General features: G+C 45.0%; 46 protein-coding genes and 1 other annotated feature (2 of these 47 cut by a window edge). Of the genes, 11 read left to right on the forward strand and 35 right to left on the reverse strand.

Translation table 11 applies throughout. From position 1 onward, the window contains the following. The 4 genes from NBH03_RS06295 to ftsH form a co-directional block, all read right to left on the reverse strand. On the reverse strand, positions 1-4 hold the 5' portion of the coding sequence (locus NBH03_RS06295; protein ID WP_250798234.1) for an ROK family glucokinase. 944 nt of this gene lie to the left of the window's left edge; the window shows 4 of its 948 coding nt (coding positions 1-4); the start codon lies at positions 2-4; the stop codon falls past the left edge of the window. Further along, positions 4-960 carry an HPr(Ser) kinase/phosphatase gene (hprK, locus tag NBH03_RS06300; RefSeq protein ID WP_117528198.1) on the reverse strand — a complete coding sequence of 319 codons (957 nt, stop codon included), beginning with the start codon at positions 958-960 and terminating at the stop codon, positions 4-6. The genes NBH03_RS06295 and hprK overlap by 1 nt, the downstream gene beginning before the upstream one ends. Positions 961-1,036: 76 nt before the next feature. Continuing rightward, complete coding sequence (uvrC, locus tag NBH03_RS06305; protein WP_250798239.1) at positions 1,037-2,875, reverse strand: excinuclease ABC subunit UvrC; 1,839 nt, start codon at positions 2,873-2,875, stop codon at positions 1,037-1,039. A 140-nt stretch (positions 2,876-3,015) separates the two neighbouring features. Further along, positions 3,016-5,049: an ATP-dependent zinc metalloprotease FtsH gene (ftsH, locus tag NBH03_RS06310; RefSeq protein ID WP_250798244.1), complete on the reverse strand. Its 2,034-nt coding sequence runs from the start codon at positions 5,047-5,049 to the stop codon at positions 3,016-3,018. A 304-nt stretch (positions 5,050-5,353) separates the two neighbouring features. On the opposite strand from ftsH, the gene pyrG reads away from it, so the two are divergent. Further along, entirely contained in the window at positions 5,354-7,003 is a 1,650-nt protein-coding gene (pyrG, locus tag NBH03_RS06315; RefSeq protein ID WP_250798246.1) for a CTP synthase, read from the forward strand. 140 nt (positions 7,004-7,143) lie between these two features. Here pyrG and NBH03_RS06320 read toward each other — a convergent pair whose 3' ends face one another. Together NBH03_RS06320 and NBH03_RS06325 are read right to left on the reverse strand one after the other, a co-directional pair. After that, positions 7,144-7,602, reverse strand: a complete 459-nt coding sequence (locus tag NBH03_RS06320; protein WP_250798248.1) for a signal peptidase II — start codon at positions 7,600-7,602, stop codon at positions 7,144-7,146. A gap of 18 nt (positions 7,603-7,620) precedes the next feature. Continuing rightward, positions 7,621-8,496 carry a methionyl aminopeptidase gene (locus NBH03_RS06325; RefSeq protein ID WP_015512744.1) on the reverse strand — a complete coding sequence of 292 codons (876 nt, stop codon included), beginning with the start codon at positions 8,494-8,496 and terminating at the stop codon, positions 7,621-7,623. Positions 8,497-8,877: 381 nt separating this feature from the next. On the opposite strand from NBH03_RS06325, the gene NBH03_RS06330 reads away from it, so the two are divergent. Continuing rightward, positions 8,878-9,903, forward strand: coding sequence for a M42 family metallopeptidase (locus NBH03_RS06330; protein WP_015512743.1), 1,026 nt, complete (start codon positions 8,878-8,880; stop codon positions 9,901-9,903). A 139-nt stretch (positions 9,904-10,042) separates the two neighbouring features. Here the strand turns inward: NBH03_RS06330 and deoC are convergent, their stop codons facing one another. From deoC to NBH03_RS06360, 6 genes are all read right to left on the reverse strand, one after another. Then, entirely contained in the window at positions 10,043-10,696 is a 654-nt protein-coding gene (gene deoC, locus NBH03_RS06335; RefSeq protein ID WP_215689024.1) for a deoxyribose-phosphate aldolase, read from the reverse strand. Positions 10,697-10,759: 63 nt separating this feature from the next. Beyond that, positions 10,760-11,596, reverse strand: coding sequence for a metallophosphoesterase (locus NBH03_RS06340; RefSeq protein ID WP_250798250.1), 837 nt, complete (start codon positions 11,594-11,596; stop codon positions 10,760-10,762). Between the two features lie 63 nt (positions 11,597-11,659). Further along, on the reverse strand, positions 11,660-12,523 hold the full coding sequence (locus NBH03_RS06345) for a patatin-like phospholipase family protein (RefSeq protein WP_015512741.1): 864 nt from the start codon (positions 12,521-12,523) through the stop codon (positions 11,660-11,662). Positions 12,524-12,554: 31 nt separating this feature from the next. After that, the gene (locus NBH03_RS06350) at positions 12,555-12,911 is read right to left on the reverse strand and encodes a hypothetical protein (protein WP_117541503.1); all 357 of its coding nucleotides are present in this window, start codon (positions 12,909-12,911) and stop codon (positions 12,555-12,557) included. 15 nt (positions 12,912-12,926) lie between these two features. After that, the gene (locus NBH03_RS06355; protein ID WP_250798259.1) at positions 12,927-14,120 is read right to left on the reverse strand and encodes an ATP-grasp domain-containing protein; all 1,194 of its coding nucleotides are present in this window, start codon (positions 14,118-14,120) and stop codon (positions 12,927-12,929) included. Further along, positions 14,120-16,264: a DNA topoisomerase III gene (locus NBH03_RS06360; RefSeq protein WP_215689003.1), complete on the reverse strand. Its 2,145-nt coding sequence runs from the start codon at positions 16,262-16,264 to the stop codon at positions 14,120-14,122. Before NBH03_RS06360 ends, NBH03_RS06355 begins: the two co-directional genes overlap by 1 nt. A 382-nt stretch (positions 16,265-16,646) precedes the next feature. On the opposite strand from NBH03_RS06360, the gene NBH03_RS06365 reads away from it, so the two are divergent. Beyond that, positions 16,647-17,990 carry an MATE family efflux transporter gene (locus tag NBH03_RS06365; protein ID WP_250798262.1) on the forward strand — a complete coding sequence of 448 codons (1,344 nt, stop codon included), beginning with the start codon at positions 16,647-16,649 and terminating at the stop codon, positions 17,988-17,990. On the opposite strand, the gene NBH03_RS06370 is transcribed toward NBH03_RS06365, so the two are convergent. The 8 genes from NBH03_RS06370 to NBH03_RS06405 form a co-directional block, all read right to left on the reverse strand. Continuing rightward, on the reverse strand, positions 17,956-20,142 hold the full coding sequence (locus NBH03_RS06370) for an Ig-like domain-containing protein (protein WP_250798264.1): 2,187 nt from the start codon (positions 20,140-20,142) through the stop codon (positions 17,956-17,958). The two genes, NBH03_RS06365 and NBH03_RS06370, sit on opposite strands and share 35 nt — an antisense overlap. 19 nt (positions 20,143-20,161) lie before the next feature. Beyond that, complete coding sequence (locus NBH03_RS06375) at positions 20,162-21,853, reverse strand: serine/threonine protein kinase (protein ID WP_250798369.1); 1,692 nt, start codon at positions 21,851-21,853, stop codon at positions 20,162-20,164. A gap of 492 nt (positions 21,854-22,345) precedes the next feature. Continuing rightward, a complete protein-coding gene (locus NBH03_RS06380) occupies positions 22,346-23,167 on the reverse strand; it encodes an acetate and sugar kinases/Hsc70/actin family protein (RefSeq protein ID WP_250798267.1) in 822 nt (273 codons plus the stop codon). 100 nt (positions 23,168-23,267) lie between these two features. Beyond that, positions 23,268-23,900: an endonuclease III domain-containing protein gene (locus NBH03_RS06385; RefSeq protein WP_015512723.1), complete on the reverse strand. Its 633-nt coding sequence runs from the start codon at positions 23,898-23,900 to the stop codon at positions 23,268-23,270. Positions 23,901-23,993: 93 nt separating this feature from the next. Further along, complete coding sequence (locus tag NBH03_RS06390) at positions 23,994-24,425, reverse strand: threonine/serine exporter family protein (RefSeq protein WP_250798269.1); 432 nt, start codon at positions 24,423-24,425, stop codon at positions 23,994-23,996. After that, positions 24,422-25,249 carry a threonine/serine exporter family protein gene (locus tag NBH03_RS06395; protein WP_227082319.1) on the reverse strand — a complete coding sequence of 276 codons (828 nt, stop codon included), beginning with the start codon at positions 25,247-25,249 and terminating at the stop codon, positions 24,422-24,424. Before NBH03_RS06395 ends, NBH03_RS06390 begins: the two co-directional genes overlap by 4 nt. 153 nt (positions 25,250-25,402) lie before the next feature. After that, entirely contained in the window at positions 25,403-25,669 is a 267-nt protein-coding gene (locus NBH03_RS06400; RefSeq protein ID WP_250798270.1) for an HPr family phosphocarrier protein, read from the reverse strand. Positions 25,670-25,810: 141 nt separating this feature from the next. Continuing rightward, positions 25,811-26,479 (reverse strand): YkgJ family cysteine cluster protein, encoded by a 669-nt coding sequence (locus NBH03_RS06405; RefSeq protein WP_117541543.1) that lies wholly within the window; start codon positions 26,477-26,479, stop codon positions 25,811-25,813. Positions 26,480-26,712: 233 nt separating this feature from the next. On the opposite strand from NBH03_RS06405, the gene NBH03_RS06410 reads away from it, so the two are divergent. Beyond that, positions 26,713-27,822, forward strand: a complete 1,110-nt coding sequence (locus tag NBH03_RS06410) for an MBL fold metallo-hydrolase (protein ID WP_250798274.1) — start codon at positions 26,713-26,715, stop codon at positions 27,820-27,822. On the opposite strand, the gene NBH03_RS06415 is transcribed toward NBH03_RS06410, so the two are convergent. The 6 genes from NBH03_RS06415 to rho form a co-directional block, all read right to left on the reverse strand. Continuing rightward, on the reverse strand, positions 27,813-30,416 hold the full coding sequence (locus tag NBH03_RS06415) for a cation-translocating P-type ATPase (RefSeq protein WP_250798276.1): 2,604 nt from the start codon (positions 30,414-30,416) through the stop codon (positions 27,813-27,815). The two genes, NBH03_RS06410 and NBH03_RS06415, sit on opposite strands and share 10 nt — an antisense overlap. 300 nt (positions 30,417-30,716) lie before the next feature. Further along, the gene (gene prfA, locus NBH03_RS06420) at positions 30,717-31,790 is read right to left on the reverse strand and encodes a peptide chain release factor 1 (protein ID WP_015512716.1); all 1,074 of its coding nucleotides are present in this window, start codon (positions 31,788-31,790) and stop codon (positions 30,717-30,719) included. Between the two features lie 2 nt (positions 31,791-31,792). Beyond that, a complete protein-coding gene (gene prmC, locus NBH03_RS06425; protein ID WP_250798280.1) occupies positions 31,793-32,662 on the reverse strand; it encodes a peptide chain release factor N(5)-glutamine methyltransferase in 870 nt (289 codons plus the stop codon). Beyond that, positions 32,659-33,624, reverse strand: coding sequence for a DUF1385 domain-containing protein (locus tag NBH03_RS06430; RefSeq protein ID WP_227082314.1), 966 nt, complete (start codon positions 33,622-33,624; stop codon positions 32,659-32,661). Before NBH03_RS06430 ends, prmC begins: the two co-directional genes overlap by 4 nt. Positions 33,625-33,810: 186 nt before the next feature. Further along, complete coding sequence (gene rpmE / locus NBH03_RS06435; protein WP_015512713.1) at positions 33,811-34,017, reverse strand: 50S ribosomal protein L31; 207 nt, start codon at positions 34,015-34,017, stop codon at positions 33,811-33,813. Positions 34,018-34,185: 168 nt separating this feature from the next. After that, positions 34,186-35,958, reverse strand: a complete 1,773-nt coding sequence (rho, locus tag NBH03_RS06440; RefSeq protein WP_250798281.1) for a transcription termination factor Rho — start codon at positions 35,956-35,958, stop codon at positions 34,186-34,188. 578 nt (positions 35,959-36,536) lie between these two features. On the opposite strand from rho, the gene gdhA reads away from it, so the two are divergent. From gdhA to NBH03_RS06455, 3 genes are all read left to right on the forward strand, one after another. Next, the gene (gdhA, locus tag NBH03_RS06445; RefSeq protein WP_250798282.1) at positions 36,537-37,865 is read left to right on the forward strand and encodes an NADP-specific glutamate dehydrogenase; all 1,329 of its coding nucleotides are present in this window, start codon (positions 36,537-36,539) and stop codon (positions 37,863-37,865) included. Positions 37,866-38,249: 384 nt separating this feature from the next. After that, positions 38,250-39,233 (forward strand): tRNA modification radical SAM protein MnmL/YtqA, encoded by a 984-nt coding sequence (gene mnmL / locus NBH03_RS06450; RefSeq protein WP_284703436.1) that lies wholly within the window; start codon positions 38,250-38,252, stop codon positions 39,231-39,233. Positions 39,234-39,262: 29 nt separating this feature from the next. Beyond that, positions 39,263-39,787 (forward strand): DUF4364 family protein, encoded by a 525-nt coding sequence (locus NBH03_RS06455; protein ID WP_250798283.1) that lies wholly within the window; start codon positions 39,263-39,265, stop codon positions 39,785-39,787. 246 nt (positions 39,788-40,033) lie between these two features. Here the strand turns inward: NBH03_RS06455 and glgA are convergent, their stop codons facing one another. Next, positions 40,034-41,482 carry a glycogen synthase GlgA gene (gene glgA / locus NBH03_RS06460; RefSeq protein ID WP_250798285.1) on the reverse strand — a complete coding sequence of 483 codons (1,449 nt, stop codon included), beginning with the start codon at positions 41,480-41,482 and terminating at the stop codon, positions 40,034-40,036. A gap of 104 nt (positions 41,483-41,586) precedes the next feature. Next, positions 41,587-42,387, reverse strand: coding sequence for a sporulation transcription factor Spo0A (gene spo0A / locus NBH03_RS06465; RefSeq protein ID WP_015512708.1), 801 nt, complete (start codon positions 42,385-42,387; stop codon positions 41,587-41,589). A gap of 293 nt (positions 42,388-42,680) precedes the next feature. Between spo0A and NBH03_RS06470 the strand changes: the two genes are divergently transcribed. Together NBH03_RS06470 and aspS are read left to right on the forward strand one after the other, a co-directional pair. Beyond that, a complete protein-coding gene (locus NBH03_RS06470) occupies positions 42,681-44,036 on the forward strand; it encodes an MATE family efflux transporter (RefSeq protein WP_015512707.1) in 1,356 nt (451 codons plus the stop codon). Positions 44,037-44,728: 692 nt separating this feature from the next. Next, positions 44,729-46,480 (forward strand): aspartate--tRNA ligase, encoded by a 1,752-nt coding sequence (aspS, locus tag NBH03_RS06475; RefSeq protein ID WP_015512706.1) that lies wholly within the window; start codon positions 44,729-44,731, stop codon positions 46,478-46,480. 173 nt (positions 46,481-46,653) lie between these two features. On the opposite strand, the gene NBH03_RS06480 is transcribed toward aspS, so the two are convergent. The 3 genes from NBH03_RS06480 to NBH03_RS06490 all read right to left on the reverse strand — a co-directional run bounded on the left by NBH03_RS06480 (position 46,654) and on the right by NBH03_RS06490 (position 50,025). Further along, entirely contained in the window at positions 46,654-47,655 is a 1,002-nt protein-coding gene (locus NBH03_RS06480) for an Rpn family recombination-promoting nuclease/putative transposase (RefSeq protein ID WP_208728459.1), read from the reverse strand. A 154-nt stretch (positions 47,656-47,809) separates the two neighbouring features. Beyond that, positions 47,810-48,751, reverse strand: coding sequence for a D-2-hydroxyacid dehydrogenase (locus tag NBH03_RS06485; protein ID WP_250798291.1), 942 nt, complete (start codon positions 48,749-48,751; stop codon positions 47,810-47,812). A gap of 128 nt (positions 48,752-48,879) precedes the next feature. Further along, positions 48,880-50,025 carry a glycerate kinase family protein gene (locus NBH03_RS06490; protein ID WP_250798294.1) on the reverse strand — a complete coding sequence of 382 codons (1,146 nt, stop codon included), beginning with the start codon at positions 50,023-50,025 and terminating at the stop codon, positions 48,880-48,882. Positions 50,026-50,322: 297 nt separating this feature from the next. On the opposite strand from NBH03_RS06490, the gene NBH03_RS06495 reads away from it, so the two are divergent. After that, a complete protein-coding gene (locus tag NBH03_RS06495; protein ID WP_250798298.1) occupies positions 50,323-51,405 on the forward strand; it encodes a CdaR family transcriptional regulator in 1,083 nt (360 codons plus the stop codon). Between the two features lie 107 nt (positions 51,406-51,512). Next, positions 51,513-51,754: a binding site (T-box leader), on the forward strand. A 49-nt stretch (positions 51,755-51,803) separates the two neighbouring features. After that, on the forward strand, positions 51,804-53,027 hold the full coding sequence (gene tyrS / locus NBH03_RS06500; protein ID WP_015512702.1) for a tyrosine--tRNA ligase: 1,224 nt from the start codon (positions 51,804-51,806) through the stop codon (positions 53,025-53,027). Positions 53,028-53,343: 316 nt separating this feature from the next. On the opposite strand, the gene NBH03_RS06505 is transcribed toward tyrS, so the two are convergent. The 4 genes from NBH03_RS06505 to recN form a co-directional block, all read right to left on the reverse strand. Further along, positions 53,344-53,961 (reverse strand): HAD family hydrolase, encoded by a 618-nt coding sequence (locus NBH03_RS06505; protein ID WP_250798303.1) that lies wholly within the window; start codon positions 53,959-53,961, stop codon positions 53,344-53,346. A gap of 43 nt (positions 53,962-54,004) precedes the next feature. Then, positions 54,005-55,594, reverse strand: a complete 1,590-nt coding sequence (locus NBH03_RS06510) for a potassium/proton antiporter (protein WP_117541618.1) — start codon at positions 55,592-55,594, stop codon at positions 54,005-54,007. 282 nt (positions 55,595-55,876) lie between these two features. Beyond that, positions 55,877-56,947 (reverse strand): SpoIVB peptidase, encoded by a 1,071-nt coding sequence (gene spoIVB / locus NBH03_RS06515; RefSeq protein WP_250798375.1) that lies wholly within the window; start codon positions 56,945-56,947, stop codon positions 55,877-55,879. Between the two features lie 241 nt (positions 56,948-57,188). Beyond that, on the reverse strand, positions 57,189-57,671 hold the final stretch of the coding sequence (gene recN / locus NBH03_RS06520) for a DNA repair protein RecN (RefSeq protein ID WP_250798305.1). Its footprint extends 1,194 nt past the window's final position; 483 of the gene's 1,677 nt are visible here — the last part of the coding sequence; its start codon lies off the right edge, out of view; its stop codon occupies positions 57,189-57,191.

A 57,671-nucleotide genomic window follows, 5' to 3' on the forward strand; every position in this document is an offset into this window, starting at 1 on the left:
CCATTAGTCTTCCTCACGTTTCTTCTGAAGGTTGCCCGTCACACGGCGATACAATTCATGTGCTGCATTATAACCCATCTGTTTCTGTCTGTGGTTGATGGCTGCTGTTTCTACGATGATAGCCAGATTACGCCCCGGACGGATTGGAATCGAATGGCAGACAACTTTATTGCCAAGGATTTCTTCATACTGTTCTTCCAGACCCAGTCTGTCATATTCACGCTCACGATCCCACTCTTCCAGTTTGATGATCAAACTGATGCTCTGGCTTTCTTCAACGCTCTGAACACCGTACAGCGTCTTAACATCAATAATACCGATACCGCGCAGTTCAATAAAATATCTTGTGATGTCCGGTGCTGTGCCAATCAGCTCATCGTTATTCGTCTTCTTGATCTCAACAACATCATCAGATACAAGACGATGACCGCGCTTAACCAGTTCCAGCGCTGCCTCACTCTTACCGATACCGCTTTCACCGGTAATCAGAACCCCCTCACCAAACACATCCACTAAAACTCCATGGATGGAAATTCTCGGTGCCAGCTCTATCTTCAGGAAACGGTTCAATTCTGAGAAAAAGGATGATGTGCCGTCATCTGTAGCCAGCACGGGAACCCCGTATTTATTGCCCAGCTCCATAAAAAGCGGACGCGGCTCAAGTCCACGGCAGAAAATCATACATGGGATACCTGCTTTGAAAATCTTCTCTGTCATCTCACGGATATAATCATCATCATGCATCTTCAGATAAGAATACTCTACCTTGCCGATCAGCTGAATGCGGCTGTAGTCAAAATATTCAAAGTAACCCGCAAACTGCAGGGCCGGACGATTGACATCTGTCTGTCTGATCACGATCTTCTTCGTATCCACTTCAGGTGTCAGATTCTTCAAATTAAACTTCTCAATGACTTTGTTCAGTTTTACACTGTAATTTCCTTTGCTGGTATTGTACATTCTATCTCTCCACTCCTGTCCAAATGACCGTCTCTTTTCAATCTTCGCTTCATTTTAACATATCTTTATATTTTCATCAATGAAAATACGCATAAACTGCTCTGGCACTTCCCGCATTCATACTTTCGGCTTTCATCAGTTCTTCCTCATCCGCCTCACGTATTTTCTCTATACTGCCGAAATACTTCATCAGTGCCTTTCTTCTGGCCGGTCCGATGCCCGGAATCTCATCCAGCACTGAACGTACCTGGGTCTTGCTTCTTAACTGTCTGTGATATTCTATGGCAAAACGATGTGCTTCATCCTGCATTCTTGTAATTAATTTGAACATTTCAGAATGCGTGTCGATGGGAAGTTCCACCTGCTGATAATAAAGGCCTCGTGTCCGATGGTGATCATCCTTGACCATACCACAGACAGGGATCTTCAGATGCAGCTGATCGAGCACTTTTAAAGCCACATTGACCTGCCCTTTGCCGCCATCCATCATCAATACATCCGGGAAATCCGAAAACTTTCCTTCTTCCCCGCTCACAGTCTCTTCCAGTCCATGCTGAAAACGCCTTGTCAAAACCTCTTCCATACAGCGGTAATCGTCCTGTCCTTTGACTGTCCGGATTTTGAACTTGCGGTAAGCATTTCGCTTCGGCTTGCCGTTTTCATATACGATCATGGAGCCAACAGTCTCTACACCGCTGATATTGGAAATATCAAAGGCTTCCATCCTTCGGATACCTGCCGGAAGACCGAGCATCTCTGCCAGATCCCGCACAGCACCGGTTGTTCTTGCCTCTTCCAGTCGTATTTTCTCTCTGTCCTTTGTCAGCACGTTTCTCGCATTCTCAGCCGCCAGCTCCACCAGACGCTCTTTCTGTCCGCGCTGCGGCACCACTTCACGCACCTTGTGCCCTTTGCGTCCTGACAGCCATTCCATAATAACCTCCCTGTCATCTAAGGGATACTGCAGCATTAATGTAGACGGAACAAAAGGGGATGAAGCATAGTACTGCTTGACAAATGCAGTCAGCACCTGGCTTTCCGTATCATTGGCCACACCGGACACATAGAAGTGTTCACGGCCGATCAGGCGGCCATGACGAACAAAAAAGACCTGAACCACAGCCTCATCCTTATCTCTTGCAAAAGCAATGACATCCTTGTCATCCATCTCTGAACTGGTAATCTTCTGTTTCTGATCAATCTGTTTCACGCTGTTTAACAGATCCCTGTATGAAGCTGCCTTTTCAAAATCCATCTTTTCTGAAGCCGCGTACATTTTATCCGTCAGCATCTGGATGACCGGTTCAAAATTGCCCCCGAGAAAATGCAGCATCTGGCGAACATTTTCATGATACTCTTCCTGGGAAATATAGCCCTGGCATGGTGCCTGACACTGTCCCATATGATAATAAAGGCAAGGCCTGTCATTGCCTGTCTCCTTCGGCAGACTCCGATTGCAGCTGCGGATTTTGTAAATTTTCTGAGACAGGTCGATAATATCCCGGACAGACTGTGAACTTGTATACGGCCCAAAATATTTGGCTTTATCCTTCTTCATGGAACGGACCAACATAATTCTCGGAAAAGCCTCTCCCACCGTCACCTTGATATACGGATAGGTCTTATCATCCTTCAGCATTGTATTGTATTTCGGCCTGTGTTCCTTGATCAGATTACACTCCAGTACAAGGGCTTCCAGTTCCGAATCTGTAATTATATATTCAAATCGAGCCACATGGCTGACCATCTGACGAATCTTCGGTGTATGATTTCTGCTGCTCTGAAAATACTGCCGAACACGATTCTTCAGGATAATGGCCTTGCCCACATAGATAATATCATCATGGACATCATGCATAATGTAGACGCCCGGTTTTGCCGGCAGCTTCTTCAATTCTTCCTGAATATCAAACATTGTTTTCTTCCTCCACACAAAGTATTGACAGCACGAATTTATATATTTCATGTAAAAAGGCTGCTGCTTAACACAAACATGTTTTCTCTGTCTGTATTTTGCAGCAACCCTTTTATACTACTATTACTGATATTGATTGCTTAATCTTCTGCTTTTGTCTCTAAGGAGACGTTGATGTCGGATTCTGATGATGCCCCATTGTCTGTTTTTTCTTCAACTAAAGTCGGTTCATCCTGTCCATCCGGTTGAGAATCATTCTCTGCCGGATTTGAAACATTTGCTTCTGCCAGCTCAGTTTCCGAATCCGGGATGCCTTTAACTTCACGGAAAATCTTCATAAATTCCTTGCCGGTGATTGTCTCACGCTCAATCAGGAACGCTGCAATCTTGTCCAGGCAATCTCTGTTGTCAGCCAGAAGCGCCAGCGCCTGGTCATAAGCAGCCTTCAGGATCTTCATGACTTCCTGATCGATCTCCGCTGCTGTGGCTTCGCCGCAGTTAAGGGTCGCACGTCCTCCCAGATACTGATCTTCAACAGTTGTCAGACCAATCAGGCCGAATTTCTCGGACATACCATACTGGGTGATCATGGCGCGTGCCAGCTTCGTTGCCTGCTCGATATCATTGGATGCACCTGTTGTCACACTGTCAAATACAATGCTCTCTGCCGCACGACCTGCCAGCATTGTCACCAGTTCCTCACGAATCTGCTTCTCAGACATCAGATATTTTTCTTCCTCCGGTACCTGCATCACATATCCCAATGCACCCATTGTACGCGGGATGATCGTGATTTTCTGTACCGGCTCTGTGTTCTTCTGAAGGGCAGCCACCAGTGCATGTCCGACTTCATGATAAGAAACAATTCTGCGTTCTTCGGCACTGAGTACACGATCCTTTTTGGCCTTGCCGGCAATAACCACTTCCACGGATTCAAAAAGATCCGACTGAGATACTGCATTACGTCCATTACGAACAGCCAACAGCGCTGCTTCATTGATAATATTGGCCAGGTCAGAGCCAACGGCTCCGCTTGTTGCCAATGCAATCTCTTTAAAATCAACGGTTTCATCCATACAGACATTCTTCGCATGCACCTTCAGAACATCAATACGCCCTTTGAGATCCGGACGCTCTACGATAATACGGCGGTCAAAACGTCCCGGTCTGAGAAGTGCCTTATCAAGGATCTCCGGTCGGTTCGTTGCCGCAAGAATGATAATTCCCTTGGATGAATCAAAACCATCCATCTCTGCCAGCAACTGGTTCAATGTCTGCTCACGTTCATCATTGCCGCCGAATCTGGAGTCACGGCTCTTGCCGATGGCATCCAGCTCATCGATGAAAATAATACACGGTGCATTCTGCTGTGCCTGCTTAAACAGATCTCTGACTCTGGAAGCACCTACACCGACAAACATCTCAACAAAATCCGAACCTGATAAGCTGAAAAACGGTACACCGGCCTCGCCTGCCACCGCTTTGGCCAGCAATGTCTTACCTGTTCCCGGCGGTCCCACAAGCAGCGCACCCTTTGGCAGCTTCGCACCGATCTTCGTATATTTCTCCGGATTATGAAGAAAATCCACAATCTCTCTCAGAGATTCCTTGGATTCTTCCTGACCTGCCACATCCTGGAATGTAACACCTGTCTTGTCCTGCACATAAAGCTTGGCATTGCTCTTGCCGACGCCCATCACACCACCGCCGCCTTTGAATGCAAAACGGTAGAAGATCATCATCACTGCAACCATCAGTACCGTCGGCAATACAAAGGACAAAATGCTGCTCATCACATACGTTGTCGTATCAATGACCTTACGTGAATAGGTAACACCTGCATTGTCCAGTTCCTCATAGAGACGTTCATCCTGAACATTGCCTGTATAATACTTGACATTCTTCTGGTTCTTCACCTCATAATAAATGCGGTCCGAATCCAGTTCCACCTTCGTCACCTTTCCATCCTTGACATCCTGCATAAATTCTGTATATGTCACTTCCTTCTGGGAAGCGGATGCAATCTTGCCGGACAGCATCTGGGCAATAATCATCACTGCAATTGCAAGAATGACCATGATCATAAGACTCTTCTTGTTCATGTCATCCTTCTTATTATTGCCGCCTTCCGGATCCTGATCCGGACGATTGTTGTTCATTTTCTGATTATCCATATATCCTCCTGCCTATAGGCTTATTCATATCCTATGTATTTCCCGCCCTGTTTCACGGGATGCACTTCTATATTATAAGTAAATATTCAAATCAAATCAATAGTAAACAAAACTTTTAACAAATTCTTTACTTTTTCCGCAGCTTTGCCATGGTGAAATTTTACAGTTTTTTCCAGTTAAATTTTTTTCAAAAATTTGTAGATTCTTAAGGAAAGGTGCGCTATAATATTTTAGTTATTTATTGTCTGTATTTTTCAGATTGTAAACTTTATATTTTATTTTTCATATATTAAGGAGGCTCATTATGGCAGTAAAATACGTATTTGTCACAGGTGGTGTCGTATCCGGTTTAGGTAAGGGTATCACAGCCGCTTCTCTCGGAAGACTTCTGAAATCCCGCGGTTACTTTGTCACCATGCAGAAATTCGATCCATACCTGAATATTGACCCTGGTACAATGAATCCATATCAGCACGGAGAAGTTTTCGTCACTGATGATGGTACCGAAACAGACCTGGATCTCGGACATTATGAACGTTTTATCGACTGTTCCCTCAACAGCCGCTCCAACGTAACAAGCGGCAAGGTTTATTGGGATGTCCTTTCCGGCGAACGACGTGGTGATTACGGCGGCAGTACTGTTCAGGTTATTCCTCATATCACCAATGCCATTAAGAGCCGTTTTTATCGGAACCCTGCTTCCCGTGAAACCGAAATCGCTATCATTGAAGTTGGCGGTACTGTCGGAGATATCGAAAGTCAGCCATTTCTGGAATCTATCCGTCAGTTCCAGCATGAAATCGGCCGCGAGAACTGCATGCTGATTCATGTTACCCTGATTCCATATATCAAATCCTCCGGTGAAATGAAGACAAAACCGACACAGAATACTGTAAAGGATCTTCAGGCTCTCGGCCTTCAGCCGGATGTCATTGTCTGCCGTTCCGAACTGCCTCTGGATGACGGCATCAAAGACAAGATTTCTCTTTTCTGCAACGTGGATGTTCACAATGTTATCGAGAATCTGGATGTGGATGTACTTTATGAAGCACCTCTGGCTCTCGAGAAAGAGAAATTGGCACAGGTTGTCTGCAAACGTCTCGGTATTGACTGTCCTGAACCGGATCTTGATGACTGGAAAGCAATGATCCATGCATGGAAGAACCCTACAAGAAAAGTACGCATCGCCCTGGTCGGCAAGTATGTCCAGCTGCATGATGCCTACATCAGTGTTGTTGAATCCCTGAAGCATGCTGCATGTGCCAACGGCGCAGAAGTAGAGATCCAGTGGGTAGATTCCGAGCTGGTAAGTTCATTCAATGTTGCCGATATTCTCAAAGATGCCGATGGTATTCTCGTTCCCGGCGGTTTTGGTGACAGAGGTATCGAAGGCAAGATCACCGCTATTGAATACGCCCGTACACACAATGTACCATTCCTTGGTCTCTGCCTTGGTATGCAAATGGCAATCGTTGAGTTTGCCCGCCATGTACTGGGTTATACAGATGCACACAGTTCCGAGCTGAATCCGAACACAACGCATCCTGTCATCCATATTATGCCTGATCAGCACAATGTGACAGATCTCGGCGGTACCCTTCGTCTCGGTGCATACAAATGCGTCCTTGATGAAAACTCCAAAGCCTATGCGCTTTACGGCGAGAAAGTCATCGAAGAACGTCACAGACATCGTTATGAAGTCAATAATGAATACCGTGATGTTCTCACAGAAAACGGTATGAAGCTCTGCGGTATTTCCCCTGATGGCCGTATCGTTGAAATGATTGAATTAAAGGATCATCCATGGTTTATTGCCACTCAGGCACATCCGGAATTCAAATCCCGTCCGAATAAACCGCATCCGCTGTTCAAGGGCTTTATTGAAGCCGCTCTGAAGTATGAAGACATCCTTCAGGCCGAAGCTGAAGCTGAATCACCCGCTGATGCAGAATAATTAGCTGAATAATTAATCCGCGTAAATTAAGGACCTTTGAGTAGGAACCGTCTATAGACAGTCCCTATCCCAAAGGTCCCTTTTCTGTCATATCTATTCACATTTCCACAAAAGACATACGGCATCCAACTAATACTGCATCAGAAGCTCTCTTTGATCTCACCAATTGCCGTCAAAATACCGCCAATAAAAATAGCCATATCTCCGATATTGAAGATAATCCGCTCCAACCGCTTCGATCCAATGCTGATTCTGAAATAGTCTGTAACTTCTTTCTTCATTATCCGATCATACGCATTACTGGCTGCACCGCCAAGCAATAGAGCCAGACCGAGTCTGATCAATACAGACTTTTTCTTATAAAGCGATCCCATCAATCCGCCGGCCAACACACCAATACCGAGAATTGTCACCCCCATCAGCATCTTTGGCTTGTCTTTCATCCATCCAAGCATTGCCCCCGGATTATGAAAGCGCGTAATGATAATATGCCCGCCGACTACCGGTTCATGACAATTCTCATCTTTGTGCGTATCAATATAGTGCTTAACAAGCAGATCGCCCGCACATACAGCAGCTGCAATCAAAATCCACAGCATTCAGCATCACTCCCATCATTAATAAGCAATGACCTCATGTCCATCTTCTGTGACAAGGACCTGGATTTCCCACTGAGCTGAAGGCTTTTTATCATTGGTATAAACTGTCCAGCCGTTTTTCTTGTCCACACTGATCTTATGCGTACCCATATTGACCATCGGTTCAATGGTAAACATCATACCCGGTGCCATCACCATCTGTGTGCCCTTTTTATAAATATAGCCAACCCATGGATCTTCATGAAATTCCAGGCCCACACCGTGTCCGCCGATATTTCTTACAACCTGATAGCCATTGGCCACTGCATGATCATAAACAGCCTGACTCATATCGCCCAAAAAACCCCACGGCTTCACCTGCTCAAGTCCCAGCTCGACACACTCCTTAACTACCTGAACCAGTTTTCTCTTCTCATCAGAAACATTGCCGATGCAGAACATTCTGGATGAATCAGAATAATATCCCTTGTAAATTGTTGACACATCTACATTGATGATATCGCCGTCTTTGAGAACCACCTTCGGAGAAGGAATGCCATGGCACACTTCTTCATTGATGGATGTGCACACACTCTTTGGGAAACCCTCATAATTCAGAGGTGCCGGGATACCGCCCATTTTCGTTGTTGTGTCATAGACAATCTTGTCAATCTCCTCTGTTGTCATGCCTTCCTTAATCTTAGAAGCTACTTCATCCAGAACCGCGATGTTAATCTTTGCACTCTCCTTGATACCGGCAATCTGTTCCGGTGTCTTGATCAGGGAATGATCCGGCACAATATGCCCCTGTGATCTCAACTCCTCAATCTTCTCATCAAAACTCTGATGGCAGTTTTTGTACTTTTTCATACTTCCGCACCAACACGGATCATTTCTTCCAATTTTTACATGCATGTTTCTTATCTTCTTTCATTATAAATTTGTAACTGTTCAGAGCCAAGCAAAATTTCAAAAACAGGTATAAAATGCTTGCATTTTTAAGACTGTTTTGAAATTTTATTTGGCGGATACGCCACACCGACGAAATGCGTAGCATTTTGGATGTTAGTTCTGAACAGTTACATAAATTATTGTAATTCTTAAAAGCCGCCTTCAAAAATATACTGTATTTTCTATCTGCGGCAGCGCCGGCTTTCAAAATATACACTATTCTGTCCCTGCGGCGTATTCTACAAAACAAAATCATTATATCATATTTTGTTCTGAAACGTATACTGGTTTTCTTTTTATGAGAAATATATGCTATAATGGAAAAAAACAATCTGGAGGTTGATTATGAACGAAATAGATTTTATCTTAGAACAGTTAAAAGGTCTGACTGCCATCGACAGTCCTACCGGCTTTACGGAATATGCAGCTGAACACGTCATGAATGTCTACAAGAAAATGGGCTATGCACCGGTACAAACAGCTAAAGGCGGTATCTTCATCGATCTGGGCGGCAAGAACGAAGAGGATGCCATTCTCCTGACCGCCCACATGGATACCCTTGGTGCAATGGTTCACACCGTCAAAAGTAACGGCCGTCTGAAGCTGACGCCTCTTGGCGGATTAAATCCCAACAATACAGAGGGTGAAAATTGCCGTATCTATACCCGCAGCGGCAGAATCTATGATGGTACTTTCCAGCTGATCGATGCCTCTATCCATGTCAACGGCGAATACAATGATACAAAGCGATCCTTCGATACAATGGAAGTTGTCCTGGATGAGGATGTCTACAACAAAGAAGGCGTTGAAGCCCTCGGCATCCGAACCGGTGATATTGTCTGCTTCGATCCGCGAACACGTATTACCGATTCCGGCTATATCAAGAGTCGTTTTCTTGATGATAAGCTGAGTGTTGCCATTCTCATGGGATATGCCAACTATCTTCAGGAACAGGACATCGTCCCTGAGCGCCGTATTTACCAGCATATTTCTGTTTTTGAAGAAGTCGGCCACGGCTGCTCTTACCTGCCGGCGCCTGTCAGTGAAGTACTGGCTGTCGATATGGGCTGTGTAGGTGAAGGCCTCAACTGTACGGAACGTCAGGTATCAATCTGTGCCAAAGACAGCCACGGTCCGTACCACTACGCAACCGTATCTGCACTGGTAGCCGCAGCAGAAGAACAGGGCATTGACTTTGCGATTGATATCTATCCTCATTACGGTTCAGACGCAGACGCTGCCCTTGACGCAGGCTATGATATCCGCCATGCCCTGATCGGTGCGGGTGTCTATGCTTCCCATGGTTATGAACGTTCACACATTGAAGGTGTGCGCAATACTTTTGAATTATTAAAAGCGTATCTGGACTAATTCCCATCGCCGATATCGGTTGTTGACAAAACCGGACAAAACAGCTGTCAATCGACAGCTATTGTCCGGTTTTATATTTTTCTTTCTGCATATATCTCAATCCTGCATACAAAGCGTACATCTCCAGGACCTCTATGCGTTACTGACCTAGTTCCATAATTTTAATCAGCCTGCTTGTCCCGAGTCTTGATGCACCAAGCTCAAGGAAATGCTTTGCATCCTCAAAACTGCCAATACCGCCGGCTGCCTTGATCCTGACATTTTCTCCAACATGTGCGGCAAAGAGCGCCACATCCTCAAAAGTTGCACCGCCGCTTCCAAAGCCGGTAGATGTTTTGATGAAATCCGCACCGGCCTCGGTCACCACTTCACACATTTTTATCTTCTCTTCCTCAGTCAGAAAACAAGTCTCAACAATAACCTTCAGAATCTTATCATCACAAATATCCTTCAGTGTATGAATCTCTGTCTGGACATCATGAAATCTTTTTTCTTTGACCCAGCCCAGATTGATGACCATATCCACCTCATCGGCACCACGATCCAATACTTCTTCTGTTTCCATCGCTTTGACCGCCGTTGTGTGATAGCCATTCGGAAATCCGACAACCGTACAAACTGCCATACGCCCGCAAAGGTAATCTTTGACCTGCTTAACTCTGTTCGGCGGCACACACACTGAAGCCGTCTCATACTTGATTGCCTCATCACACAATATCTGCAGTTCTTCCCATGTTGCAGTGGGTGCAAGTAATGTATGATCCACATGCTGCAGTATTTCTTTTCTGCTGATAATGTCCAATCTATCTCCTCCTCTTTTGTCTTTATGTATCTGCTACACTCTCTGATCCGCTGTCTATGGTGTTTCAAGAATATACAGTGCATCTCTGATATGCGTTTGTGCACGTTCATCTGCCAGATGATACAGCGGCCATTCCGTATGATATCCCAAACATGGACAAATATGTCTGATACCATCTCTCTCCACGGTACTTCGATAATGCACATGACCGCAGACTGCATATCTCACAGGATACTTTTTGTAGAGTTCCTCCAGTGCCGTACTGCCAAGAAAAGCATTAAAGAACCCCCATTTGATGCCATCCGGCTTCTCAGGAACGCAGAAATCCTTTACCGGCAGCATATGTGTGACTGCAAGAACCGGCAGACTGCCGCAATCCTTCAACTGTTTCTCCAACTGTTTCAGACACCGGAACATCTGCTTCTGATTGTCCTCCGTCCACTGATTGTACAATTTATCCTGCCATGTTCTCCCGTCCATCATCATACCATCCAGAACATCTCTTGAATATTCCGGTGATGCCATGGAATAATCATACCAGCCCACATCACCCACCAGAGCCAGTTGCCTGCCATCCTTCTCCAGAATAACCGGCTTACCTGATAAGCATCGCAGATCCTCTTTATAAATGCGATCAATTTCTTCCGTTGTACACTCAGGGCAGTTCTTGTTCCACATATCATGGTTGCCCGGCACATAATAAACAGGAAACTCACATAATGACTGCAGTCGCTCTATCGCCTGCAATGTCTGGTTCTGTGTCTCACTGATATCGCCGGCGATCACCAATACGTCTGTCATTTGTTCCGCAGCGGTTTCTGCCGTTAGTTCCACAATCGGATAATCCTTATTGATATCAATATGTAAATCCGAAATTAATCCGACTCTCATACGCTTTGATCCTCCCTGTTATGCTTCACTGCTTTTATGAAATGCAGTAAAATACTGATGCTTCTAATTTAATCCGCAAAAAGCCTTAATCTCCACCATGCGTGCCATTGCCTGTCGATATCCCATATCATAGCCTTCCTGAAGCTTATCGATATTCTTTTCCATGCTGACTAATGGGTAATCCGGGCGAAACAATAATGCCTGCCCTTTCGCTTCCAATTCATTGCAATAAGCTACTTCCTCATTATAATAATCATGTCTTTCAAGCAGCGGTCTTACCATATTCGGGAAACGGCGCTTCAGCACCTTCGCGGCAAATTCATTGGATTGACTCTTTTCTTTAACGTATGTTTTATCTCTGGTCAAAATAATAATATGTCTGCGATAGCCATCCGCCTCTGCCTTATGTATCGTAATCGGTTCACATACACCGCCGTCATAATAATACTGTCCATCCATCTCTATTGCCGGAAAGAGCAGCGGGATTGCACAAGTTGCCTGCAACATTCGGCAGCTCTTATCCATCCTCAAACCATCCATATAGTTAATCTGACCCGTCCGAGCATTGGTCACACCGACAGCCATCGTTCCCTTATAAGCCCTGAAAATCTCCCAATCCATAGGCTCCAATTCATTAACCAGGGTATCATAAGCAAATTTCAAACCGAAAATACTTCTGTCTGTCAGAAAGTTTCGGACTCCCATATATCTTTTATCATGACGGTATTTTTTTAATATCTGAATATTTCTCCCTTTTTGCTGAGAAATATAAGATCCGGCATAAGTAATGCCTGCTGATACCCCGCTGATATGCGGCATCATGATGCCTTCATCCAAAAAAGCGTCCAGGATGCCCATTGTAAATACTGTTCTAAATGTTCCGCCCTCAAGAACCAGGCTCACGTCTTTCACATTAATGTCAAGCATTGCATCACTCTTTTCGTATTGTTGTCCTTAATTATATTTTAAAAATCTTTGCCGGTTCATCCCAGCCATAAATAACCTCGTACTTGATATACAAATCCTGCGGCTGAATAGACAATACATTTCTGTAAAGTTCATGCATCGCCTTGTCAAAGGCCTCAAACACCTCATATCCGCCGCCGCCAAAAAACTTACACTCTACAAATGCTGTCGGCACATTCCGCCTGTCATCGCCGCCGCGGCAAAGATGAATATTTCCCTCATAGGCTGTCATCATTCTGATCGGGTCCTTATTCAAAATATCTCTGACAAGCTCTGCTGTTCCTGTTCTAAGGCGCTTTTCCTGATCCACTGCCAGGTTCACATTCGTCGTTGTCCGTATAAAAGGCATATCTGTCCTTCCCTTCTACTGCCATGTAGCCTGTACAAAGTCAATAAATTCGTCCTTTTGTTCCTCTGTGTCCAGTCTTGCAGTCCACATATGATCGCCCATTGCCCCGGAAATAATCTCCGGAATATCTTCATCCATCACAATCTGATCATGATAGCGTTCCCGGATTTCTTCAGGTGTATGAATATAATTCTTTCCATTTCTGCGTCCTGCATAAACGGCAAAATATTTTCTTTGGTTCAGATCAACATATGTTTTGTCATAGACCACCATATCTGCCCAGATACTGTACACATCCACGCTATTGGCATAATTATACATATCCGGTGTCCATCCGCCCGCCGGACGCATATTCACTTCCAGAGCAACAATATCTCCCTTTTTGCCCAGTCCCTCTTTATCATCCAGAAGTCTGAAAAATTCCAGGTGGAAGAAACGGCTTCTCACATCAAAAGCCTTAACAGTTGCCCTTCCGGCCCTTCTCAAATCTTCCGGCAGCATATTGGCCGTATAGTAAGACAGATGATCTTTGTTATTGACAATATCCGCTACACTTCTTGGCCAGGATACGGTTGTCTCAAAAATAATGTCACCTTTGCTGTCTGAAATACCATCATAAGACCAGATATCACCTGTAATGAATTCCTCCATAATATAATCAACATCCGACTTTGTCTCATAGAAATAACGCATTTCATCCGGATTGGACAGCTTATAGCTTTCCTCTGCCCCCATACCAGCGTCAGGTTTAACAAATACCGGATACCCGACTTTCTCCGCAAACGCAAGACCTTCCTCCAGAGAAGAAACCATGTGATATCTCGCCGTCGGTACACCGGCCTTCTTGTAAAAGGCTTTCATTGCCGACTTTCTTCTGACGTTCGCTACCTGATCACTCTTCATGCCTGTTGTGATATTAAAATCCGTGCGCAGTCTGGCATCCTGCGTCAGCCAGTATTCATTATTACTCTCCAACCAATCAATCTTACCATACTGATGCGTAAAATATCCCAGTGCACGCACCATCTGGTCATAATCTTCCATGCTGTCTACGCGGTAATACTCCGTTAGACTGTTCTTGACCTGCTCCGGCAGAGAATCATAAGGCGCATCACTGAGTCCCAGGACGGTAACACCTCTCTGTTTTAATCGATCGCAAAAATTCCAGTAAGATGTTGGAAACTGTGGTGATACAAATACAAAATTCATTATTCTCCCTCTTTCGTTTCTAAATTCAATTTGGCAAATGCTGCTGCAAATGCATTGTTAATCGGTTCATTCGCCTCTTTCTGCTGCCGCTTCATATACTGCTGAATATCTCGCTTGCTGACACCGGCCCCCTCTTTCTTCCGCCGGTTCTGAAAAGCAGACAGCTTTTCCTTATAACCGCAAGTACATACAAAAGTCTGCGCATCGCCCTTGCCGTACATTTCCATCTTCTTGTGGCATTTCGGGCATCTGGCATTAGTCTTTCTTGCAATACTCTCCCTGTATCCGCAACTTCTGTCCTGGCAGACAAGCATTTTGCTGTTTTTTCCCTGTACAGACAACATCCGCTTGCCGCAATTCGGACACAGATGATTCGTCAGGTTCTCATGTCGAAACTGCCCCTCTCCACCGGCAATCTCCTTGACAATCTCTTCTGTGTAACCTCGGATTTCAGAAATAAAGACATCTTTCTTCAAGCGCCCCTCTGAAATAGCCAACAGCTTTTCCTCCCAGTCCGCTGTCAATTCCGGTTTCTTCAAATCCTCCGGTACAAGCCCCAGCAGCTGACGTCCCTTGGAAGTCACCCGGATATCCTTATCCTTTTTCTCCATCAGAAAACTGTTAAATAGCTTGTCAATGATATCCGCTCTCGTTGCAACTGTTCCGAGATTTCCTTTCTCCATTGCTGTCAGCAGTGTTCCCTCATTATAATAAGCAGGGGGTTTTGTCTGGCCTTCACTCGCCTTCGGGCGCATCACTGTATCTTTTCTGCCCTTTTCAAGTTTTGGCATACTTGTCACAGTCATAAGCAAATCGTCATCCTCTTCTTCCCATTCTGACTCATAAGCCTGCTGCCATCCGGCTTCTTTCATCATCCGGCTACCGGCCGTCCACTTCTCTCCGGCACAGCTGCCTGTCAGCTTAATCTGCTCATACTCACACGGCGGATAAAGCACCGCCAGGAAACGCCTCACAACAAGATCATAAATCTTTCGTTCCTCCGAAGACATATGATCTAACTGTACAAACTGCTCCGTCGGAATAATCGCATGGTGATCTGAAACTTTGCTGTCATCCACAAAACGCTTGTCCATCCTGATCGGCTGCAGAAGCAATTTCCCAGCCACCTTCCTATACGGTCCGACGGCACAGGCCTGCAGTCTCTCTTTCAAAGTTTCTGCCACATCCTTGCCTATATATCGGGAATCTGTTCTCGGATACGTCAGAACCTTGTGATTCTCATACAGCCGCTGCATAATGTTTAACGTTTCTTTTGCCGAATAGCCAAAACGCTTATTCGCATCTCTCTGCAGTTCTGTCAGATCATACAGCCCCGGTGAATAGCTCTTCTTAACCGTCCGCTGCACATCCGTGATCACCATTTCATCTTTTTCCGCTTTTTCAGCAATCGACTGTATACGACCTCTATCAAAAGAGCGATTGCTGCCGCTCTTTCCATCCTGCCAGTTCCATGTCATACCATGACTCACTGTTGTCAGTGTATAGTATTTCTTAGGCACAAAGGATTTGATCTCCTGCTCTCTGGATGCGATCAATGCCAATGTCGGTGTCTGAACGCGGCCACAGGAAAGCTGTGCATTGTAACGACATGTCAATGCCCTTGTTCCATTCATTCCCACCAGCCAGTCTGCTTCCGCCCTGGCCTCTGCTGCCGCATACAAATTCAGATAAGCCCTGCCATCCTTCAATTTCTTAAAGCCTTCACAAATCGCTTTATCCGTTACCGAAGAAATCCAAAGACGCTTGACCGGCTTCTTATTGCCGGCAATTTTCAAAATCCATCGGGCTACCAGCTCACCTTCCCTGCCGGCATCTGTTGCAATGACAATTGTCCCCACGTCTTTGCGCAGCAGCTGATTCTTCACAATCTGAAATTGTCTGTGTGTCTGCTTAATCACAACAAGCTTAAAATGCTGTGGCATCATCGGAAGATCTTCGATCCTCCATGACTTATACTTCGCATCATATCCTTCCGGATCTGCCAGGGTTACAAGATGCCCCAGAGCCCAGGTCACAATATACTTCTCACCTTCAAGCGCCCCCTGACTATTTCTTGTACATTGCAATACTCTGGCAATATCCCGTCCTACGGAAGGTTTTTCTGCAATTACCAATGTCTTCATCTATAATAAACCTCTACCTTTCTGAATAAATAGGCTTCTTATAGTTTATCACATTATTGCCCGCTTACAAAACAAATTAAAAATAAAACTAATTTTAATTCTTCTTCAAAGACTTAACTCCCAATAATTTCTTCATGAATTTCAACGAAGCTACTTGACATTGCAGCTTTTTAATGATATAACTTAACGAGTCTCGCATTCACAGCGAGCAAATTAACTGAATATTTGTCGTATAGGACTATAGATTTTCCGAGTTTCTGATTTACAAACTGGTGATCTTTGGTCCTTTTTTTTACCACTTATCAACCACAGCAGCTATTTTCAGAGCAGTTTTCCACTGATTCAATCACTGCTGTACACCACACTCAGAAAGGAGTTCAATATGTCTGCAGCCGATACTTCTTATATGAAAGAAAAACCTGTTCTGTCACTGCTGCTGAGTATGGGTATCCCTATGATGCTTTCCATGCTCATCAATTCCCTCTATAATATTGTTGACGGTATTTTCGTTGCACGCATGAGCGAAGATGCAATGATGGCTATTTCCCTTGTCTACCCTGTCCAGAATCTTCTGCATTCTATCGCAGTTGGTTTCGGCGTCGGTACCAATGCTGTCATTGCCATCTTTCTCGGGAGCCGCAAAGGCGACGCAGCGTCATCTGCCGCATCCCAGGGAATTCTCCTGAATCTCTGCCACGGCCTACTGTTCATGGTTTTCGGCATTCTCTTTATGCGGCCATTCCTGAATATGTTTACTTCCAACGAAACAGTCCTCGCTTATGGTATGCAGTATGGTATTATCGTCCTTTGCTTTTCGATGATCCACACAACAGAACTGTCTTTTGAAAAGATTTTTCAGTCCATGGGTCGTATGAAAACATCTATGATCAGCCTTGGAAGCAGCTGTATGATCAATATTATCCTCGACCCGCTGCTGATCTTCGGCATTGGCCCATTTCCTGAAATGGGGATCCGCGGTGCTGCGCTGGCAACCGGTATCGGCCAGACCACCGGTTTATGCATCTACCTGCTGACCAACCGCATAAAACCATTAAATCTTCAGTTTAAAATGCAATACTTCAAACCGGACAAAAATATCTGCAGACGATTATACGGTATTGGCATTCCCGCTACTTTGAATATGGCTCTGCCTTCATTCCTGATCTCTGCATTGAATATTCTCCTTGGCACATTCTCAGATACACAAGTGCTTGTTCTTGGCATCTACTATAAACTGCAAAGTTTCCTGTATCTTCCTGCTAATGGTATGATTCAGGGCATGCGTCCAATTATGAGTTATAATTACGGTGCGCGTCAATCATCCCGTGTCAGAAGCATCTATCAGACTGCATTGTATATCATTATATTGATTCTTCTGGCTGGAACCGTTTTATGTCTGGCCGTTCCGGATCAGCTGATTCATCTGTTCAGCGATAATACAGAAACGATTGTCGCAGGCCGCCGGGCACTCCGCATTATCTGCATTGGATTCGCTGTATCCGGAGTATCCGTCGTCACTGCAGGTGCTCTGGAAGCCATGGGAAAGGGCATACACTCATTACTTATCTCCTGTATGCGATATATTGTCCTGATTCTTCCTCTGGCTTTTATCTTCAGTCATTTCTTCGGTGTCAACGGTGTATGGCATGCTTTCTGGATCACGGAAGTCATCACAGCTGTCACCTCCGGTCTTATTTTCTATCGTCAGTATCGGGCAATCGCCTGATACTGACTTTCTTTTTCTGTTCATGTCGATACCATACACATCCTCCGACAAGTATCACACATACAATACCGGCAATCAATCCGGCCGCCTGCCTGTCATTGGCCTGCTGTTTCTCCGGTTCTGCGGAATTCTGACGCCACTGCGTCCTGGATTGTTCTGTATGCTTCTTGAATTTCCTGGTTCGATCCGATGTATTCACCAGCACATGCCACTCCCCTGAATCGGCAGTATTGCCTGCCTTATCTTCTGCAACAATGCGAATCGTCTGATACTCATCTGAAGCTCCCGTCTGCAATTCAAGCAGTCCCTCCGCTTCTTCAATCTCATCTTCCGAAAACTGTTCTTCCAGCCTGCCGTCAAGATAATATTTCACACAGGAAAGCTGTGTATTATCATCAACCGTCACCTGAAAATTATGAGATGTTCCATGATAATACTGCTGCTCTTCCAGATTAATTATCGAAATTCGAGGTGCTGTTCGATCGACAATAAAACCGATGGTCTGCGCCTGCTGTTCTGCTGATGAGTAATTACTTGCTCTGTCTTTCGAATCCAAATAAAGTGAATATGTTCCCTCACGGCTGAAACATTTCTCATCAATTGTATAAGTATATTGCTTTCTTGACGTTTCATTGCCAACCGCCTCAATTGTATAGTCCTTCTCCGGCTTCAACTCACGCAGACTGCCATTACAGCTGAGGATCACGCTTGAGTCCGTCAGCCAGTCCATATTGTTCTCATAAATAACGACTTTCTCCGGACTGCTGATAAAAACCTTTTGTACCATCGCTTCTGTCTTCTGATCAAAGGCATAATATGAACCATTGCGATTAACCGTAAAAAACAGCTCTGCCTCATCATCATTTCCTGCCAGATCGGCTGCATGAACAGATAATCTGTAAATACCGTCCATCCCACTACCGAAATCTCCCATTGCAAGCTGCAGATGATGCGTATCTGTTTCCTGCCTTTCCACCTCCGGCATCTCCACCTTCTTGCCTGTTAATTCATCTAATGCAACTGTCACCTCCCCTTCATCAAGATTAACATCATAAATATCTATCACCGGCTCCACTTTTCCATTATTCGATGAATAGGTTTCCACACCCTTAATGGACAATTCCGGCTTCACGGTGTCGAGGACAAATGCCCCAGATTGATAACGCTTCGCCTGATTGCCCGCGGGATCTGACCACTCTATGGTTAAAGCATTCATGCCATCCCTTTCAAAGAGGATTTCCGACTGATAACCCTGATCTGTCTTCACCCAATCAATCTCTGTCACCTTTTTTTCTTCGCCGCCGGAGACAACTGTTATCCTACCATCTTCCGGCCGAAACCACTGTTCATTCACTGTGATCAATGCCTTTCTTACCTGATTGTAATAAGTTTCATGATGACTGTCTGATTCATTGAACTTCACAGAAACTTCCGGTGCCGTCCGGTCAATGGTAAATTCCGGCACAACCAGTGTTTCAGCTTCATTACCTGCCAGATCTCTGCATGAAAATGTCAGCTGGTAAGTTCCTTCCCCATCAAATGTCATCACACCCTCTGCCTTGTCACCATTTCTGCGCCACCCCGAAAATGAATAGCCATCCTCATTCTCTGTCTGCACACTCGGCCTATATGAAAAATCGAAGTTCTCATCCTGTACAAAGATGGATACCTGACAGCTGTCCGAATAAAAATCTCCCACTCTCCGCCCTTTCGTATCCAATCGCCCGGTAATCACCGGACATGTGCTGTCTTTCATCAGTACGATCTGCGCTTCTTCTCCCGTATTACCGGCCTGATCTACCGCCCAAAATGAAAAAGTTACTTCTCCGTCTGCAAAAACTGACAAATCAGGCACATAAGTCATGGTCCCCCTTCCTTCTATCTGACGCTTTTCTTCTTTCTGATAGCCTAAATGATCTCTGCCCCGACACATGATCCATTGTACATCTGATGCCGCAGTTCCCTCTGCATGCTCATTCCATGCCAAAACAAGTGAAACGCTCTCCTGTCCTGTATAAATCTCACGGCCCTCATCAGCCTTTGACACCTTTTTCACGGATAACTTCAATCCAGTATCCTCTGGGCCTGACATTCCCATCAAAACGCCTGATACCAGCATAACTACAAGCAGCACAATCATCCTTCTTCTCATTCATTCTTCCCCCATCCATTCACTGCCGCACTTCTGCAGCCATTTGCATCCTCTTACGCAGCATTGCCTCTTTCTCCAGTATAATCTCTTTCTCATTCTGTCTGGCACTGCCATCATCCTCTGCCAACCGCCTGTTTATCTCTGTCAAAACTGCCTCTATCTCTTCCTCAGAAACATTCTCTGACTGCATATCATAGACGGCCCTTTCCACCATCATTCCCAGAATTCTATCATAGATCGCCAATTCCCATCGCGGTTCTTCCAGGTATAAATCATCCTGCAGCACACTGTGAACCTCCGTCCAAAATAACCCTCTCTCTGTGCTGCCTGCCGGAGGCTTCTGACTATTTTCCAAATCAAAAACCTCCGACAAACTCCATCTTCTGAATATCACTGCTCTTTTCTGCCAGATATACTTCCATTCATCGTATACCCCCAAATCCAATTCCTCCATATCCGCTTCTTCAACATTCTGAAACCAGGCAGCTGCCTGTCCCTTGGAAATCCCGGCATCCGATTGAAGATACACAGCGATTCCCAACTGGTAACTGAGTATCACCCACTTGGCCTCATCCGCCTTCAGGTACTCTCTGTTCAGACGCATCAGCTTCTGTATCTGCTGCCATTCCTCCTCAGAAAGCAGGCCATCCTGCATATAAGCATCATATAAGGCCTGATAAGCATCTATTCTCTCCGGCATCATTCCGATGGCATTAAGCAGTATACTCTCTGCATCTGCTGATTCCGCTGATTCAGCCTGATCAAGTGTCCTTTCATAAGCTGCCGATCTCCAATAGTCGGCGAAGGCTGACAGACTTAAGTAAAAGGTCAAGAATAGGCCCGCTATTCCTATGCTTAATCGTCTAAAAAACATCCGCCTTCTTCTGGAAACATCTTTACTGGCAACATACAACATCCGACTGATCCTTCGCCAGGAAGTCCGTCTCTTTTCAGGCTCTCTGGCTGTACATTCCAAAACCAGCTGATTCATAATCCTCAGCTGTCCTCTCCTGAAGACTCTCTCCCCCACCGACCATTGTCTGCCCGATTTCGGACAGAGTCTGATCTCTCTAAAAAAAAATATCTTCTCTGCCGGACAATCTCCCGTTAAAAGAAAGTGCAGCAAAGCGCCAAATCCATACACATCCGTCCACGGGCCCGGACCGCACACATGACTGTACTGCTCCGGTGGTGCAAATCCCGGTGTTCCCATCTCACCAACCTCCATCCCATCTCCAAGAATGCAGGCGGCACCAAAATCAATCAGACCCAGCTGTCCGGAGTCAGTCACCATCACATTGGAAGGTTTCAGATCCCGGTATATGACACTGTGCCTATGTAAATACGACAGTCCCTCCGCCAATTGCATCATCCACGACAGTACCTCATCCGGCTCAAAACACTTCTCTCCCTGATACAATTTCCTGTCCATCAGCATCTGCAATGTTCTTCCCCTGATATAGGACATCACCAGACAAACCCTGCCATGTGCCTCCCATATCTCCCTGACAGTAGGAAATGCAGGATACACAACCGATGATAAAATACGCGCCTCACGATATAACGAAACTCTGGATACTTCATTATCCGCAGATACCTTTAATGCATAGCAGCAGCTGTCTTCCTGACAAACAACAAGATAGACTCTTCCCGAACCGCCTTCGCCAAGATATCGTTCTACCCGGTAACGGTTATCTGCGCTTTCAAACACTTCTGGCAATCGCAATCACCTTCCTCGCCCTGCTACAGTTCAAAACAGTCACTGCAGACAAAATACGCTGTCTTCTCTATTCAATTTATCTTTCGTACAATGGAATTCTCTGCCTGCATCAGAATCGGCAGACAGCCTTATCAGAAATGAAATATTGACGCTATTATACACCCGTCTCCACTGATTGCCAAGCACTTTCGACATCCTTTTTTCTTAAGTTTTTATAAAACCAAATTTTCCAATTAGCCAACATTTTTCGACTCCATAAAACGTCCAACCGTCATTTTTCGACTCAACAAACCGTCATTATCCGGGGTAAACCCATTCGTTTTCACCTAAACCGCAAACCATCCGCTCCATCAAAAAAACTCCTACAGAATGTCCACCACATAAAGTGATCGCATCCATAGGAGTTTTTATATGAAACAACCTACATTTACTATCAAGTGTCTGCCAGTTAGTTGAGTTTTTTTCCCATTAAATATACACGATTTATCTGAAGTGCAGAAATGCTGCCCCTATAGCTGTCATATAAGCCGCCTGCTTCGGTATGATAAAATCAATATCATACAGCTCACCAACCTGCCCCAGCATAATTCTTGCCTGATTCAAAGTGGCTGTGGAACCGCCGATAACCGCCTTTTTTAAATTCACATTTCTGCAGGCAAATACAGCCAGTGTTCCTGCTGTCTGGAAAATCATATTCATCAGCCCCAGAGCCACATCTTCATCCGTGGCTGTACTCTTCATCTTTCCCAGATTGGAAGATGTCGCATAATCCGGCAATGTCTCCATCTGGTCTCTGCTCAGTTCTGCAATGCCCCAGTCCACATTCTTCAGATTGCCCTGTTCTGCCATATCCGCAATCACTTCCACATCACGGATACCGAAAAGTCTTGAGGAAAGACCCACCAGTGTGCCGCCGCCCACAGCACTGCCGCCGATATGCTGAATGCCATCAGGGCCTGCATGAACAAAAACAGTACCTGTGCCGATACTGCCCACAACCGTTTCTTCAAGCCCGGTCAGATAGAGGCCGCCTGTTCCCAGCGCATCAAATTCCGTCACTTTCGTGGTCGGAAGGCCATAGACATCCCCTTCCACATAACTGGCTCCCATACCTGTAAGCATCACGGCCTCAACATCTGCAATCTGCATTCTCTCCTCACAGAGTATTTTTCCAACGGCTCCATACATTGCTGTCACCGGATCAGAAGCCGAAACCTTCAGTGAATTTAAAATTGTTTTACTTTCGTCCATTGCAACAATCTTTGTTGCAGAACTTCCTATATCTATACCTAATACAACACCCATCTTTTATTGCCTCCACCTATATACAATTTTCTGTCATAATACTATCCATTTTCCCTTACGGCTGGAGCCTTCACGCTTTACTTTTCTTGTTGTCGCTCTATTATATATTCCGTGCGCAAATATCCGCCAGACAGCATTTATCGCAATAAGGCTTCGTTCTTGCCGTACAGACTTCCCGTCCATGTTCAACCAGACGATGACAGAAATCGCTGCCCTCCTCCGGCGGCACCAGTTTCCACAGAGCCATCTCCACCTTTTTCGGGTCTTTGATGCCGTCCACGATGCCGATTCTATTGACCAGACGGATACAGTGGGTATCGGTTACAATGGCCGGTTTGCCAAAAACATCCCCCATGATCAGATTCGCACTCTTTCGTCCAACCCCCGGCAATTTCAGCAGTGCATTGAAATCATCCGGTACCTTATCATGATACTGTTCATGAAGTATCTTCATGCAGGCGCTGATATCCCTGGCCTTGCTCTTTCCAAGTCCACAAGGACGGACAATTTCCTCAATATCAGTCACATCCGCTGCTGCCAGAGAGGCCACATCCGGATATTTCTCATACAATCCTTCTACCACTACATTCACTCTGGCATCTGTACACTGGGCAGCAAGCCGGACACTGACCAGTAACTTCCATGCCTGGTCATAATCCAGAGTACATTCCGCCAGAGGATAGGCCACTTTCAAACGCCGGATGACTTCCAGCGTTAATTCTTCTTTCGTCATTTCAACCCCTCCAAAATATATTTCGAATTCGCTCGTTTATCTAAAACTCAACCGCTTTTAATCTTCAATTGAGTTCTATCTTTAGTTTTATTCTTACTTATTTCCTGCCAGCCTGACAAATAACCCCTGCGGCAGTTCAAATATAAACACAATTCCCAGCACGATAGCCACCGCCACCTTCACTGCCGTGTAGCCTGTCTCGGCCGCCAGCCACAGCTGGTCTGTCACAATGTAATAGGCTGTCCAATACACACCGGCGCCCGGCACCAGTGGAAATATCCCTGCGATCAGGAAAATGGTAACCGGACACTTCTTCCGCACTGCTGCCAATCTGGATAAGAAAATGACCACCATAGTGGCCGCCAGGGATGCACCTGCTGTGCTGAAATGTTCCAAAGTCAGCAGGTAGACAAGCCAGCCCGCTCCACCAATGACACCGCAATAAGGATAGTACTTTGATGGTACACCAAACAAAACCGAAAATCCCACTGTTGCTATCACAGCGGCTATGATTTGGATCATCATAAGTCAGCACCTCCCGTCAACAGTTTCAACACTGCAATTCCCATACCGACACCAATGGCAATACAGATAAAAACAAGTAGTGCGTCAATCATCCGCACAGTACCTGAAATGTAATCTCCATCTGCCGCATCACGAATCGCAACAGTAAAAGCGACACCCGGAACCAGCGGCATCATAGAGCCAATGATCATAAAATTCAGATGGTCCCCCAGTCCCAGCATATAAAGGAGATTGCAGACCAGCGTCACAAAAGCGCCGCCGCCCACATTACCCACAATCTTTGACAAATGCGGGCCGCTGATATAAAGAATATAGACATAGATCAGAAATCCTGCAATGGCTGCCGCCAGACAATCCATCAGATTGCCCCCGAAAAGGCAGCAGAAAGCACCGCTTGCCACACCTGAAGCCAGAATCAGCACGCTTTTTCTCTTGTCCGGCATCCGGCGAATCGTCTCCAATGCCTGATAAGCTTCTGAAACCGTATATTTTCCTTCCGCGATCTCTCTTGAAAGCTGATTCACCGCTGCCACTTTATCCAGATGAGAACCATTCACCGGTATGTGCCGTACCTTTGCAAACACATGCCCATGCCCTTCACCAGCTGTTGCCAATATATAATTCATCAAAATAAACTGACTGGCCGATTCAACACCGTAATGTCTGCAGATTCGGTCCATGGTTTCTTCCACCCTGAAAATCTCTGCACCATTCTCCAGCAGTAGTTCGCCTGCCTGCATCGCCAGTTCCATCACTTCATCTTCGTCACAATCAATGGCTGTATCTATTGTTGATTCTATTCTCTTCTGACCGGATGTGCTCATGATGACGCCCTCCATTTACCTGCAATCTACATCTGCTCATGCTATTATAACATATAAAAACAGTGCGCTAAAGTACAAAAAAGAATGCGCCGCACGCTCCTGTGCAACAAAAAAAGCAGCTCATGATGAACTGCTGGCATTTTGTTGATGAAATTATGAAAACTGACGGTTCAGGAATACTTCAAAGCTGTCGGCCGCAGCTTCTTCGTCCGGTCCCTCAATATTAACGGTGATGACATCGCCAACTACAAGCTTTAATCCCATCCATTCCAGAATATCCTTGCCATTGACTGTCTTCTCATCCTTTGTCACTTTAACATCTGAAGCAAACTGTGATGCCTCTTTCATAATCAGTCCTGCTGAACGGACATGCAGAATGCCGTCTTCAATCTTATTCACTGCTACCGAGAATTGTTTCATGCTCGTCTCTCTCCTTTGTATTGTTTAATCCTCAAATTCGTCTATATTTTAACAAAAAAACAAAATCCTTTCAATACAAGAATAGAACCAATTTTTGAAAGGATTTTATTTCATTTTGATAAATATGCACAATGTCACTTCTTATTTCAGTAAAACTGCCTTGACTTCCTTCAATCTTTGCTCAAATTGAGAATAAAAACTGACTTCTTCACCAAAACCGCGCATATAAAATTCTTTAAGAACATAAATATTAATTTGCTTGATGGTGCCGTCACTGGCATTTTCTTTCCTCAATGATGCAGCTACATCCTTCAGAAAATAGTGCCAGTCATTGACAAACTTCTCATACTGATCTAATTCCGGTATATCCAGCCATTTTCTGACTTTGATCTTCTGACGATCCGTTTTCACACATTCCTTTGTCTGAAGAATGTATTTGAAACTTCTGTCCTCATACAGTCTTCCCAATGGGAACAGACGGCAGAACCCCGGTCTGATTTTATGGATACCGCATCTGCCCTCCTGATTCAGGAAAATACAGTGTTCATCTTCACCTACCATCTTGAGATTCGGCAGGATCATTCCGTCCACAACATTTAACTCCACATGATCCGCCAACAGCGCTTCAAACGGAATACGAAAATAAGTACATATCCTATGGACATCTAATGGATCCAATAGAATGGACTTTCCCATTCCGTGACAACAGACGGAACATCCTTCACATCCCTGGCAATCTGCCCTGACCATATCATTGGCTGTATAGAAACGGCCATCTGAAATCTCATTTAAATCTATATTTCTTTCCATATTCAATACCTCGTATCTGCTTAATGTTTAATAAACATTGTATCATATTTTTCGACTTTTTATTTGAAAAATCAATTATTTTTTCCATTGAATCCATGATATAATTTTTATAATTCAGAACTCAACAACCAATCGCAGCTGCAGATTATATTGACGCTGCCTCTATTGCGGCAATTCCAATACCTGTATTTCGCATAATTATACAACGCATATACGAAGAAAGGAAGCCCCTTATGGTCGAACAACTTTATCACAACCCGGATATTTACAGAATTTATGTCCCGCTCCCTGACAACCCATTGAAATATCTCAACTGCTATGTTCTTGTTTCAGATGGTGAAACATTGATCATTGACACCGGCTTTAACCGCCCGGAATGTAAGCAGGCACTTTTTGACGGACTTGATGAGCTGCAAGTGGATTTTGCCCATACAAAGCTTTTTCTCACCCATCTTCACGGAGATCACAGCGGCCTCACAGAAGAACTGACGACCAGAGGCGTTCCTGTTTTCATGAATGCCATTGATTATGATTATCTCTGTCAAGAGCTTGCCTCCGGCGGATGGCAGGCCATGGAACAGATTTTTCTCATCGAAGGCTTTCCTATGGAAGAAATCGAAAAACAGAAAAAGGGCAATCAGGCAAGACTTTACTCACCGCATCACCCTTTCCCTGCCTCCAAAGTCAGCGACAATGATCTGCTAACAGTTGGCGGTATCACCCTTCGCTGTATCCATACACCGGGGCACACACCGGGACATACCTGTCTTTATATAGAAGACAAAGAAATCCTTTTTTCAGGGGACCATATTCTTTTTGATATCACACCGAATATCTCTGTATGGCGAAATATTCCTTACTCACTGGCAGACTATCTGGAAAGCCTGCAGAAAATAAAGGGTCTGAAGGTTTCCCATACATTTCCGGGACACAGAGAGTTTCACGGAGATATTCATGATCGCATCAATGCCCTGGCCCTTCACCATCATGCGCGTTTAAAAGAAATCCTTGACGCCATTGACCATCATCCCGACTGCACTGCCTATGAGACTGCCGGCCGGATCAGCTGGTCTGCCAGAGGCCGCGCATGGAACGATTTTTCACCAAATCAGAAATGGTTTGCTATGGGTGAAACACTGGCGCACATCAAATGGCTCTCCGACAAAGGCGCCATAAGCAGCACCAGACCGTTGTCTCTGAACATGCCAAATATTCCAAATGCCCCGTCAAAAGAAACGGCAGAAAACCGTTATCAGGCTCTCTGCCATTCTTCTGATCTGTTCTTTTATTCACGACGTTTTTCTGATGACGATTTTTATGAACACGTTACACATTATGCATGAACATGTTCTTTCATCACTTTATACAGCTGAATGATGACGGTCGGTATAAAGGCCAGCAGCGCAATCATTCCAATCTGATAACCGCTCAGAGGTGACACTGAGAAAAGTGTGCGCATCACAGGTACAAAGATGACCAGTGCCAACAGCAGCACACCGCCGAAGAAAGCACCGACACTGTAAATATTGGATGCCAGACCGATTTTGAAGATGGAATGTCTGCTTCTGCAGTTGAATCCATGGAACAGTCTTGCCAAAGTCAGTGTGGCAAACGCCATAGAACTGGCTGTTGCACTGTCCGTGGACAAACCGATATAAAAAGCGATCATGGTACAGACTGCAATCAGACCGCCCTGTACGAAAAGGGCTGTCATCAGGTCTTTCGTCAGTATTCCCTGTTTCGGATCCCGTGGCGGCTCTGAAAGCAGATCTTTTTCTGCCTTTTCCATACCAATGGCAATGGCCGGAAGAGAGTCTGTCAGCAGATTGATAAACAACAGGTGCACCGGCTGAAACGGTACCGGAAGTGCTGCAAGAGATGTATACAATACCGCCATGATTCCGGCCATATTGCCTGATAACAGGAACTTAACCGCATTCTTGATATTGCGGTAAACGTTTCGTCCATTAGCAACAGCCTTGATGATAGTGGCAAAATTATCATCCGTCAGAATCATGGATGCCGCATCCTTTGATACTTCCGTGCCGGTAATCCCCATCGCCACACCGATATCTGCCTTTTTCAGGGCCGGGGCATCGTTGACACCATCGCCTGTCATGGCTGTCACTGCGCCTTTACGCTGCCATGCATCCACAATTCGGATTTTATTCTCAGGTGAAACACGGGCATAGACAGAAATCTTTTCGATGTTCTCATCCAGTTCTGCATCACTCATCTCATCCAGTTCCGGTCCTGTCACCGCCATATCTCCTTCACCGAAAATACCAATCTGTTCAGCAATGGCTGTTGCTGTGATCTTGTGATCACCGGTAATCATCACCGGACGGATACCGGCTCTTTTTGCCTCTGAAACAGCTTCCCTGGACTCTTCTCTCGGCGGATCGATCATGGATACCAAACCTATGAAAATCAGATGGTCTTCCTCATCCAGTGTCAACTGCTGATTGGCTTGTGCCTCCTTATAAGCAAATGCAAGGACTCTCAAGCCCTGTTCGGAAAAAGCTTGATTTTTATCTAATATCTCCTTTACATCCTGCTCAGTGATCGGACGGACTTCATCCCCGATACGGATTCTGTCCGTTCGCTTCAGCAGAATATCCAAGGCGCCCTTAACCAGAATAGTCGGCACACCATGCAGGCGATACTTTGTGCTCATCAATTTTCTGTCTGAATCAAATGGTATCTCCTCCATACGCGGCATCATCTCTTTCAGAATATCCTCTTTGATGTCCACTTTTCTTCCCATTTCCAGAAGCGCCACTTCCGTCGGATCACCGATACTCTGGCCTTCCACAATAGCGGAATCATTGGTCAGAATCGCATCGTAGAGCAGATACCGATGAGACTGCTGCTTCAGGTCCAGTGCATCAGCTTCCATTGTCTGATGATTAATATAAACCTGCTGAACCGTCATTTTGTTCTGCGTCAGCGTACCTGTTTTGTCCGAACAGATGACAGATACACATCCGAGGCTCTCCACTGCTTTCAGATCTTTGATAATAGCATGTTCCCTGGCCATCTTCTGTGTTCCCATGGCCTGTACAATGGTCACAATAGAGCTCAAAGCTTCAGGAATCGCAGCCACCGCAAGGGCTACCGCAAACATCAATGAATCCAGTACCGGCATCTTCCTGTACAGACTTAAGACAAACACAACTGCACTGATAATCATAATAACAATGGCCAGTTGGCTGCCAAATTTATCAAGGCTCACCTGCAGCGGTGTTCTCTTCTCCTTTGTAGCATTCATAAGCGCCGCAATCTTGCCGATCTCGGTCTCCATGCCCGTAGCTGTCACCAGTACAACCGCACGTCCCCCGGTTACCAGACTTCCTGAATAGACCATATTGATACGGTCTCCCAGTGCCTTCTCCCCTTCCAGCACCACGGTCTTCTTCTCAACATTGGTGGATTCGCCCGTCAATGAGCTTTCATTCACCTGCAATGAATAGCTTTCAAGAATTCTGCCGTCCGCCGTCACCATATCACCGGCCTCAAGAAGCAAAATATCCCCTTTAACAACCTGTGCAGAAGGAATCTCCCCCTTCACACCGCCCCTGAGCACCTTTGCCGTTGGTGCTGACAGGGTTTTCAGACTTGCAAGCGATTTTTCTGCTTTCTCATGCTGCACTGTGCCAAGAATCGCATTCATCGTAATAACCGCAAATATAACAATCGTGCTCTCCACATTTCCCGAGATCATTGAAATAATCGCAGCAATGATAAGAATAATAACCAGAAGATCTGCAAACTGCTCTGCAAAGACACGCCATACACTTTTCTTCTTCGTCTCCCGGAGCACATTTTCTCCATGCGCTTTTAATAGTGCTTCTGCCTTTTCACTGCTCAGCCCATTTGCATCTGATCCAAGGGCTTCCAACACTTCATCCTCATGCATCTGATACCATTCTTTCATCAAACTTCCTCCTTTCAGATGTCCGATTTGTCCTCTTTCACACCTTAATTCCTAAATCTTAATAAAAGAAAAAGACCTTTAATGTATGATATCCGGAAATCTTCCGTTACCATACATCAAAAGTCTTGTAACCGTAATGGTATATATTACCAGACTGCTCTACAAAAATCTGCAAACAGCCGCGATTGTTGATAATATATTAAAACTACTCCCCTTTGATGACACATTGCCATCACTATTCAGTTATCATTTTATTAAGATTTTAGTAGTCTAGCACATTTTGAGTCTGCTGTCAACCTCTTATTCATCTTCCATATTCGCCAGTTTGGCTGCCTGATCTGCTGCGATCAGACTGTCAATGATCTCATCCAGGTCACCATTCATAATATCGCCCAGTCTGTACAATGTCAGCTTGATACGATGCTCTGTACAACGGCCCTGTGGGAAGTTGTAGGTTCTGATCTTCTCGGATCGGTCTCCTGTACCAACCTGGTTCTTGCGAAGGGCTGCTTCTTCCGCATGCTTCTTCTCTATTTCAATTTCAAGAAGTTTGGAACGCAGCAATCTGAAGGCTTTTTCTTTGTTCTGCAGCTGTGACTTCTCTGTCTGACTGTAGATGACGATACCTGTCGGATTATGGGTCAGACGTACCGCAGAGTCTGTTGTATTGACACACTGACCACCATTGCCGGAGGCACGCATAACATCAATACGTACATCATTCATATCAATCTCAACATCCACTTCCTCAGCTTCCGGCATGATGGCAACTGTTACAGTAGATGTATGGATACGGCCGCCGGACTCTGTCTCAGGCACTCGCTGTACACGATGCACACCAGATTCAAACTTCATACGTGAATAGACATGATCGCCGCTGACCATGAAAACGCACTCCTTGAAACCGCCGATACCATTCTCGCTGACATCCATCATCTCGATCTTCCAGCGCTTGGATTCTGCATACTTGGAATACATACGGAAAAGTTCAGCAGCAAAAAGGGCTGCCTCATCACCACCTGCACCGGCTCTGATCTCTACGATAACGTTCTTCTCATCCATTGGATCCTTAGGGATCAGAAGGACTTTCAGCTCCTGTTCAATCTTTGCGATGTTGGACTTTGCTTCAGAAAGCTCTTCCTTAAGCATTTCCTTCATCTCTTCATCGTCTTCCACCTCAAGCATCTCCAGGCTGTCTTCGATGGTCTGCTTTGTATTCTTATATTCTGTATACTTCTCTACAAGGGGCTGCAGATCACTCTGCTCCTTCATCAGCTTGCGGAAATGCTTCTGATCATTGACAACGTCCGGATCATTTAACTCTTCCATGATCTGCTGATATCGGATTAAAATATCATCTAATCTATCAAACATTGTTACTTACCTCCATCTTCTGCAGCTTTCACTGCATAAACGACTCTGTCCAGACCGGCCAGATCTTTCTTCACGTGTATATCTTTAAATCCTGCCTGATCAAGAAGCTGTGAAACAGCTTTTCCCTGATCATAACCGATTTCAAAAAGCAGTGAACCGCCGGGTACAAGATACCGTCCCGATTCCTCTGCCAGTTTTCTATAAAAATGGAGTCCATCCCGACTTCCGTCCAATGCCAAATGCGGTTCATGATCTTTGACCTCACGCATCAGATCTTCAATGTCATCCGTAGGGATGTAAGGCGGATTGGATACAATCATATCAAATACGCCCTCCACTGATCCAAACAGATCACTGTGTACCAGCTTCACCTGAGATAATCCCAGATTTTCTCTGTTTCTCTCAGCAACCTTCAACGCTTCTTCGGAAATATCTGCGCCGATACCCCATGTCACCGTTCCCAGCTTTGCAAGGCTTAACACAATGCACCCCGAACCTGTACACATATCCAACAGTCTGCATCCCGGCTTCATCATAGACAGGGCTGTTTCCACCAGCACCTCTGTATCCTGTCTCGGGATCAGTACGTGTTCGTTGACCAAAAAAGGCAGACCCATGAATTCTGTGCTACCCGTCAGGTATTGCACCGGAACCCCTTCGCTTCTCTGTCGAATCAACGCCTGATAAGCAGTGCTTTTCTCCATCTGTGCCGCATCAAAGCTATCACTTCTTCGCATCAGGAAATCCACTCGACTGATCCCGTAAATATGCTCCAACAGATACCATGCATCCAGAGCTGCATTCTCCACATCGTGCGCTGTCAGTTCATCCGTTCCCCACTTCAAAAGGGTATCATAACTCCACTGCATCATGGCTGACTCACTCCTGCATTGCTCCTGTCCGTTTTCTGACTGTTTCCATCAGCAGCTGCCCTGTTCTCTGCCTGAAACTGCCTCCAGTCATAAATCGCCTCAATAGAAGCAATAGCAACTTCCAGCATCTCCAGATCCGGTTCACGGGTTGTCAGCTTCTGCAGCATCAGTCCTGGTTTACTCACAATATTCACTAGGCAGGATTCACTTCTGCCAGCCCACTGAATAATCTCAAAGGAAACGCCTGCGATCACCGGAACAAGAATAACGCGGAGCACAATCTTCAGCGCCATGTTATCCACACGGATAAACATAAAACAGATGATACTGACCACCATAACGATCAGCAGAAAACTTGTTCCGCATCGTTTATGCAGTCTTGAATACTTCGCAGCATTCTCCGGGGTCAGTTCAGCGCCATGCTCAATACAGTTAATGGTTTTATGCTCCGCTCCATGATACATAAATACTCTCTGTATATCCTTCATCTGTGAAATAGCTACAATATAGATAAAGAAAATCGCAATTCGGATCAGACCTTCAATCACAGCCAATGTCATAGGACTCTTAATCACCTTACCAAACAAAGATGAAATAAAAAATGGCGTCAGCATAAACAGCACAACGGCGATCACGACCGATAATGCCACTGTCAGTCCCATAAAAACAGCATCCGACTTGCTGTCTTTTTCTTTCGCTTTCTCAGTTTCCTCTTCGTCTTCAAAAAAACTGGCCGAGTACGTCAGTGTAGACATACCCAGCACAAGAGAATCAATAAATGACAGTACACCCCTGATAATCGGGATCTTCTTCATATGCCATCTGGCATTCAGGCCAATATACTGATCCTTCTTGACTTCTATTGTCTGATCTGGCTTTCTGACGGCCACCGCATAATCATTGCCGTTACGCATCATGACACCTTCGATGACTGCCTGTCCGCCGATAGTTGCATATCGCATATATTCCTCCTACTGACGGAATGAAACAATCTGTGATTCACCCGCCGCAACGGAAAATCTCTATTCTCCGTAATGAAAAAACAGGGCTGTCGCATCTGCTGATCTCTGCGCCGGTCTCCATGATATGGACAATCCGGATGGCAGAGGATCTGTCGAAATGATGCGGCAGCCCCGTCTATCGTCTAATTATGCCTGTTTGATGCCATACTTACGATTGAACTTATCAATACGTCCGCGAGCAGAAGCAGCTTTCTGCTGGCCTGTGTAGAATGAATGACACTTAGAACAGATTTCTACGTGGATTTCAGGTTTTGTGGAACCTGTTACGAATTCGTTACCACAGTTGCATGTTACCTTTGCCTGATAATACTTAGGATGGATTCCTTCTCTCATCTTATTCACCTCACTAATATTCTTTCCTGATTGCCAACCAGGAATAATCACTTGAGTTATCTCAAATCGGGCGTTCATGCCCATTTCTGTCATTATAAAACAGCTTTTAAATTTTATCATACTTTTTTATAGTATGCAAGCGTTTTTTTGTATTTCACATAATATTTTTTACCACATTTTTGTATGGCGGATCATGTTGACGAATTCTGTATTATCTTTTGTATGCATAAACATATCCAGGATCTGCTCCAGCGCCTCTTCAGACTTCATGCCGCCCAGTGCCTTTCTCATCACATACATACCTTCAAGTTCTTCCTTGCTCAGCAGCAATTCTTCTCGTCTTGTTCCTGAACGCGGTATGTTGATAGCCGGGAAGATACGCTTCTCGGAAAGTTTTCTGTCCAGAACAAGTTCCATATTGCCTGTTCCCTTGAATTCTTCAAAAACGACATCATCCATCTTGCTGCCTGTCTCTACAAGAGCTGTAGCAAGCACCGTGAGGCTGCCTCCCTCACGCATATTTCGCGCAGCACCGAAGAATTTCTTCGGCATATGAAGTGCTGCCGGGTCCAGACCGCCTGAAAGTGTACGTCCGCTCGGCGGCACTGTCAGGTTGTACGCCCTGGCCAGACGTGTAATGCTGTCCAAAAGGATCACCACGTCTTTCTTATGTTCAACCAGACGTTTTGCACGCTCCAATACCATCTCTGAAACACGTTTATGATGTTCCGGTGTCTCATCAAATGTAGAGTAGATAACTTCCACATTATTGCCCTCAATATACTCCTTGATATCCGTCACTTCCTCCGGACGTTCATCGATCAGAAGAATGATCATCTGCATGTCCGGATAATTGGTATGGATTGCCTTGGCCACCTGCTTTAAAAGTGTTGTCTTGCCGGTCTTCGGCGGTGATACGATCATACCTCGCTGTCCCCGCCCAATCGGAGAAACAAGATTCATAATCCGCATGGAAACCGGCGCATTCGGTGTCTCAAGATTAATTCTGCTGTCTGGAAAAACAGGTGTCATATTTTCAAACTTGCCGCGTCTCTGGGCTTCATACGGCGGCATGCCGTTGACTGTTCTTATATATAAAAGTGCTGAAAACTTCTCTTTCTCTGTCTTTACCTTGATATTGCCACAGATAATATCACCGGTTCTCAGGTTAAATCTGCGAATCTGTGCCGGTGACACGTACACATCATTATTGCCGGGCATATAATTCTCACAGCGGATAAATCCAAACCCTTCCGGGATTACTTCCAAAATACCATTCGCCATCATGCCGCTGTCTAACTGACCATAACCTGGGATTTCACTTTCCTCATTTGACTGGATATACTCATTTTTCTGGTAAACATCCACCCGCTGGCAACTATCCCCCCGCTGATAGCTGTCATTACGCTGATAATTCTCACCGCGCTGGCCGTTTTCGTTACGCTGACCATTCTCATTCCGCTGGTAGTTCTCGCTGCGCTGACCGTAGGTATTTCTTCTGCCACTGTACAATCCGCCATTTGTATATGTCTGTCGTTCCGAGCGTTCTGTTCTTTCTGTGCGTTCTGACCGTTCCGGGCGCTCTGTTCTTTCTGTGCGTTCTGACCGCTCCGGACGCTCCGTTCTTTCTGTGCGTTCTGACCGCTCCGGGCGTTCTGTTCGCTCTGATCGTCCTGCGTATTCCGCCCTGGATGTTCTGCCCCGAAAAACATAAGGCTTTTTATTCTCGCTCTTCACCTCATGTTCCGACCCTTTCTCAACTGATGCAGTCGGCTGCTCTTTGTCTTTCTCCAAAACTTCTGATTGATCTTCCAGAAGCCCCATCTCAGCCATGAGCTTCTGCAATTCCGCCTTACGCATCACGGATGTATTTCTGACGCCTTTGGCCTTCAATATTTCTCTCATCTGTGCGACAGACATTTTCTTTTCCTGTTCAGCCATAAAAACCTCCTTATCTGCTGACAAATTTTCACCGTTTCCGACACAGTAAAATAACACTCGCTGTCAAACGATTCTGAATCATATTAAAATTATATCTTATACTGGGTAATGAATCCTTACGAAATCTCTGTAATCCTAATAAAATAAATTCCAATCCTAATAAAATAAGAACAAAACACCTGTCGGTGTCTTATATTTTAGAAAATTTGAATAATTCTTCTTTACCATTATATATGAAATAAACGCAAATAAAAAGCATAACTTTTGTTTTTTTATTTTCTTTTTATAATTTTATACTAAAACCAACCGTCAATTCATTTACAATTTTTTACAATTTGAAAGTTTCGCAATCATTTCCTGCATATTTTTCAGCTTTATATCCGCTTTAATAATTGACAGCAGCTTTTATGAAGGAAACTTTTAACAAAATTCCTATTTTTTTACAGATTAAAGTGAAAAAAGATTGAATTATTGCTTAATCTATATTATAATCATCAATGGAAAGAATGAATTCCACTGAACATACTTTGCTGCGGATTTTGTCCGTCGGCAGGTCAATATAAGGAGGATGAAACAGAATGTCTTACAGTGACGAAATTATCGAAAAAGTTAAAGCAAAAAATCCTAACGAACCTGAGTTTATCCAGGCAGTGACAGAAGTTATGAATTCTCTTCGACTCGTTGTAGATAACGATCCAAAGTATCAGAACGAAGCATTACTTGAGAGAATCGTTGAACCAGAACGTATTATTATGTTCCGTGTACCATGGGTTGACGATGAAGGCAAAGTTCAGGTCAACAGAGGTTTCCGTGTACAGTTCAACAGTGCCATCGGACCTTACAAGGGCGGTCTCCGTTTCCATCCATCCGTTAACTTAAGCATTATCAAATTCCTTGGTTTTGAACAGATTTTCAAGAACTCCCTGACAGGCCTTCCTATCGGCGGCGGCAAAGGCGGTTCTGATTTCGATCCTAAAGGCAAATCTGACCGTGAAGTTATGGCTTTCTGCCAGAGCTTTATGACAGAGCTTTGCAAACATATCGGAGCTGATACTGATGTTCCTGCAGGTGATATCGGTGTAGGCGGCCGTGAAATCGGTTATATGTATGGCCAGTACAAGAGAATCCGCAACGTATCCGAAGGTGTCTTAACAGGTAAAGGCCTCACATACGGCGGTTCCCTCGCTCGTACAGAAGCTACAGGTTACGGTCTTGTATACCTTGTAGAAGAATTATTAAAGTGCAAAGGCGACACAATCGAAGGCAAGACTGTTGCTGTATCAGGTGCCGGTAATGTTGCTATTTACGCTATTCAGAAGGCTCAGCAGCTGGGTGCTAAAGTTGTTACATGCTCTGACTCCACAGGCTGGGTATATGATCCGGAAGGCATCGATGTCGCTGCTCTGAAAGAGATCAAAGAAGTACAGCGTGCACGTCTGACAGAATACAAGAAATACAGACCACAGTCTGAATACCACGAAGGCCGCGGCGTATGGCAGATTCCTGTTGACATCGCTCTTCCTTGTGCAACTCAGAACGAGCTCTTCCTTGAAGATGCTAAACAGCTTGTAGCAAACGGCTGCAAGATTGTTGCTGAAGGTGCCAACATGCCTACTACTCTTGATGCAACAGAATATCTTCAGGAACATATCTTCTTCGTACCTGGCAAAGCTTCCAATGCCGGCGGAGTTGCAACATCCGCTCTTGAAATGTGCCAGAACAGCATGCGTTACAGCTGGACATTCGAGGAAGTTGACGCTAAACTCAAAGACATCATGGTCAACATCTTCCACAACATCGACAACGCTGCTAAAGAATACGGTGTAGAGAACAACTACGTTGCAGGTGCTAACATCGCAGGCTTCAAGAAAGTCGCTGATGCTATGCTTGCTCATGGTATTGTATAATAAAGTAAAGTAAAATTCGGTCTTAGAAATCAATAAACAGGATGCTCAATAAGTTATTCAGAATAAACTTATTGAGCATCCTGTTTTTGTCGTTTTTTTGACCGAATTTTACTTTACTTTATACACATTAAACACAATCCGCCATTATAAAGCCTTCGGATCCTCAATAGGCGCCTGCCTGATCCCTGTAATATAAAATCTACCCCGGTTTGATTCAATGCCTATTTTAACGCAATAGTAATCTTACAAATTACACACAAAAAATACTCTATGATATACTATACCAGAAAACGCTATAAAAATCGAGTACAAATCAAACCACACATCTGTTTGCATAAATTCGCCGGCTATGCTATCATATATGTAGTTAGGAGGAATGCAGTTTTGTGGGCAGATAAGCGTTACCACTCTCTCGATTACGAGATGAAGGCCCGGTACGGGCACAAGATTTATAAGATTGCCCTTGACGGCGGCTTTACCTGCCCCAACAGGGACGGACTGATCGATGCAAGAGGCTGTATCTTCTGCAGTGCGGGCGGTTCCGGTGATTTTGCCGCATCCAGGAACCAATCCATCACGGAACAGATTGAGGAAGGCAAACAGCTGCTTGCAGGGAAGCGGCTTTCCGGTCAGCCTGAGATGGGCAGCAAGGAATCCCCGATGCCTTGTTATATCGCCTATTTTCAGGCATTTACGGGAACTTATGCCCCCATAGATCGTCTGCGGGCACTTTACACAGAAGCCATCCGCCACCCGGAAGTAGCCATTCTTTCCATTGCCACCCGCCCGGACTGTCTTCAACCGGAGGTTCTCGATCTTTTATCAGAACTGAATCAGATCAAACCGGTGTGGGTTGAGCTCGGCCTTCAGTCAATCCATCCTCAGACAGCTGCTTACATCCGGCGAGGCTATCCACTGTCTGTCTATGATGCAGCTGTTTTGAATCTTCACGAAAGAGACATCGAAGTTATCACCCATGTGATTCTCGGGCTTCCCGGTGAAACTGCTGATGACATGCTGGCTACCGCCGATTATATCGCTCATCAGCCCATACAGGGTGTCAAGTTCCAGCTGCTCCATGTTCTCAAAGGAACCGATCTTTATACTGATTATCTGCAGCGGCCGTTCCATGTTCTGACACTGGAAGAATACACGGATATCCTCATCCGCTGTATTGAGCATATGCCGCCGGATGTGATTATCCACCGGATTACCGGTGACGGTCCCAAACATCTGCTGGCTGCCCCAGACTGGAGCCGCAACAAGAAACAGGTACTTAATCATATTCATCATTGCATGAAGCTTCGCAATGCATGGCAGGGGCGCTGTTATGTTCCGTTGACGAATGATTATTATGACAGGAATTGATGATTGCAATAGAAAGGAGTTTTTGTTTTATGAGTCAGGATACACTGATGCTTTATAAATTAATGGTTCTCTATATGCTGAATAAGGTCGATTTTCCATTGACGAATTCTCAGATTTCAGAATTTATTCTGGACAAGGGCTATACGAATTATTTTACTCTTCAGCAGGCGCTCCACGACCTTTCCGATACAGAATTGATCCGAACAGAACATATCCACAACAATTCCTACTATTCCATGAACCAGTCCGGTGAAGAAACGCTGGAATTTTTCGGTCACAAGATTCCAGCTGAGATCAAGACTGAAATCGACCAGTTTTTCAATGAGCACAAGTATCACCTGAGAAGTGAGAATGAAGTTACCGCTGATTATTATGAAGATAAGAAGGACTGCTATATTGTTCGCTGCGAAATCCATGATAAGAAAGAACTTCTCGTCGGCATCACATTAAACGTCACAGATGAAGCCCAGGCAACCGCCATCTGCGATAACTGGCGCAATCGACATGGCGATGTCTATGACTATCTTATCCATACCCTCATGATTCGTCACTAATACATTGTTTTCGAAATAACTATACCATTCACTTGCCTGCGAATCCGAGTGTGCAGGCAAGTGAATGGTATAGTTATTTACGAAACGATGTACTGGAATCGAATAACCGCATCTGTAAACAAAAGAAAAACGCAACCTCTCTGTTCTGAGTCCAAATGAATGCGCTATTGGCACACACCCCCAAAGAAAGGTTACGTTTTTCCTTTTCCCAATCACTTTTAAATTCTCAGTTGAACTTCTGTATTCCTATAAAGAACGATACAGATCTTCGTACTTTCTCGCTGAATTGCCCCAGGAGAAATCTGCTGCCATTGCCCTGTCTACAATACGGTTCCATGCTTCTCTGTCACCATAATAAACAGACTTGGCATACTCAATCACATGCAGCATCTCATGTGCATTATAATTTGCAAAACTGAATCCTGTACCGCTTCCTGTATATTCATTATACGGTTCTACAGTTTCCTTCAGACCGCCTGTCTCCCTTACAATCGGCAATGTACCATAGCGAAGACTCATCAGCTGACTGAGTCCGCATGGTTCAAACAGTGACGGCATCAGAAATGCATCGCATGCACCATAGATTCTGTGGGAACGGGTATTGTCATAACAGATACTTGCCGAAACTCTGTCTTTATACTTCCATTCATAGTATCTGAACATATTCTCATAGCGTGGATCACCTGTACCGAGAATAACAAACTGTACATCTTCCGCACAAATCTGTTCCATCACACAATCGATCAGATCCATTCCCTTCTGATCTGTCAATCTTGAAACAAGACCGATCATAAACTTGCCGCCGTCTACCTGCATGCCAAGCTCCTGCTGCAGCGCCGTCTTATTATGCACCTTCTCTGTTCTGAAATTATACGGAGAATAATTGTGTACAAGCATCGGATCCGTCTCCGGGTTATACTCATCATAATCAATACCATTGACAATACCCGAAAGATTATTGGATCTCGCACGCATCAATCCATCCAGTCCCTCTCCATAGAACGGATACTTGATCTCATTCGCATAAACACCGCTGACAGTGGTGATCCAGTCTGCGTAAACAAGGCCGCCCTTCAGATAATTGCCGGCGCCGTATGCTTCCAGTTTGTCTGATGTAAACAGATAGCCCGGAAGTCCTGTTACACGCATCATATCATCAATGTTCCATGTTCCCTGGAACTTCAGATTGTGGATTGTCATCACGGCTTTCATGTTCTGGTAAAAATCGCTGTAAGAAGAACTATCCCAGAATTCATTCTTCAGATAAACCGGCATAAGACCCGTCTGCCAGTCATGACAATGGATGATGTCCGGTCTGAAATCGATGACACAAAGCATCGTCAGTGCGGCCTTACTGAAGTAAGCAAACTTCTCAAGATCCCACAATCCATCTTCATAAATCCTGTCTCCGGAAAAATAGTATTCATTGTCGATAAAATAAAATGTCACGCCATCCAGCATCATCTGAAATACACCAACATAAATCATCCGTCCTGACATATTGATATAAAAATTCGTCATATATTCCATCTGCTGTTGAAAATATTCCGGAATCACTCTGTATTTCGGCAATACAACCCTGACATCAAATTCATCTCTATTGTATGCCTTCGGCAAAGATCCGACAACGTCTGCCAATCCGCCTGTCTTAATAAATGGTACCGCTTCAGATGCCGCAAATAGGACTTTCTTCATAAGGCTTTGTTCCTCCTGCTAATGCATTATATTGTATCTTCTATTATTATACAACATAATTCGTTGCAATAAAAGCAGAAATTTTGTGAATTTTCAGTCAATTATCAACTCCTGTTCTTGTATTCCAGTCGGATTTTATCCGCGATCAACGCAATAAATTCACTGTTAGTTGGTTTGCCTTTTCCGGTATGTATGGTATAGCCAAAAAGCTCATCAATGGTATCCATCTTGCCTCTGCTCCAGGCCACTTCGATAGCATGGCGGATCGCGCGTTCCACACGACTCGGCGTCGTCTTATTCATCTTGGCAATGGTCGGATACAGGACCTTCGTAATCGAATTAATGACCTCCCGGTTATCCACTGACATAATAATGGCATCCCGCAGATACTGATAACCTTTGATATGCGCCGGCACACCAATCTCATGAATAATGTTGGTCACATCTGTTTCCAGATTCTTTTCCCGGTATTCTGTCGTATAATCTGTTTGTCTGCTCTTCTGTGTATGGACCGGCTGTAAAATCTGTCGTTCAGTCACCTGATGAATACGACGCAGAATCATATCATTTTCAAATGGCTTCATAATATAATACATGGCGCCGAGATTAAAAGCATTCTCCGTAATGTTTTCCTTTCCAATGGCAGAAATCACAATAAATGCGGGTCGTTTCTTCAGCGACATATCCTTATTGACCTGCTGCATGACCTCCAGACCGTCAAGCTTCGGCATAATCAAATCCAAAAGGACAACATCCGGCTCCTGATTCTTAATAATGTCCAATGCCTGAACACCATCGTCCCCTCTTCCGATGACTTCAATATTCTTATCCGTCTGTAATATGGCATCCAACAAACTGACCATCTTCTCATTGTCATCAACAATCGCAACATTGATTTTTGTCATAACGCAGCCTCCCATTCTTCATCTTTTTCCAACAAGCGTCAAATGTATTATATTATCAAAAAAAGATTGTCTCAATTAATAAAACTCGCAATAACCACCAAAATAGGACAATATTTTCTAATTTTTTTATTATTTTTATTTATGAAGTCGAAAAACATATTATTTTGTGTGTTTTTATTCAATTTTTTATTTTTTCTAAAAATCAAAAGGGCTTATTGCTGTTTATTTTCAAACATGATACACTTTTATTAATGTTAATTATTTCAAATCCATTGAATTAAAGAGGTTTTTTTATGCAAAAAGAAAATAAAGGCAGCATCGACCTGACAAGAGGATCGATTCCCGGCGGTATTCTGGCCTTTGCCATTCCGCTTTTTCTCGGTCAGCTGCTTCAGCAATTGTATAACATGGTGGATGCATGGGTCATCGGCAACTTTGCGGATAACGATGCTTTTGCCGCCGTCAGTTCCACCGGCACTGTCGTCTTTCTGATCATCGGTTTTTTCTCCGGCATTGCCACCGGCGGCGGTGTCGTTATTTCACGCTATTTTGGCGCCCGCGATGAAGACAATGTTTCAAAGGCTGTCCACACGAATTTCCTGATGGGGCTGATTGCTTCCGCAATCGGCACTGTTGCCGGTCTTATCCTGGCTCCCCATCTTCTGGTATGGCTTGGCACCCCGGACTCTGTTATGCCCCATGCCTTAAGGTATCTGCAGATTTATTTCGGCGGTGTATCCACTGTTATCCTCTACAACATCTGCATGTCCATCATGCGTGCCCTGGGTGACAGTATTCATCCCCTTTACTATCTGTTATTCTCTTCCATTGTGAATATCGGTCTGGATCTGCTTTTTGTGGCCCATCCTGCCTTTCACTGGGGTGTTACAGGTGCTGCAGCCGCCACTGTGATCTCTCAGGGTCTCAGCGTCATTCTCTGTTTGTTTCGTATGTGTCGGATTAAAGATTATACCCGGCTTGATTTCAAAAAGCTGCATTACCATTCCCACATGATGAAGAAGGTGTTGTATCAGGGTCTGCCCGCCGGCATTCAGAATGCCGTGATCACCGTCGGCAACCTGGTGATTCAGAAGAATATCAATTCCTTCGGCGCTTACGCTATGTCCGGAATGGGGGCCTACTCCAAGATTGAGGGATTCGTTTTTCTTCCGATCATGAGTATGGCCATGGCACTTCCGACCTTCGTCAGTCAGAACCTGGGAGCTAGGCAATACCATCGTGCCAAAAAGGGCGCCGTTTTCGGCATCTTATTTGGCATGATCACCGCTGAGGTTACCGGACTTCTGATCTACTTTTTTATTCCATATGCACTGAAGATTTTCGGCAGTACACAGGAAGCCGTTGCCTACGGCACTATTCATGCCCACATTGTCAGCCTGTTTTTCTTCCTGCTGGCCTTTTCCCATTGCTCTGCCGGTGTGATGAGAGGCTGCGGCTATGCTGTTGTGCCAATGGCTGGAATGTTGCTTTTCTGGTGCGGCCTGCGTATCGTCTACGTCACCACAGCACTCCGATTCTTCCCGGTCTTTCAGATGATTTCCTGGGCCTATCCGCTGACATGGGGATGCAGTACCATCCTGTTTCTGATCTTCCTGTTCAAAGCCGACTGGCAGCATCATTTGGACTAAATGTGTATGCTATCATTGATTTGATTGATAGTTTGCACTGAACATTTTTCAAAGGCTGTTCGCACAATTGCGAATGGCCTTTTTTATTTTCTGGAAATATCTGTAAATTGTTCAAGTTGTATAGGTAATTTTTCACTATATCACCACTTTAATTTCCTAAATTTTTTATACTTTTTTACGTTGACAAAATAAATTATCAAGGGCTATAATACTGCTAACGAAAAGTTAAAGGCGATGACGAAGAGAAGTAGCGCTGTTTATCGCTTCCAGTGAGTGGAGAGAGTGAGAACCCACAGAATGAATCAGCGTGAATAACACTTTAACAGCCGCAATCTGAACAGCATTTTGCCCAGTAGGTGCGCCGTCAGCTGGACGTCAGACAGCAGGAGGTTTTTGCCTCTGTTGAGAGACTGCATTGCAGTAATTCAGGTGGTACCGCGGATTTTATATTCGTCCTGAACGATCATCGTTCAGGGCGATTTTTTATTTACGCGAGCAACGAGCCAAAGTCCGTGCTTGCACGAGACCTTGGCGACTGCCGCGATAACTTGAGAAACTCGCGGAGCGTGTTTCTCATAGTTTGCAGGGAATAGGCTGCAGGCGCAGGAATGTGCCAAGGCATTTGTTATACGTTTCGTCCTGGACATCTCAGCAGATATGATTGAATATCACAAAATGAAAGGGGACCAATTATGACAACACCAAACATTTACCGCAGCAGAATTTTAAACGAGATCAGCGAAAGCGACGTTGGCAAGACCATCCGTGTCGCAGGCTGGGTTGAAAATATCCGTGACCACGGCGGTGTATCTTTTATTGATTTGAGAGATATGTACGGTGTCCTCCAGGTTGTTTTAAGAGACACTTCTCTCCTGGACGGTATTACCAAAGAAAACTGCATCTCCATCGAAGGTGTCATTGACCACCGCGATGAGGAGACTTACAATCCGAAGATTCCTACAGGCACTATCGAACTTGAAGCTCACAGCATCGATATGCTGGGCAAGGTTTATCACCAGTTGCCTTTTGAGATTATGACTTCCAAGGAAATCCGTGAAGATGTCCGTCTGAAGTACCGTTATCTTGACTTAAGAAACCAGAAAGTCAAAGACAACATCATTTTCCGTTCACAGGTCATCAGCTTCCTTCGTCAGAAGATGACAGAGATGGGATTTCTCGAAATCCAGACACCGATTCTCTGCGCTTCTTCTCCTGAAGGTGCCAGAGATTATATCGTACCATCCAGAAAGTTCAAAGGTCGTTTTTACGCATTGCCTCAGGCTCCGCAGCAGTACAAACAGCTGCTGATGGTTTCCGGTTTTGATAAATACTTCCAGATCGCACCATGTTTTCGTGATGAGGATGCCCGTGCAGACCGTTCACCGGGCGAATTCTATCAGTTGGACTTTGAGATGAGCTTCGCTACTCAGGAAGAGGTTTTCCGTGTAGGTGAAGAAGTTCTGACAGCCACTTTTGAAAAATTTGCACCGGAAGGTGCTTCTGTCACAGCTGCCCCTTATCCTGTGATCAGCTACAAGGATGCCATGCTGCAGTTCGGCTCTGACAAGCCGGATCTCAGAAACCCGCTTCGTATCATGGATGTCACAGAATTCTTTCAGAGATGTACATTCAAACCTTTCCTGAAACGTACCGTCCGTGCCATCAGGGTTCATGCCGATATGTCCAAGGGTTTTCATGAGAAACTGCTGAAATTCGCCACTTCCATCGGTATGGGCGGCCTTGGTTACCTGGAAGTCATGGAAGATAAGAGTTATAAAGGCCCCATTGACAAATTTATCCCTGATGACATGAAGCAGGAATTTGCTGAACTCACAGGTCTTGAAGTGGGCGATACGATTTTCTTTATTGCGGATAAAGAAGAACGTGCTAACCTTTTTGCCGGACAGCTCCGCAACGAACTGGGTGAACGTCTTGACCTGATCGAGAAGAATGCCTTCCGCTTCTGTTTTGTCAACGACTTCCCGATGTATGAATACAACAAGGACGAGAAGAAGATGGATTTCACACACAACCCATTCTCTATGCCTCAGGGCGGCCTTGAAGCACTGAACACCATGAACCCTGAAGATATCCTGGCTTATCAGTATGATATCGTCTGCAACGGCGTGGAGCTTTCCTCCGGTGCTGTCCGCAACCACGATCTGGATATCATGGTCAAAGCCTTTGAAATCGCAGGCTACAGCGAAGAAGACCTGAAGACGAAATTCGGTGCACTCTACAACGCTTTCCAGTTTGGTGCCCCGCCACACGCCGGTATGGCCCCTGGTGTCGATCGAATGATCATGCTGCTGAGAAATGAAGACAACATTCGCGAAGTGATTGCATTCCCAATGAACGGCAACGCACAGGATCTCATGTGCGGCGCACCGGGTGTAGTCACTGAGACACAGCTGAGAGAAGCACATATTAAAGTGCGCGATTAATCCATCACATTGTATTTTCAGTAAATATATAAAGGCTTCACAGGCAGGATTATATTTTACATATCCTATCTGTGAAGCCTTATAAAGTGAAAGCATTTTCCAAATCATTTCAGTCTCTTTGATGTTTTATTAAATATTTGTAACTCCCCAATAGTTATCATCTGCTGATACTATTAGGAAATCATCTTACTTTTCTCCTGAAATTCCTCCGGAGTCATATTCATAAGTGCGGCAGCTCTTTGCAGACTGATATCTCCGCTTTGAATAAGCGTTACCAAAAGTTGGACTCTTCCCTCATCTCTGCCGTCTTGTATCATTTCCTGTATTGCCTTACACATATTCACATTTCCCATATCATCAACCTCCTCTCGCTTAATATGTGTATGGGTGATAACTTCAAGCACTCTGGCTGCTTCAACTTCTATATTCATTCTGGGATTATCTTGTATGAAAGCTGCCAGTTTATTTTTATCATTTGAATATTTTATGCATCCTATAACCTCTCGCAGACTGGAACTGAATTTTTTCAAATCACTCTCTAAAATCTCCTTCGGACTGATAATATGTATCTTATAGTCCTGTGCATATTTTTTAAAAATCGGATTTGATATATCCAACATATCAAATAATGACCTCGGGCCATCCCATTCACCGGGATTGAAAAACAAGACCAATGTAATAACCGGAATTAATTTATTATTCTTATAAAATCCAGACAAAAACTCTCCGGTGCTGATCTTCTGCTGTCTCTTGCCGCCTTTTTTTCCCTTATGTTTCTCCGCTATCTCTGTAACCTGCTGATTATACTGCATAGCATCATACAGCATATTTCTGACAGGCATCGCATAATGAACCTCTGTCTGGTTCTCTATCCCCAACAGTACATAGGTCGCTTCCCCATCTTCCATAATAGTCGCCGTTTTCAAAAGATCCCGGTACTTCTGTACCATCTTCTGCTCGGATGCTTCTTTTTCTTTATTCGTTTTATCTTTCGTATCTTTTTCATTCAAAAGTATTGCAATCTCAGTCGAATCCAATTCTCTTAACTGTTCCGGCTGAATCTTCTGTCTTCCATCATACATAAAGTAGTTGAATGCGTCTGCGAATACTTCGTTTTTTCGTATGTAAGCCTTTGTAACTGTATCTGCTGCTCCTATAATGCCCTCTCCCTTCACAACATTGAGAGACCTTCAGACGAAAAGTGCTTACTTCAATTCCATAGTAGCATTAAATACTGTTGAAGGCAAGTTATTTATATGTTTTACACAAAGTATCAATCACTAAATAGAAAAAAGGCATCCAACAGGTGTCAGATGCCAAAATTAAATATTACTGAATTCGGTTTTTTAGAGGCTGCTCTTTAAGACAAGATTCCAAATTTGCAGCCGCAATATCCACAATGCGTTCAAATGTCTCCGGAAGATGGAACTGCCCGGATATATGCGGTGTCATCATCAGGTTCGGCAGCTGCCACAATGGGCTGTCTGCCGACAGCGGTTCAGGTTCTGTGACATCAATTCCCGCTGAGGCAATCCAGCCTTTAGAAAGTGCTTCATAAAGGACTTCTGAAGCCACTGCGTCTCCCCTTCCGCTGTTTAAGAAGATGGCAGTGTCCTTCATGGCCATCAATCGTTCTTTTGTGTACATATGATATGTAGTCGCTGTTGACGGTACAAAGGAAGCTACAACATCCACTTTCGGCAATAAGTTATCCAGCTCGTCCATGGTATGTAATTCATGAACACCTTCCGGACATGGTCCCATGGAGCGTTTCAGACCAATGACACGAGCGCCAAGAGCACTGGCCAATCTGGCAAAATGCAGGCCGATATCGCCCAGTCCCACAACAAGCACTGTGGCATCTGTAATGGATGTGACTGTACCAAAATCGCTCCATTCGTTCTTTGTCTGGGCGTCTCTGTATAAATTCAGCTTCTTCTGCAGCATCAAAAGCATGGCAAAACTGTGCTCTGCCACTGCCTTGCCGTAAGCACCTGTGGCACTTGTCAACATTGTCGTGCTTCTTAAAATCCCCGGCTTCACATAAGCATCTGCGCCGGCAGAATTCAACTGCAGCCACTGCAGGCGTTCCGGCTCATGCAGTCTGTCCGGCTTCACATTGCCGATAATCACATCTGCTGCTTCAATCATTTCTTCTGTCGCCGTCTGCGGCGTCTCATAAACAAAACGACAGCCTTTACCGGCACGCTCCAACTTCTCTTTATGTCTCTCCTCTGCAGGAATCACAACCAAAACCGTTTTCTCCATCATAACCTCTATAAAACCTCTGCGTATCTATCACATCATTCATTTTATAATCACTAAAAATTATTTTACCGTCCAGGTTTAAATATTTCAACTGCAAAACGCTTAAAAACGCCTGCGTTTTGCTCCACTTTTTAGGCCTGGCGGCAAATATTGAAAAGACGAAATGCCTGCTCTGCTGTGTCTGTCAGGTTCTGTTTGGCATTTTCAGGTTTCATGGCTTCTTCCAGTGTTGAGATACCGCGAAGGATCGGGAAGAAGGCATCGATGCCGTTTTTGTTGCATTCTGTGGCATCTTTTGTCACACTACCGGCAAAGGCCAGTACAGGAATGTCAAATTTTTTGGCCAACCCGGCAACCCCCACAGGTGCTTTGCCCATGGCTGTCTGGAAATCCAATCTGCCTTCACCTGTTACAACAACATCTGCTCCTTTGACATAGGATTCCAGTTTTGTTTCTTCCAGAACAATTTTGATGCCGGATTCAAGAACTGCATTGGTAAATGTCAGAAATGCAAATCCAAGGCCGCCTGCTGCGCCTGTCCCCGGTTCATTCGGATTGGCTTTCGGAAATTTTTCCCTTGCAAGAGCTGCATAATAGCGAAGCCATTTATCCATCTCCATAATCATGGATGGATTGGCACCTTTCTGCGGGCCGTAAACAGCACTGCAGCCATTCTCACCGCAAAGGGGATTCGTCACATCACAGGCTATTTTGAATTCACATTCCGCCAGCTCCGGCAGGACGTAAGTATCTGTAATTGTCTCTAATTCCTTGAGACCGATGGCCCCAAAAGGCACCTGCTGACCGTCCTTGTTAAGGAAACCGTAGCCCAATGCCTGCAGCATACCAATACCGCCGTCATTTGTGGCACTGCCGCCGATACCAACAATAAATCTGCGGCATCCTTTTTCAATGGCATCACGAATGACTTCACCCACACCATAAGTCGTTGTATAAAGCGGATTCTTCTTTGCATCCGGCACGAGGGTAATACCTGCTGCACCTGACATCTCAATCACGGCTGTTTTCGTCTCATCAATAATGCCGTACTCACAGACAACCGGCTCACCCAATGGGCCTGTCACCTTCACATGCTGTAATGTCCCATTCATGCCGCATACAAGAGCCTCCACGGTACCCTCTCCGCCATCTGCCAACGGCCGGATAACCACATCTGCCTTGGCATCCGCTTTTCTGATGCCCTCCGCAATGGCCTGCCCTGCCTCAATAGAACTTAAACTGCCTTTCAAAGAATCGATTGCGATCACTGCTCTCATTTGTTGATACCTCCATACATTTTTCTGTCCATTGACTGCATCCGCTAACCGAGATACACTCTGCCGTTTTTATTTTCTTACGGAAAGTATATCCTTTTTTTCGCTCTGCATATATGTTACATAGAACAATTTTCTTGTATACATCCGGTATAAATTGTTATTTATACCACTTTATGATAAAATAGCTCTAACTAATCCATCGCAATGACAGATTCATAATATGAAAATCGTTATTATCAATGAAAGTGCAAGAAATAGCTATGGTATGCTTGTAGCATTATTAATCGGAGGTACCCTATGTTTAAAATCGACAGAACCCTTGCCGCCCAGGTCGTCAATACCGTGAAGGACGTCTGCGGACGGGATGTAAATTTTATCAACCAGTACGGTATTATCTTTGCCAGTACGGACCCGGAAAGAGTCGGCACCTTTCATGAAATCGGCCATCAGGCAGCCCTTACAGGCGAAACGATTGAGGTCCGGGCCGATGACAATTTTCACGGCACACGCATGGGCATCAACCTGCCTGTTTACTACAATCAGACCTTCATGGCCGTGATCGGCATTACCGGACAGCCGGATGAAGTCCGCAAATATGCCCATCTGGCGGAGCGCATCACGCATCTGCTGATCCGTGAACGGGAACTGAACACCATCAGCCGCAATCAGGCGGACAAGCGTCATTTCGCTATGGAAGCACTGATCCACCAGGCTTCTGCCAACATGGATTATCTTAATGCATGTCTGAAAGAATGCGGCATCAATATTACCCAAAAATACCGGATCCTGCTGATTCGTGCAGCTGCTGAAAGTCCTTCCGACAATCTTTCTCTGCTGGAACAGAAAATCCATCAGTTTTTTGAAATGCTTTCTATAAGGCTATATACCTTTTATTATCCGAATGAATATACTGCTGTCGTTTTGCCGTCACAATTGGAATACAACGCGTATATTCTGGAACGCTTTGCAAAGGATCATCAGACATCCCTGAAAATGACGGTCGGAAAAATGACCTCTGTCTATCAATTGTGTGATTCCTATCAGACAGCTGTCACCGCTATGAAACATTTTACAGCTCAGACGGATGGGTATATTTTCTTTGATGATCTTGGCCTTGAGCTTATTTTCTCCGGGCTGAATCCACTGGAAAAAGCCGAATTTCTCACCAGGACTTTATCCACTCTGGATGAAAACGAACGTCATCTTCTCACTGCTTACTTTGAAAATGATATGTCCCTGTCCGGGACAAGCCGACAGCTTTTTATACACAAAAATACACTGCAATATAAACTGAATCATATTTTCAGGAAATCCGGGCTGAATCCAAGAGCATTCAAGGATGCGGTAATGCTATATCTGGGATTGAACCTGGCCAAATAGTCCGATTCACTTTTTTATTATAACTTATCGTAACTGTTCAATATAAAATCTCCTCCAAAATAGTATTGACAAAAACTTTTTATGCTTTATAATGTTAAACAGATATTTTAAAGGCAATGACTGAAATAAGTAAGCCATAGTGGAACATCCAGAGAGCTGCCGGTTGGTGGAAGGCAGAGGGGAAGCTATCGCTGAATACCTTCACAAGCTGCGCACCGAACGATTCCAAGTAGGCTGCGACGGAATGCAACCGTTAGTATGCACAAGTATTGACAGATACTTGATGAGTGCAGTTATGCGAATAGCTGTTCAATTAAGGTGGTACCGCGAGTTATTCCTCGTCCTTATACAGGACGGGGTTTTTTTTATTTCATACAATTTTGAAAGGAGAACTTCTCATGACTTTATATGATGAACTGGTAGCCAGAGGCCTGATCGCCCAGGTTACAGATGAAGAAGAAATCAAGGAACTGATCAACAACGGAAAGGCAACTTTCTACATCGGTTTTGACCCGACCGCTGACAGTCTTCATGTCGGCCATTTCATGGCACTTTGCCTGATGAAACGTCTGCAGATGGCAGGCAACCGTCCAATCGCCTTAATCGGCGGCGGTACAGCTATGATCGGTGACCCATCCGGCCGTACAGATATGCGTCAGATGATGACACCTGAAACCATCCAGCACAATGTTGACTGTTTCAAGAAACAAATGTCCCGTTTCATTGACTTTTCAGACGGCAAAGCACTGATGGTCAACAACGCTGACTGGCTGATGAACTTAAACTACATCGAGCTGCTTCGTGACGTCGGTGCCCACTTCTCTGTCAACCGTATGCTGACAGCTGAATGCTACAAGCAGCGTATGGAACGAGGATTAAGCTTCCTGGAATTCAACTACATGATCATGCAGAGCTACGATTTCTATGAGTTATTCCAGAGATACGGCTGTAACCTGCAGTTCGGCGGTGACGATCAGTGGTCCAACATGTTGGGCGGTACAGAACTGATTCGCCGTAAGCTCGGCAAGAATGCATCTGCTATGACAATTACGCTGCTTCTGAATTCAGAAGGCAAGAAGATGGGCAAGACTCAGTCCGGTGCTGTATGGCTTGACCCTAATAAGACATCTCCATTCGACTTCTATCAGTACTGGAGAAATGTCGGCGATGCAGATGTTCTGAAATGCCTGCGTATGCTGACTTTCCTGCCGCTTGAACAGATTGACGAGATGGATAAATGGGAAGGCAGTCAGTTAAATCAGGCTAAGGAAATCCTCGCTTTTGAACTGACTAAGCTTGTTCACGGTGAAGAAGAAGCCACAAAGGCTCAGGAAAGTGCCCGTGCACTGTTCTCAGCAGGAAGCGCTGCTGATATGCCAACCACAACACTGACAGAAGCAGACTTAAGAGACGGCAGCGTCGATATCCTCGGTATCCTTGTAGCTGCAGGCCTCTGCCCGACACGTTCCGAAGCAAGACGTAATGTTCAGCAGGGCGGTGTTACCGTCAATGGTGAAAAAGTTACTGATTTTAAAGCAGCTTACACACCGGAAGACATCATGAAAGAAGACTTTGTCGTACGACGCGGCAAGAAAAAATACAGCAAGATTGTGTTTGAATAAAACAAAGGGGACGGCGCTCTAAATATTCATTGGCGTGTCATCCCTGTATATCAAATGGAATTCAAAAAGAGACATTCATCCCAGGCACGTTCACACTGCCAGCATTTGGCAGCGGTACATAAGATGCTAAAGAACAGCATCTAAGTACCGGCCAATGCTGAAGCACCTGGGATTGAATGTCTCTTTTTGAATTCCATATTTTATTTTCTGCTGACACGCCATTTGAAGATACCAATGCGCCGTCCCGTTATTTTTTCAAAATCAATCTTGCCATCGGCACAGAATATGAGCCCGAATCTTAACGGCATTCGATCTATTAACTGTCTTTATTGAGGCTTTCCAGGGCTTTCTGCAGTTTTTCTACATTTCCGTCTGCAAAGCAGTAGCCTTTCATGCCGCAGGCTGCGGCGCCGTCGATGTTGAGCTGAAGGTCATCAATGAAGTAGCTTTCTTCCGGTTTAATGTTGAATTTTTCAAATAAACGCTCATAGATTTCTTTCTGCGGCTTTAACAGTTTTTCTTCTGCTGAGAAAAGGATGCCGTCGAAGCTGTCAACTTCCGGCAGCAGTTCCTGATAGCACATCGGCAGACGCAGGGAGGCATTGGAGCAGATATACAGTTTGAAACCACGCGCTTTCAGGTCCTTGATGACTGGAATCATTGCTTTGATGGGCTTCATATTATAGAGATGCCAATCCCGCATACACAGTCTTGCCGCTTCATGAAGCCGCTTCGGCAGACGGGCACACATCTGGTCAACAGCCTGTTCTTCCGGAATCATACCCATGTCCAGATAAACCCATTCCGGTGACTGAAAAATTGCCGTAAATACGCGTTTCCTGTCCTTTTTATCCTTTATGTAATGTTTACATACCTTGCGGCCATCATAAGCCACAAGAACATTCCCCATATCAAAAACAATATTCTTTATCATCTATTCTATTTCCTTTCAAGATTCAATAATCCATGTACCCCACTTATCGGTAGATCACCACATGATCCCCTTCCAGAATCTCTGTCTGCCCATTTGGGATGATATTTTCATTATCCCGGCGCACCAATACGATCAGCGTTCCGTGAGGAAGCATCAGCTCCGCAATGGTTTTATTGCACCAGCGATGCTTTGGGGTAATCTCCTGCTCCTCAAGATGTTCCTGACCGCCGGACTCATAGGCCGGAACACTGAGAACAATGGTATCGCCTGCCAGTATCCTTGTATCACCACCGGGAATCAATGTTTCTCCATGACGTTTGATCATCACAGCCAATGAACCTGTAGGCATGCTGACATCTTTCACCAGACGATTCTCCCAGTTATGTCCCTCCGGGATTTCCATCTGCATCATGGTAATTTCTGATGCTTCCTTATAATCATTAAAAGTCATACGGACATCGCAGCTGTCATCCACCATCTTCAGCTTCTCTGCTACAAATGGCAGCAAAGTTCCCTGTATGGCAACGGATAAAAGAGCCACCATAAATACTGTATGAAACAATGTATCTGATGATGACGAACTTGCTGCGATCACCATAATGGCAAACACGATGGAAGCCGCACCTCGAAGCCCCGCCCAGGAGATCATCAGGCACTGCCTGCTACTGCATTTAAAAGGCTTCATAATCAGAAATACCGTAACCGGACGGATGATCACCGTCAGTACGATGGCAATCGCCAGGGATACAAAGAAAATCTGCGGCAGCTTGTGCGGGAAGGACAAAAGCCCCAGCAAGAAGAACAGAACAATCTGAGCCAGACCGGTCATTCCGTCAAAAAACGGGATCAGCGTTTCTTTGCCTCTGATATTGCTGTTTCCCAGCAATATACCCATAAGATAAACCGTCAGAAATGCATTGCCGCCGATGGCCTCAGATAAACCGAAGGCAATCATCACCAGGGCGATCACAAGGATCATATCCATGCCGGCTGCCTGCATCGTTCCCTTTTTCAGTAAAAGAATGCCAAGGGAAGCAGCCGCTGCGCCGATAGCCAAACCGAACACCACCTGGGCAAAAATCATATAGGGCAGGGAGCTGAGACTTCCGCCTGTTTTCATCATGATACCGATCATTGTCAAAAGATAAGCCACCGGGTCGTTACTGCCGCTCTCCATCTCAAGAATAGACGCCGTACCATCCTTTAAATTCAGTTTTTTTGTTCGCAATACTGAGAAGACGCTGGCTGCATCCGTTGATGATAACACAGCCCCCATCAGGAAGGCATCGACGAAATCAAACTTCAAAACCACCAAGCAGAATACCGCTGTCAGGCCGGCTGTCACAACAACACCAATAGTAGAAAGACAGATGGCTTTGACGGCCACTGGTCTTGCTGCGCTCCATTTCATATTGAAACCGCCGTAAAACATGATAAAACAGAGGGCGATAAGGCAGATATTCTGTGCCAATCCATAATCATCAAAGGCAATCCGAAGAATACCGTCACTGCCAAACAGCATCCCCACACCCATAAACAGAATCAACGCCGGCATGCCAACTTTTCCTGACAGTTTCTCGGCCATCAAACATAAAAATAAAACAATTGCAACTAAAATCAGGTTTTGAGCCATAGGCAGTTCCTCCTTCACAGACTTTCAAGGCCTGATGACCAACAACATCTTCAGGCCTGAATCATCAGCTACAAAATTATTCTACCATATTATGGATACCTTTGCCAGTTAGCAGAAGATTCCTTTTCGGATAATCCCTCAAAACGTGATCCGCACATTTTCCAAATTTGCTGCCCATGATCTTTTTACAACGCAAAAAAGCGACTATCCGGCCCCGATATCGCCATTGATAGTCGCTGAATTCATTTGTTCCCACAGAAATATAGATTATCCGTTTTCCATTTATTCTTCAGCATTCTGCATATTTTCGGCAAAAATGCCATATCCTTTAGTAGGCTCATTGACAAAGACATGGGTGACAGCCCCTACCAGCTTTCCATTCTGAATCACAGGGCTGCCGCTCATCCCCTGCAGAATACCGTTTGTTTTTTCCAGCAGCTGTTCATCTGTAATCTGCAGGACAAAATTTTTGTGATCTTTGTTGTTTTTGTCAATCTTCCGAATTTCGGCCGCATAACGATTTGTCTCACCGTTCATTGTGCAGACAATTTGTACCGGACCTTCTGTCACTTCCTCCGGATCGGCCACAGGTACGGCTTTCTCCGGATCATAAGCCAGATAATCCCGATCCACCGTGCCGAAAATACCGCAGCTGCTGTTATCGTTTATCGTTCCAATGCGATTCTTTTTCTGATAGTCGATAGTGCCGACAATTTCTCCAGGTGTTCCCTGGGAACCCTTGACAATCGACAAAATATTAGACTGATAGACCATGCCATGACTGATATCCATGAGAATTCCGGTATCCACATCCGTAATGCCATGTCCCAATGCTGCAAAATTCTGATCCGCATCAATATATGTGATCGTACCAATTCCCTGCGTGTCATCCCGAAGCCATACGCCAATCTTATACCTATCTTCCGCTGTTTCCACCGGTTTCATGGTCAGCATGATCTTTTTTCCATCCCGAAGTACCTCAAAACTGAGCATTTTCCCTTTACAGGATTGGATCAGACTCATCGCCTGACTGGTATTTCGAAGGGTCGTGCCGTTTATACTTAATATATAATCCCCCTCCCGAAACACCGTCTTTGCCGGCTCCAGCACATCATCCTCCAGGTTTGTCACCTTTCCCGTTCCCAGAACCATCACACCCTTCGTGTGAATATAAAGCCCCACCGGCATTCCCACCGGCATCACATACTGCAGCCTGGCTACATCCGCCGACACCTTCGTCAGTCTCTGATCCACTTCATTTTTTCTCGTCTGATAACAATTCATCACAAACCCAAACAAAACAACCAGATTAATCACCAATGCTGCCGTCAGCCATACACGATACTTTCTCATTCGTTCCACACCATCACACACCTTTCTATAAAAACTATGAGAAACACGCTCCGCGAGTTTCTCAAGTTATCGCGACCTCTACACTCCGTTTCGGTCGTTGCTAAACAAGCGCCACTGGCGCTTAGCAACGCCAAGGTCTCGTGCAATCACGGACTTTGGCTCGTTGCTCGCGTAAATAAAAACAGGGACATAATCTCTCGACCGTTCCCTGTTAGTATGTGATGAACAATTTCAATTTAATCTATTTTTTCGACTGCGCCAGATTTTTCATTTCCCGGGCATTCTGCATAACAGCATCCGTAATTTCCACACCGCCCAGCAAACGTGCAATTTCACCAACAGAAGCATCATCAGATAAATGATAAATCTCTGTGATGGTACGCTGCTCCATGGCAGATTTTTCAATAACATAATGATCATCCGCCATAGCCGCAATCTGCGGCAGATGGGTAATGCAGATCACCTGGTGCTTTCTGGCAATTACGGCCATCTTCTCAGAAACCTTCTGTGCCGTACGTCCGCTGATGCCGGTATCAATCTCATCGAAAATCAATGTCTCAATGGCATCCGCATCGGCCAGAACAGATTTGACCGCCAGCATAATTCGCGATAATTCACCGCCGCTGGCTACTTTACCCAGAGGTTTCACTGTTTCTCCCGGATTCGTGGAAATCATAAATTCTATGCTGTCCTGACCATTCTCTGTATAATGGCCCAGGGGTTC

The sequence above is a fragment of the Coprococcus intestinalis genome (genome assembly GCF_023656595.1).
In the GTDB taxonomy this organism is placed as follows: Bacteria; Bacillota; Clostridia; order Lachnospirales; family Lachnospiraceae; genus Coprococcus_A; species Coprococcus_A intestinihominis.

Excerpts from the sequence above, each read along its gene's own strand:
- spo0A (WP_015512708.1), bottom strand. The coding sequence starts at position 42,387 with ATGACAAAAATCAATGTTGCGATTGTTGATGACAATGAGAAGATGGTC.
- NBH03_RS06395 (WP_227082319.1), bottom strand. The coding sequence starts at position 25,249 with ATGAGCACATCCGGTCAGAAGAGAATAGAATCAACAATAGATACAGCC.
- ftsH (WP_250798244.1), bottom strand. The coding sequence starts at position 5,049 with ATGGATAATCAGAAAATGAACAACAATCGTCCGGATCAGGATCCGGAA.
- pyrG (WP_250798246.1), top strand. The coding sequence starts at position 5,354 with ATGGCAGTAAAATACGTATTTGTCACAGGTGGTGTCGTATCCGGTTTA.
- NBH03_RS06430 (WP_227082314.1), bottom strand. The coding sequence starts at position 33,624 with ATGCGATATGCAACTATCGGCGGACAGGCAGTCATCGAAGGTGTCATG.
- NBH03_RS06485 (WP_250798291.1), bottom strand. The coding sequence starts at position 48,751 with ATGATGGAGAAAACGGTTTTGGTTGTGATTCCTGCAGAGGAGAGACAT.
- NBH03_RS06370 (WP_250798264.1), bottom strand. The coding sequence starts at position 20,142 with ATGAGAAGAAGGATGATTGTGCTGCTTGTAGTTATGCTGGTATCAGGC.
- NBH03_RS06410 (WP_250798274.1), top strand. The coding sequence starts at position 26,713 with ATGGTCGAACAACTTTATCACAACCCGGATATTTACAGAATTTATGTC.
- NBH03_RS06490 (WP_250798294.1), bottom strand. The coding sequence starts at position 50,025 with ATGAGAGCAGTGATCGCAATCGATTCTTTGAAAGGCAGTTTAAGTTCT.
- rho (WP_250798281.1), bottom strand. The coding sequence starts at position 35,958 with ATGGCTGAACAGGAAAAGAAAATGTCTGTCGCACAGATGAGAGAAATA.
- NBH03_RS06365 (WP_250798262.1), top strand. The coding sequence starts at position 16,647 with ATGTCTGCAGCCGATACTTCTTATATGAAAGAAAAACCTGTTCTGTCA.
- NBH03_RS06350 (WP_117541503.1), bottom strand. The coding sequence starts at position 12,911 with ATGCCTTTTATACGGACAACGACGAATGTGAACCTGGCAGTGGATCAG.
- NBH03_RS06380 (WP_250798267.1), bottom strand. The coding sequence starts at position 23,167 with ATGGGTGTTGTATTAGGTATAGATATAGGAAGTTCTGCAACAAAGATT.
- NBH03_RS06505 (WP_250798303.1), bottom strand. The coding sequence starts at position 53,961 with ATGATAAAGAATATTGTTTTTGATATGGGGAATGTTCTTGTGGCTTAT.
- prmC (WP_250798280.1), bottom strand. The coding sequence starts at position 32,662 with ATGATGCAGTGGAGTTATGATACCCTTTTGAAGTGGGGAACGGATGAA.
- spoIVB (WP_250798375.1), bottom strand. The coding sequence starts at position 56,947 with ATGAGAAAGTATCGTGTATGGCTGACGGCAGCATTGGTGATTAATCTG.
- NBH03_RS06455 (WP_250798283.1), top strand. The coding sequence starts at position 39,263 with ATGAGTCAGGATACACTGATGCTTTATAAATTAATGGTTCTCTATATG.
- NBH03_RS06415 (WP_250798276.1), bottom strand. The coding sequence starts at position 30,416 with ATGAAAGAATGGTATCAGATGCATGAGGATGAAGTGTTGGAAGCCCTT.
- tyrS (WP_015512702.1), top strand. The coding sequence starts at position 51,804 with ATGACTTTATATGATGAACTGGTAGCCAGAGGCCTGATCGCCCAGGTT.
- gdhA (WP_250798282.1), top strand. The coding sequence starts at position 36,537 with ATGTCTTACAGTGACGAAATTATCGAAAAAGTTAAAGCAAAAAATCCT.
- prfA (WP_015512716.1), bottom strand. The coding sequence starts at position 31,790 with ATGTTTGATAGATTAGATGATATTTTAATCCGATATCAGCAGATCATG.
- hprK (WP_117528198.1), bottom strand. The coding sequence starts at position 960 with ATGTACAATACCAGCAAAGGAAATTACAGTGTAAAACTGAACAAAGTC.
- glgA (WP_250798285.1), bottom strand. The coding sequence starts at position 41,482 with ATGAAGAAAGTCCTATTTGCGGCATCTGAAGCGGTACCATTTATTAAG.
- NBH03_RS06325 (WP_015512744.1), bottom strand. The coding sequence starts at position 8,496 with ATGCATGTAAAAATTGGAAGAAATGATCCGTGTTGGTGCGGAAGTATG.
- NBH03_RS06385 (WP_015512723.1), bottom strand. The coding sequence starts at position 23,900 with ATGACGAAAGAAGAATTAACGCTGGAAGTCATCCGGCGTTTGAAAGTG.
- NBH03_RS06345 (WP_015512741.1), bottom strand. The coding sequence starts at position 12,523 with ATGCTTGACATTAATGTGAAAGACGTGAGCCTGGTTCTTGAGGGCGGA.
- NBH03_RS06330 (WP_015512743.1), top strand. The coding sequence starts at position 8,878 with ATGAACGAAATAGATTTTATCTTAGAACAGTTAAAAGGTCTGACTGCC.
- NBH03_RS06320 (WP_250798248.1), bottom strand. The coding sequence starts at position 7,602 with ATGCTGTGGATTTTGATTGCAGCTGCTGTATGTGCGGGCGATCTGCTT.
- NBH03_RS06495 (WP_250798298.1), top strand. The coding sequence starts at position 50,323 with ATGTTTAAAATCGACAGAACCCTTGCCGCCCAGGTCGTCAATACCGTG.
- uvrC (WP_250798239.1), bottom strand. The coding sequence starts at position 2,875 with ATGTTTGATATTCAGGAAGAATTGAAGAAGCTGCCGGCAAAACCGGGC.
- NBH03_RS06405 (WP_117541543.1), bottom strand. The coding sequence starts at position 26,479 with ATGGAAAGAAATATAGATTTAAATGAGATTTCAGATGGCCGTTTCTAT.
- NBH03_RS06470 (WP_015512707.1), top strand. The coding sequence starts at position 42,681 with ATGCAAAAAGAAAATAAAGGCAGCATCGACCTGACAAGAGGATCGATT.
- NBH03_RS06340 (WP_250798250.1), bottom strand. The coding sequence starts at position 11,596 with ATGAGAGTCGGATTAATTTCGGATTTACATATTGATATCAATAAGGAT.
- rpmE (WP_015512713.1), bottom strand. The coding sequence starts at position 34,017 with ATGAGAGAAGGAATCCATCCTAAGTATTATCAGGCAAAGGTAACATGC.
- NBH03_RS06355 (WP_250798259.1), bottom strand. The coding sequence starts at position 14,120 with ATGAATTTTGTATTTGTATCACCACAGTTTCCAACATCTTACTGGAAT.
- NBH03_RS06360 (WP_215689003.1), bottom strand. The coding sequence starts at position 16,264 with ATGAAGACATTGGTAATTGCAGAAAAACCTTCCGTAGGACGGGATATT.
- NBH03_RS06510 (WP_117541618.1), bottom strand. The coding sequence starts at position 55,594 with ATGGCTCAAAACCTGATTTTAGTTGCAATTGTTTTATTTTTATGTTTG.
- NBH03_RS06390 (WP_250798269.1), bottom strand. The coding sequence starts at position 24,425 with ATGATGATCCAAATCATAGCCGCTGTGATAGCAACAGTGGGATTTTCG.
- aspS (WP_015512706.1), top strand. The coding sequence starts at position 44,729 with ATGACAACACCAAACATTTACCGCAGCAGAATTTTAAACGAGATCAGC.
- NBH03_RS06400 (WP_250798270.1), bottom strand. The coding sequence starts at position 25,669 with ATGAAACAATTCTCGGTAGCAGTGAATAAGATTGAAGACGGCATTCTG.